At 66.6% G+C, this 56236-nt stretch carries 50 protein-coding genes (2 of these 50 only partly in view); 22 read left to right on the top strand and 28 right to left on the bottom strand.

Annotated elements, in window-relative coordinates; genetic code table 11:
- A protein-coding gene (locus QFZ42_RS28230) for a DUF2946 family protein (RefSeq protein WP_307704129.1) crosses the window boundary here: on the bottom strand, positions 1-276 show its 5' portion. Its footprint begins 96 nt before the window's first position; only the first 276 of its 372 coding nucleotides appear in the window; the start codon lies at positions 274-276; its stop codon lies off the left edge, out of view.
- Positions 277-287: 11 nt separating this feature from the next.
- On the bottom strand, positions 288-1586 hold the full coding sequence (locus QFZ42_RS28225) for a TraB/GumN family protein (protein ID WP_307704128.1): 1299 nt from the start codon (positions 1584-1586) through the stop codon (positions 288-290).
- Between QFZ42_RS28225 and QFZ42_RS28220 the strand changes: the two genes are divergently transcribed.
- Together QFZ42_RS28220 and QFZ42_RS28215 are read left to right on the top strand one after the other, a co-directional pair.
- Complete coding sequence (locus tag QFZ42_RS28220) at positions 1585-1998, top strand: VOC family protein (protein ID WP_307704127.1); 414 nt, start codon at positions 1585-1587, stop codon at positions 1996-1998. The genes QFZ42_RS28225 and QFZ42_RS28220 overlap by 2 nt on opposite strands.
- Positions 1995-3197, top strand: a complete 1203-nt coding sequence (locus tag QFZ42_RS28215) for a toxin-antitoxin system YwqK family antitoxin (RefSeq protein WP_307704126.1) — start codon at positions 1995-1997, stop codon at positions 3195-3197. Before QFZ42_RS28220 ends, QFZ42_RS28215 begins: the two co-directional genes overlap by 4 nt.
- Positions 3198-3224: 27 nt before the next feature.
- Here the strand turns inward: QFZ42_RS28215 and QFZ42_RS28210 are convergent, their stop codons facing one another.
- From QFZ42_RS28210 to QFZ42_RS28200, 3 genes are read right to left on the bottom strand one after another with little or no spacing between them, the layout of a single operon-like run.
- Positions 3225-4199: a Bug family tripartite tricarboxylate transporter substrate binding protein gene (locus tag QFZ42_RS28210; protein WP_307704125.1), complete on the bottom strand. Its 975-nt coding sequence runs from the start codon at positions 4197-4199 to the stop codon at positions 3225-3227.
- A gap of 5 nt (positions 4200-4204) precedes the next feature.
- Complete coding sequence (locus QFZ42_RS28205) at positions 4205-4435, bottom strand: hypothetical protein (protein WP_307704124.1); 231 nt, start codon at positions 4433-4435, stop codon at positions 4205-4207.
- A complete protein-coding gene (locus QFZ42_RS28200; protein WP_307704123.1) occupies positions 4432-6219 on the bottom strand; it encodes an FAD-dependent monooxygenase in 1788 nt (595 codons plus the stop codon). Before QFZ42_RS28200 ends, QFZ42_RS28205 begins: the two co-directional genes overlap by 4 nt.
- 82 nt (positions 6220-6301) lie before the next feature.
- Between QFZ42_RS28200 and QFZ42_RS28195 the strand changes: the two genes are divergently transcribed.
- Positions 6302-7084 (top strand): helix-turn-helix transcriptional regulator, encoded by a 783-nt coding sequence (locus tag QFZ42_RS28195; protein ID WP_307704122.1) that lies wholly within the window; start codon positions 6302-6304, stop codon positions 7082-7084.
- 6 nt (positions 7085-7090) lie between these two features.
- Here the strand turns inward: QFZ42_RS28195 and QFZ42_RS28190 are convergent, their stop codons facing one another.
- Entirely contained in the window at positions 7091-8164 is a 1074-nt protein-coding gene (locus tag QFZ42_RS28190) for a fumarylacetoacetate hydrolase family protein (RefSeq protein WP_307704121.1), read from the bottom strand.
- A gap of 133 nt (positions 8165-8297) precedes the next feature.
- Between QFZ42_RS28190 and QFZ42_RS28185 the strand changes: the two genes are divergently transcribed.
- On the top strand, positions 8298-9503 hold the full coding sequence (locus tag QFZ42_RS28185) for a DUF3108 domain-containing protein (protein ID WP_307704120.1): 1206 nt from the start codon (positions 8298-8300) through the stop codon (positions 9501-9503).
- A 97-nt stretch (positions 9504-9600) separates the two neighbouring features.
- Positions 9601-9912: a BTH_I0359 family protein gene (locus QFZ42_RS28180; RefSeq protein WP_373423374.1), complete on the top strand. Its 312-nt coding sequence runs from the start codon at positions 9601-9603 to the stop codon at positions 9910-9912.
- 72 nt (positions 9913-9984) lie between these two features.
- Here the strand turns inward: QFZ42_RS28180 and QFZ42_RS28175 are convergent, their stop codons facing one another.
- Complete coding sequence (locus tag QFZ42_RS28175) at positions 9985-11046, bottom strand: AbrB family transcriptional regulator (protein WP_307704119.1); 1062 nt, start codon at positions 11044-11046, stop codon at positions 9985-9987.
- Between the two features lie 61 nt (positions 11047-11107).
- Between QFZ42_RS28175 and QFZ42_RS28170 the strand changes: the two genes are divergently transcribed.
- On the top strand, positions 11108-11944 hold the full coding sequence (locus QFZ42_RS28170) for a ChaN family lipoprotein (RefSeq protein WP_307704118.1): 837 nt from the start codon (positions 11108-11110) through the stop codon (positions 11942-11944).
- Between the two features lie 17 nt (positions 11945-11961).
- Here the strand turns inward: QFZ42_RS28170 and QFZ42_RS28165 are convergent, their stop codons facing one another.
- The gene (locus tag QFZ42_RS28165; RefSeq protein ID WP_307704117.1) at positions 11962-13296 is read right to left on the bottom strand and encodes an aminotransferase class III-fold pyridoxal phosphate-dependent enzyme; all 1335 of its coding nucleotides are present in this window, start codon (positions 13294-13296) and stop codon (positions 11962-11964) included.
- A gap of 67 nt (positions 13297-13363) precedes the next feature.
- Here QFZ42_RS28165 and purU point away from each other — a divergent pair, with 67 nt between their 5' ends.
- On the top strand, positions 13364-14221 hold the full coding sequence (gene purU, locus QFZ42_RS28160; RefSeq protein ID WP_307704116.1) for a formyltetrahydrofolate deformylase: 858 nt from the start codon (positions 13364-13366) through the stop codon (positions 14219-14221).
- A gap of 35 nt (positions 14222-14256) precedes the next feature.
- Here purU and QFZ42_RS28155 read toward each other — a convergent pair whose 3' ends face one another.
- The 4 genes from QFZ42_RS28155 to QFZ42_RS28140 form a co-directional block, all read right to left on the bottom strand.
- Entirely contained in the window at positions 14257-14634 is a 378-nt protein-coding gene (locus QFZ42_RS28155) for a YXWGXW repeat-containing protein (protein ID WP_307704115.1), read from the bottom strand.
- 120 nt (positions 14635-14754) lie between these two features.
- Entirely contained in the window at positions 14755-16083 is a 1329-nt protein-coding gene (locus tag QFZ42_RS28150; protein ID WP_307704114.1) for a GDSL-type esterase/lipase family protein, read from the bottom strand.
- A 65-nt stretch (positions 16084-16148) separates the two neighbouring features.
- Complete coding sequence (locus QFZ42_RS28145; protein WP_307704113.1) at positions 16149-19460, bottom strand: carboxyl transferase domain-containing protein; 3312 nt, start codon at positions 19458-19460, stop codon at positions 16149-16151.
- A 10-nt stretch (positions 19461-19470) separates the two neighbouring features.
- The gene (locus tag QFZ42_RS28140; RefSeq protein ID WP_307704112.1) at positions 19471-21084 is read right to left on the bottom strand and encodes an AMP-binding protein; all 1614 of its coding nucleotides are present in this window, start codon (positions 21082-21084) and stop codon (positions 19471-19473) included.
- Between the two features lie 86 nt (positions 21085-21170).
- Between QFZ42_RS28140 and QFZ42_RS28135 the strand changes: the two genes are divergently transcribed.
- From QFZ42_RS28135 to QFZ42_RS28125, 3 genes are all read left to right on the top strand, one after another.
- The gene (locus QFZ42_RS28135; protein WP_307704111.1) at positions 21171-21851 is read left to right on the top strand and encodes a TetR/AcrR family transcriptional regulator; all 681 of its coding nucleotides are present in this window, start codon (positions 21171-21173) and stop codon (positions 21849-21851) included.
- 26 nt (positions 21852-21877) lie between these two features.
- On the top strand, positions 21878-23137 hold the full coding sequence (locus QFZ42_RS28130) for a branched-chain amino acid ABC transporter substrate-binding protein (RefSeq protein WP_307704328.1): 1260 nt from the start codon (positions 21878-21880) through the stop codon (positions 23135-23137).
- A 237-nt stretch (positions 23138-23374) separates the two neighbouring features.
- Positions 23375-26593, top strand: coding sequence for a bifunctional cytochrome P450/NADPH--P450 reductase (locus tag QFZ42_RS28125; protein ID WP_307704110.1), 3219 nt, complete (start codon positions 23375-23377; stop codon positions 26591-26593).
- A gap of 12 nt (positions 26594-26605) precedes the next feature.
- Here the strand turns inward: QFZ42_RS28125 and QFZ42_RS28120 are convergent, their stop codons facing one another.
- From QFZ42_RS28120 to QFZ42_RS28100, 5 genes are all read right to left on the bottom strand, one after another.
- The gene (locus QFZ42_RS28120; protein ID WP_307704109.1) at positions 26606-27379 is read right to left on the bottom strand and encodes an esterase/lipase family protein; all 774 of its coding nucleotides are present in this window, start codon (positions 27377-27379) and stop codon (positions 26606-26608) included.
- Between the two features lie 92 nt (positions 27380-27471).
- Positions 27472-28107, bottom strand: coding sequence for a TetR/AcrR family transcriptional regulator (locus QFZ42_RS28115; RefSeq protein ID WP_307704108.1), 636 nt, complete (start codon positions 28105-28107; stop codon positions 27472-27474).
- A gap of 40 nt (positions 28108-28147) precedes the next feature.
- Positions 28148-28681, bottom strand: coding sequence for a phasin family protein (locus tag QFZ42_RS28110; RefSeq protein WP_307704107.1), 534 nt, complete (start codon positions 28679-28681; stop codon positions 28148-28150).
- A 17-nt stretch (positions 28682-28698) separates the two neighbouring features.
- Positions 28699-29256, bottom strand: a complete 558-nt coding sequence (locus QFZ42_RS28105) for a hypothetical protein (RefSeq protein ID WP_307704106.1) — start codon at positions 29254-29256, stop codon at positions 28699-28701.
- 138 nt (positions 29257-29394) lie between these two features.
- Positions 29395-31092 (bottom strand): WS/DGAT/MGAT family O-acyltransferase, encoded by a 1698-nt coding sequence (locus tag QFZ42_RS28100; protein WP_307704105.1) that lies wholly within the window; start codon positions 31090-31092, stop codon positions 29395-29397.
- Positions 31093-31241: 149 nt separating this feature from the next.
- On the opposite strand from QFZ42_RS28100, the gene QFZ42_RS28095 reads away from it, so the two are divergent.
- Positions 31242-33329 carry a prolyl oligopeptidase family serine peptidase gene (locus QFZ42_RS28095; protein ID WP_307704104.1) on the top strand — a complete coding sequence of 696 codons (2088 nt, stop codon included), beginning with the start codon at positions 31242-31244 and terminating at the stop codon, positions 33327-33329.
- On the top strand, positions 33326-34249 hold the full coding sequence (gene rocF, locus QFZ42_RS28090) for an arginase (RefSeq protein WP_307704103.1): 924 nt from the start codon (positions 33326-33328) through the stop codon (positions 34247-34249). Before QFZ42_RS28095 ends, rocF begins: the two co-directional genes overlap by 4 nt.
- A gap of 16 nt (positions 34250-34265) precedes the next feature.
- Here the strand turns inward: rocF and QFZ42_RS28085 are convergent, their stop codons facing one another.
- From QFZ42_RS28085 to QFZ42_RS28070, 4 genes are all read right to left on the bottom strand, one after another.
- On the bottom strand, positions 34266-34955 hold the full coding sequence (locus QFZ42_RS28085) for a DUF2242 domain-containing protein (RefSeq protein ID WP_307704102.1): 690 nt from the start codon (positions 34953-34955) through the stop codon (positions 34266-34268).
- A gap of 101 nt (positions 34956-35056) precedes the next feature.
- Positions 35057-35710 (bottom strand): nucleoside/nucleotide kinase family protein, encoded by a 654-nt coding sequence (locus QFZ42_RS28080; protein ID WP_307704101.1) that lies wholly within the window; start codon positions 35708-35710, stop codon positions 35057-35059.
- Between the two features lie 31 nt (positions 35711-35741).
- Positions 35742-37013, bottom strand: coding sequence for a Glu/Leu/Phe/Val family dehydrogenase (locus QFZ42_RS28075; protein ID WP_307704100.1), 1272 nt, complete (start codon positions 37011-37013; stop codon positions 35742-35744).
- A gap of 171 nt (positions 37014-37184) precedes the next feature.
- Positions 37185-40163 carry an L-glutamate gamma-semialdehyde dehydrogenase gene (locus QFZ42_RS28070; protein WP_307704099.1) on the bottom strand — a complete coding sequence of 993 codons (2979 nt, stop codon included), beginning with the start codon at positions 40161-40163 and terminating at the stop codon, positions 37185-37187.
- 88 nt (positions 40164-40251) lie between these two features.
- Between QFZ42_RS28070 and QFZ42_RS28065 the strand changes: the two genes are divergently transcribed.
- The 5 genes from QFZ42_RS28065 (at position 40252) to QFZ42_RS28045 (ending at position 46843) form a co-directional block, all read left to right on the top strand.
- Positions 40252-40725 (top strand): Lrp/AsnC ligand binding domain-containing protein, encoded by a 474-nt coding sequence (locus tag QFZ42_RS28065; RefSeq protein ID WP_307704098.1) that lies wholly within the window; start codon positions 40252-40254, stop codon positions 40723-40725.
- A gap of 146 nt (positions 40726-40871) precedes the next feature.
- The gene (locus tag QFZ42_RS28060; protein WP_307704097.1) at positions 40872-42272 is read left to right on the top strand and encodes a type IV secretory system conjugative DNA transfer family protein; all 1401 of its coding nucleotides are present in this window, start codon (positions 40872-40874) and stop codon (positions 42270-42272) included.
- Positions 42273-42663: 391 nt separating this feature from the next.
- Positions 42664-43407 carry a hypothetical protein gene (locus QFZ42_RS28055; RefSeq protein WP_307704096.1) on the top strand — a complete coding sequence of 248 codons (744 nt, stop codon included), beginning with the start codon at positions 42664-42666 and terminating at the stop codon, positions 43405-43407.
- Positions 43408-43513: 106 nt separating this feature from the next.
- Positions 43514-44089, top strand: coding sequence for a hypothetical protein (locus QFZ42_RS28050; RefSeq protein ID WP_307704095.1), 576 nt, complete (start codon positions 43514-43516; stop codon positions 44087-44089).
- A 27-nt stretch (positions 44090-44116) separates the two neighbouring features.
- Positions 44117-46843 (top strand): hypothetical protein, encoded by a 2727-nt coding sequence (locus tag QFZ42_RS28045; RefSeq protein WP_307704094.1) that lies wholly within the window; start codon positions 44117-44119, stop codon positions 46841-46843.
- Positions 46844-46915: 72 nt separating this feature from the next.
- Here the strand turns inward: QFZ42_RS28045 and QFZ42_RS28040 are convergent, their stop codons facing one another.
- On the bottom strand, positions 46916-47617 hold the full coding sequence (locus tag QFZ42_RS28040) for a YggS family pyridoxal phosphate-dependent enzyme (RefSeq protein ID WP_307704327.1): 702 nt from the start codon (positions 47615-47617) through the stop codon (positions 46916-46918).
- A 51-nt stretch (positions 47618-47668) separates the two neighbouring features.
- On the opposite strand from QFZ42_RS28040, the gene QFZ42_RS28035 reads away from it, so the two are divergent.
- The 3 genes from QFZ42_RS28035 (at position 47669) to QFZ42_RS28025 (ending at position 50920) form a co-directional block, all read left to right on the top strand.
- The gene (locus tag QFZ42_RS28035) at positions 47669-48712 is read left to right on the top strand and encodes a type IV pilus twitching motility protein PilT (RefSeq protein ID WP_307704093.1); all 1044 of its coding nucleotides are present in this window, start codon (positions 47669-47671) and stop codon (positions 48710-48712) included.
- A gap of 28 nt (positions 48713-48740) precedes the next feature.
- Entirely contained in the window at positions 48741-49877 is a 1137-nt protein-coding gene (locus QFZ42_RS28030; RefSeq protein ID WP_307704092.1) for a PilT/PilU family type 4a pilus ATPase, read from the top strand.
- Positions 49878-50011: 134 nt separating this feature from the next.
- Positions 50012-50920, top strand: a complete 909-nt coding sequence (locus tag QFZ42_RS28025) for an NAD(P)-dependent oxidoreductase (RefSeq protein ID WP_307704091.1) — start codon at positions 50012-50014, stop codon at positions 50918-50920.
- Between the two features lie 28 nt (positions 50921-50948).
- Here QFZ42_RS28025 and QFZ42_RS28020 read toward each other — a convergent pair whose 3' ends face one another.
- The 3 genes from QFZ42_RS28020 to QFZ42_RS28010 form a co-directional block, all read right to left on the bottom strand.
- Positions 50949-51710, bottom strand: coding sequence for a BON domain-containing protein (locus tag QFZ42_RS28020; RefSeq protein ID WP_307704090.1), 762 nt, complete (start codon positions 51708-51710; stop codon positions 50949-50951).
- On the bottom strand, positions 51707-52351 hold the full coding sequence (locus tag QFZ42_RS28015; protein WP_307704089.1) for an SIS domain-containing protein: 645 nt from the start codon (positions 52349-52351) through the stop codon (positions 51707-51709). Before QFZ42_RS28015 ends, QFZ42_RS28020 begins: the two co-directional genes overlap by 4 nt.
- Before the next feature lie 92 nt (positions 52352-52443).
- Positions 52444-52809, bottom strand: coding sequence for a YraN family protein (locus QFZ42_RS28010; protein WP_307704088.1), 366 nt, complete (start codon positions 52807-52809; stop codon positions 52444-52446).
- A gap of 46 nt (positions 52810-52855) precedes the next feature.
- On the opposite strand from QFZ42_RS28010, the gene rsmI reads away from it, so the two are divergent.
- Entirely contained in the window at positions 52856-53815 is a 960-nt protein-coding gene (rsmI, locus tag QFZ42_RS28005) for a 16S rRNA (cytidine(1402)-2'-O)-methyltransferase (protein ID WP_307704087.1), read from the top strand.
- 2 nt (positions 53816-53817) lie between these two features.
- Here the strand turns inward: rsmI and QFZ42_RS28000 are convergent, their stop codons facing one another.
- Positions 53818-54546, bottom strand: coding sequence for a glutathione S-transferase (locus QFZ42_RS28000; protein WP_307704086.1), 729 nt, complete (start codon positions 54544-54546; stop codon positions 53818-53820).
- Between the two features lie 44 nt (positions 54547-54590).
- On the bottom strand, positions 54591-55223 hold the full coding sequence (locus QFZ42_RS27995) for an FMN-dependent NADH-azoreductase (protein ID WP_307704085.1): 633 nt from the start codon (positions 55221-55223) through the stop codon (positions 54591-54593).
- A 102-nt stretch (positions 55224-55325) separates the two neighbouring features.
- Between QFZ42_RS27995 and QFZ42_RS27990 the strand changes: the two genes are divergently transcribed.
- Positions 55326-56207 carry a LysR family transcriptional regulator gene (locus tag QFZ42_RS27990; protein WP_307704084.1) on the top strand — a complete coding sequence of 294 codons (882 nt, stop codon included), beginning with the start codon at positions 55326-55328 and terminating at the stop codon, positions 56205-56207.
- Here the strand turns inward: QFZ42_RS27990 and QFZ42_RS27985 are convergent.
- Positions 56204-56236 carry the 3' end of a methyl-accepting chemotaxis protein gene (locus tag QFZ42_RS27985; RefSeq protein WP_307704083.1) on the bottom strand. Its footprint extends 1242 nt past the window's final position, so only the last 33 of its 1275 coding nucleotides appear in the window; the start codon falls outside the window, past its right edge — the gene reads right to left on this strand; its stop codon occupies positions 56204-56206. The genes QFZ42_RS27990 and QFZ42_RS27985 overlap by 4 nt on opposite strands.

Genomic DNA, 56236 nt, shown 5'->3' with positions numbered 1-56236 from the left:
CAGGGGAAGATCGAAACCGGCAGCTGGCGGCGAAGGCGGCGGCGCACCGGTCAGCACGCACAGCGGGCAATCCAGGTGCGAGGCGCCCATCTCCTGCACGCCGTCCTCGGTGTGCACCACGACCTTGACGGAACCGGCGCTCGAACACACCAGCTCCACGGCCTGCGGATGCACCAGGGGCGACGCCGTCGCCGCGCCGAGCGATAGCACGAACCACAGCAGCACCCATCGACCGACGAGGCCGAGGAAGCGGGGGTGGTTTCGCAGCAGGTGCATGGCGTTGGCGATTATCGGCGCTGTTTGCCCTTCGGTGCCGGGACGCGCTGCGCGGACTTGGTGCCGCCCGCGCTTTTGGCGCTGCCCTTCGCACTGGAACCCTTGACGGCGCTCCCGCTCTTGGCTCCTTGCGCACCCCGTTGATTGCGGGCGCCCCGCGCGCCGCGCGGGCCAGCGGCAGCTGCCTTCGGCGGCGGCGCCGTCGGTACCGCAAGCGGTGGCTGCGCGGCCAACGGTACCGCCGACACGGTGAACCCGCGGGCCGACAGCAACGCCGGCAGCCCTTGCGGGCCCACCATGTGCAGCGCACCCACGGCCGCGAACATGCGCCGGCCGCCCGCGTGCATGCGTTCGATGCCATCCGCCAAGCCCGGATTGCGGTCGTCGAGCAGGCGTTTCATCAGGCGCCGCTCGGCAGGCGTCTGGACGCAGTTGCACCATTCAGGATAGCGGGCCAGCTTGTCCACGTCGCCACGGGCCCAGACCTCGGCCAACTCCTTCATCTGCGCACGCAACTGGCCGGACTCCAGTTCGGTCAGGGCGGCGTCGATCTGCTCCGCCTCTTCGGCCTCGGAATCGCCGGTCAGCATCTTCAATTGCGCGGCGGCGCTTTCCAGGGCGAACACCGGCTTGTTGTTGTTTCGCGCGGAAACGGCCAGTGCCTCGTCGGCGCCGAATTCCGGATACAGGCCATCGTCCCGTGCCACCAGACCCGCGAGCGCCGTGACTTGCAAGATGGGCTGGAGCCCGGCCATGGAGCCGGACGGTACGCAGGCCGCCTCGTTCTGGCGCGCCAGCCGCTGCGCGCGCTCGCCGCTGAGCACGCGCGCGACCAGGGCGGGATCCGCGGGCTGCGTCATGGACCGCATGGTCGCCGGATCGCGCGTGTCGAGTTCCAGTGCAAGCGCGTCGCTCTGTTCCAGCGCCTTTTGCACAGTGGGCCCGGGCCGCACCCATTCGGCCCGGCCGACGTGAATGGTTCCATAGAGCCAGGAAGTCCGCCCATCCCTGTCGGCACGCCACAGCAGGCCCCGGTCGACGGCATTCCATTGGCCGACCGCCGAGCCCGGTTTTCCGAGGCTGGCAATGGCTGAAGGCGGGCAGGCGGCGTGCGCAGCCACCGCAAAAAGGGAACAGGCGCCCGCCAGCGCGAGGCGCGGCAGGCTGGCAAGAAACCACTGGCGCGCGGGCGCCTTCAAATCGAAATTGCGCCGGTGCGCAAAGAGGGTCCGGAGTATCCGCAAGGCTTGCTCCACGATGAAAGAAAGTCCGGCATTCTCACCGCACCGCTGCCCATAATCCGGAACCATGCAGAGCATCTTCCATCTTGCCTTTCACGTTCGCGACCTCGACGCGGCACGCCGCTTCTACGGAAATGTCCTCGGTTGCGCCGAAGGCCGCAGCACCGACACCTGGGTCGACTTCGACTTTTTCGGCCACCAGATCTCGCTGCATCTCGGCGAACCCTTCGCCACCACGCGCACCGGCCAGGTCGGCAACGCCATGGTGCCGATGCCGCATTTCGGCATCGTGCTCGCATTGCCCGACTGGGAGGCGCTCGCAGAGCGGCTGAAAGCCGCGAACACCGATTTCGTGCTGGAACCCCAGGTGCGTTTCGAGGGGCAGCCGGGCGAGCAATGGACCATGTTTTTCTGCGACCCTTTCGGCAATCCGATCGAGGTCAAGGGGTTCCGTTCGCTCGCCGCGCTGTACGACAAATGATCCGCCGGCGCGGAGCCGCCTCAAACCGGCTCGCAGTCCCCTTTTCGGGAACTGGCGCGCTTGCGCTGCACGCCACCACCGCGGCCCTGTGGATTTTTACCGCGGGCGCCGCCCACGCCACGATCGACTGCGAACTCGACGGCCGCCGGGTGAACCCGTCCGATAGCAGCACCCTTCTCGGCCAGACCGGGTTGATGCGCTGCAAGGACCGGGCAACCGGCGCGCCCCAGCGCGAACAGCAGGTGCAGAACGGCGCCTTCATCGGCCTGGCGCGTTTCTATGAAAAAGGCAAGCTCGCCAGGGAGCACCTCCTCAATGCCGGCGGGAACATCCAGGGCCTGGCCCGAGAATACGGGCCCGGGGGGCAGATCTTGCGAGAGGCCATCTACGACGACGGCCAGGAGCGCGGTCTGGCGCGCAGCTTCTATCCCGACGGCCGGCTGCGCCGCGTCACTTTTTACCCCAGCACCGGAACCGACCGCGCCTTCGTCGAGTTCACCGAACGTGGCCAGTTGTCTGTGCTGCGCTGCGGCGAAACACCCATGCTCGCGCCCGTGGCCGACGACGCCCGCCTGTGCGGGTTCACCGGCGGGCCCTCGCAGGTCCAGCTTTTCGACGCGCGCGGCATCCTGCGTTCGCGGCTGTCGTACGTGTCGGGCAAGCGCGTGCGGTCGCAGGACTTCTACGACAACGGCAAGCCCTCGGTGCAGGACGAGATCGTCGGCAACCAGCGCACCGAGCGCCACTTTTCATCCGAAGGGGTGAAGCGCCGCGAGACCATGTGGCTCCTGATCGAGCGCAATGCGGTGCGCCAGCGCGAGCAGGAATTCTCCGAAAAGGGCTCGCTGATTCGCGACCAGCGCTGGACCCCCGCGGGCGAGCCGGTGCGAGACGACAGCTACTACCTCCATGGCCAGCCGCGCAGCAAGTCGGTCTACAGTGGTTCCGGCGATGCACGCATGATCGAGATCACCGAGTTCTACGAGAGCGGCCAGCGCGCGGCACATGGCCGCTATCGGGTGGCGGGCCGCGGCCGGCAAGTGCCGCTCGGCAAGCACCAGCGCTTCAGTGAAAAGGGAACGCTCCTGGCCGAATCGACCTTCGATGCCAGGGGCCGCGTGACGCGCGAACGCAGCTGGGATGAAAACGGCGAGCTGCAACGCGACGAGCACGTCCTGGAAGACGGCTCCAGGAAATAGCGCGCCGCTGCGACGCTCGCGGCGAACTCAGTCCAGCTTGATGCCGGCCTGCTTGATGATCGGCCCCCAGCGCTTCGACTCGGCGCGCGCCAGCGCTTCGAACTGCGCCGGCGTACCCGGCATGGCTTCCATGCCGAAATCGTCGAAACGCTTTTGCACCGCCGGCGCGCTGAATGCGCGATTCAGGTCGCCGTTGAGCTTGGCGACAACCGCCGGCGGGAGGCCGGCCGGGCCCAGCACGCCCTGGAACGCGAACACCTCCGTATTGGGCACGCCCACTTCCGCCAGCGTCGGCACGTTGGGCAGCAGCTTGTTGCGCGCGCCCGAGCCGATGGCGAGCACGCGAACCTTGTTGCCTTGCATGATCGGCAGGCCCGAGGCCAGGTCGAGGAACATGCACGGCACCTGCCCGCCCATCACGTCGGCCATGGCCGGAGCGGCGCCGCGATAGGGAATGTGCGTGATGAAGGTGCCCGTGCGAACCTTGAACATCTCCATGGCCAGGTGATGCGGCGAGCCGTTGCCCGGCGAGGCGTAGTTGACCTTGCCCGGATTCGCTTTGACATAGGCCAGGAACTCCTTGAAGCTCTTGGCCGGAAAGTCGGGGTGAACCACCAGCGCGAGCGGGAACTTGCCGATCGCGCCGATGTAGGTGAAGTCTTTTTCCGGATTGAACGGCAGCTTGCTGAACAGGTGTTCGTTGAAAGCCAGCACGGCGTTATCCGCCGACAGCACGGTGTAGCCGTCGGGTTTGCTCTTGGCGACCAGGTCGGCGCCGATGTTGGTCGAGGCGCCGGGGCGGTTGTCGACAACGATCTGCTGGCCCAGGGTCTGGCGCATGGCCTCGGCGAGGGTGCGCGCAATCACGTCGGTGCCACCGCCCGCGGGATAGGGCACCACCCACTTGATGAGCTGCGAAGGATAGTCCTGCGCGCGGGCGAACGGGGTCGCGGCCACGGCGGCGCCCGAAGCGAGCGTGGCGAGAAGGGTACGGCGGTCCATGTGAATCAGTCTCCGGATTGTTGTGATGGGGTTGCGGACAGCGATGGTACGGGCAGCGCATCCAGTGCGTCGGCCAATGCGCGGCGGCAGCGCGCCTCGTCGCCGACCTGCTCGAACAGCAGCAGCGCGAGCCGCGCGAGGAACAGCGATTCGCGCTCCGCGCCGGCTTCGGTGATGGCGCGCGCGCATTCCGCATAGACGCGGTCCCGCGCGTCGGGGGCGAGCGATGTCGTCATGCGGTGATCTCCTTGAAAGCGGCGGCGGCGCGGCTCAACGCGGCTGTCAGGGCGCCGCTCGGCAGGTGTTGCCAGCGCCCGGCCACGTGGCCATCGGGCCGCAGCAGATAAATGGCGCCATCGCGCGCGCCCAGCGCCTCGAACACTGCCGCGTCCGCGTGCGCATCGGCACCGTCGATCCCGGCCCGCGCGATGATACGCACCGCGAACGGCAGATCGCCACGGAGTGTTTGCACCACCTCGTCCTCGGGCAGCAAAGCGGTTCCCATTCGCGGCCGTAGCACCAGCAGCGTGAAGACCGGGTCGATCCAGTCGGTCAGGTGGCCTTGTTCGAGTTGCTGCTCGGCCATCACCTCACCGGGCAGCGGACCTGCCGGCAGCACATCGCCTTCGCTCGACAGCGCCGAATCCGCATAGCGCACCGCCTGTGTCTGCCGCGGATTGATCAGCTGCGCAATGCCACGATGCGCCTCCGACAGCGACAGCGCCGCCTCGCGCATCAGATCGAAGCCGCGCGAAGGCGGCGACATGAACTCGGTGCTGCGCATCGCGTTCTCGGCATTGACGTGAAAGGCCTCGATGCGTTCCTGCGAATACGAATCGAGCAGCGCCGCGTCCGACAGGCCGCGCGCCACGAACGCCAGCTTCCACGCCAGGTTGTCGGCATCGTCGAAGCCCGAATTGAGGCCGCGCACACCGAAGATCGGCATTGCATGCGCCGCATTGCCGGCGAAGAGAACGCGGCCATGGCGGTAGCTTTGGAGCGTCATCGCGCCCGCGCGGTAGACCGAGGTCCATACCGTCTTCCACGGCAGATGGCCTTCGCCGATGGCGTCCAGATGGCGCTGCACGAACTCGGCCACCGCGGCGGGCTTCAGCGCTTCTTCGGTGCTCTGGCCGGCGCGCAGCTGGTAGTCGATGCGCCAGATGTCGTCGGGCTGGCGGTGCATCAGCACGGTCGAGCCCGGGTTCCACGGCGGATCGAACCATGCGCGGCGCTCGGTCGGGTGCTCGCTGTGCAGTTCGATGTCGATGATGACGTAGCGGCCTTCGTAGCCCGTGCCCTCGAGCGAAAGCCCCAGCGCCTTGCGCACGAAGCTCTGGCCGCCGTCGCAGGCTGCGAGCCACTGGCCCTGCATCCGGTAGGCGCTTTCTGCGTTGCGCACCTCCAGCGTTACGCCGTCTTCATCTTGCGCAATGCCGGCGAGCTCGGTACCCCAGCGGATGTCGACGAGCCCCGGCGTCGCCTCGTTGCGGCGGAAGATTTCTTCCAGCAGGTACTGCTCGATGTAGTACTGCTCGAGGTTGATCATCGGCGGCAGCTTCTGCCGCTCGTCGTGCGGCATCTCGAAGCGGAACACCTCGGCCGTCTTGTAGAAGCTGCGCCCGCCGGTCCACGGCAGGCCCTTGGCCATGAACGCCGGAAGCACGCCGAGCCGCGTCATGATTTCCAGGCTGCGGCGCGAAATGCAGGCCGCGCGGCTGCCCACGCACACGGTGTCGTCGGCCTCGAGCACCACACAGCGCACGCCGTGGTTCGCGAGCCCCAGCGCCAGCGCCATGCCGACCGGCCCGCCGCCCGCAATCACCACCGGATGGCGGCCCGGCTCCGCGCCACCCTGCTCGAGCGGCGGCGTCCAGGACTTGTAGCGCGTGTAGTGAAAGGCACCGACCGAAGGCGGCAGCCCGGTCGCGCTCGGCATCGGCGGCACGGGGCCGCTCGCGGCATCGGCGGCCATGGCGCCGGGTGCCGGCGCGTCGGCCGCAATGGTGGGGTTCGTCATGCAGCGGGATTGTCCCGATGCGGGACCACGGCCGTTGTCATAACTTTGTACGACGTATTTACCCTGAGTCTGTTCCGCACCCATGAGACGCTGGCGCATTCAACCCGCTGCCGACACTGCGCTGTCGGCGGCCATCGTCCGTGACGTGCTGGCGGGCATCGGTACGCCGCATCTCGCGGCCAGTTGCCTCGCGGCCATGCACCGCGTGATGCCTGTGACCTTCTGCACCGTGTTCGCCGTCGATGCCACCGGGCGCATCGGGGCCGTGTCGGCCGCCAGCAGCTACGGCACCACGGCCGAACGCACCGCCGAGCGCTACGTGGCGCAGCGCTTCGACCTCCTCGACCCCAACATGACTTGGCTCGCCAAGCGCAAGCTGCCCAAGCGCGCGCAGCTGTGGCTGGGCCACCAGCGCGCCGAGGAGGTGGCCGACACCGCCTACCGCGCCGCCTGCTACGGCGACGTGGGCATTCGCGAGCGTGCGTCGGTCCTGCTGCTGACGCCCACCGGCCAGCGCGTGGCGGTGAGCTTCTACCGGAGCCTCGCGCAGGCTGAGTTCGACGACCGCGAGTTCGCGACGATCGAGCGCCACGCCACTCTGTTGGCCGAGGCCACCATGGCCCACGGCCGCAGCACGGTGGCCACAGCGGGCTCGGTGGCGCCCTCCCTCGCCTCGCGCCTGCTGACCTTGAGCCTGCGCGAGCGCGAGGTCATCGGCCATCTGATGGCCGGCAGCACCGCCAAGCAGGCGGCACGCGAGATCGGCATCGAACTGACGACGGTGCGCACCCATCAGTACCGGGCGTTCCGGCGGCTGGGCATACGGACGCAGAAGGAGCTATTGCTGCGCGCGGCGCCTCCTTGAGACGCCTCAGTCTTCGGCCGCGTCCTCGGCCTGGGCGCTGACCAGCGACACCGGCGCCACCTTCGGCCGCCCCGCCACCGACACCACTTCCTGGTCGATGGCACCGAACAGCGAGCGGCCATCAAGCCCCTTCATCTCGATGCGGATCGTGTCGCCGAACTTCATGAACTCGGTTACCGGCTCGCCGCCCTGGATGGTTTCGATGCAGCGCTTCTCGGCGATGCACGAATAGCCCTTGGGCCAGTCCATCTGGCCGTCTTTCTTTTCCACGCCCTTGTTGCTCACGGTGCCGCTGCCGACGATGCTGCCGGCGCGCACATTGCGCGTCTTGGCGATGTGGGCGATGAGCTGGCCGAAGTGAAAGGTCATCTCCGGCCCGGCGTCGCATAGGCCGACCTTGCGGCCGTTCCAGCTGCTTTGCAGCGTGAGGTGCACGCGGCCGTCTTGCCAGGCCTCGCCGATCTCGTCGAGCGTCACGGCCACCGGGCTGAAGGCGGTGGCGGGCTTGCTCTGGAAGAAGCCGAAGCCCTTGGCCAGTTCGGCCGGAATCAGGTTGCGCAGGCTCACGTCGTTGGCCAGCATCACCAGGCGGATGCCGTCGAGCGCCTGGTCGGGCGTGGCGCCCATCTTCACGTCGCCGGTAATCACCGCAATTTCGGCCTCGAAATCGATGCCCATGGCTTCGCTGGGCACCACGATGTCGTCGGTCGGGCCCAGAAAGTCGTCGCTGCCGCCCTGGTACATCAGCGGGTCTTGATAGAAGCTTTCAGGCACCTCGGCGTTGCGGGCCTTGCGCACCAGCTCCACATGGTTCAAGTACGCCGAGCCGTCGGCCCACTGGAAGGCGCGCGGCAGCGGCGCCATGCACATCGAGGGGTCGAACGGAAAGGAGTGGCGTGCGCGGCCGTTGTTGACCGCGTCGTACAGGTCCTGCAGCTGCGGGCTCATGAAGCCCCAGTCGTCCAGCACCTGCTGCAGCCGGCTGGCAATGCCGGTGGCGTAGTGCGCGAGCGTGAGGTCGCGCGAGACGACGACGAGCTGGCCGTCGCGCGAGCCGTCCTTCAGGGTGGCGAGTTTCATGGTGGCAAATGCGTGATGAAGGACACGGCGCGAACACGAGGGCCGGCGCCGCGCCCACTAAACTGGGTGAACGGGCGGCAGTGTACCGAGGTGGTCCTTGTGAACCTCGGCGCCGGCGCTCACTCCACACCTCATGCCGACGCTCGCCGCCCCGCCGTTCCCGTCAGTTGCGCCCCCGACGCGCCCGTCGTGGCGGGCGCTGGCCGGGCTGACACTGGCGGTGGGGCTGGTTCACGTTCTGCTGCTGGGGCTGGCGCCCACGGCCATCGGCCCCGATCCTTCGCCGCTCGCGAACAAGTTCATCACCCGGACGATCGTGATCGCGCCGCCGGCTCCGGAAAAGCCGGCCGCGCCGGCCGCAGCAGCACCCGCCGCCGAAGCCAAACCGCCGCCGCCCGCAAAACCTCGGCGGCCGCGCGAGCCGTCCAGACCCAGGCCCGCGGCGGCACCCGAGCCGACGCCAGTTCCCACGCCGCTGGTTGCAGAACAACCTCCGGCTGAAACGCCCGAAATCACGGCGCAGAACGCTACAGATTCAGGAGCAAACGCGCCTGCGCCGGCAGCAAGCGCTCCCGCAGGGGCCGCACTGGGTGGCTCGGGCAGCACAAGCAACGCCGGCATCGGGGACGGCGGGGCCGCGGGCGCTGCCAGCGCCACGGCCGGCAACGTCGTCGGCCCGGAGGCGCTGCGAATTCCCGGCTCGGTCAAGCTCGCCTTCGCGGTCACGGGCCAGCAGGGCGCCTCGCCGATGCAGGGCGTGTTCGGCGACCTGGATTGGCTGCAGGACGGCAGCAGCTACGACGCGCGGTTGTCGCTCAAATTCCTGTTCAAGACCATTCGCAGCCAGCACAGCACCGGCAAGATCGGCCCGACCGGCATCGAACCCGACCGCTTTTCCGAGGCCCGCAAAGGCGAGGTGGCTTCGCACTTCCTGCGCGACCAAGGCCAAGTGATGTTCAGCAACAACGCGCCCAGCGTGCCTCTGCTGCCCGGCGCGCAAGACCGGCTCAGCGTGGTGATGCAACTCGGCGGCATGCTGGCGGGCGACCCGGGGCGTTATCCGGCCGGCAGCCGCATTTCCGTCCAGACGGTTGGCCCGCGCGATGCCGGCGTCTGGGTCTTCAACATCGAGGGCGAAGAACAGATGACCGTGCCAGCCGGGGACTATGCGGTGCGCAAGCTCACGCGCAGCCCGCGGCGCGAATTCGACGACAAGATCGAAATCTGGCTCGCACCGGCGCTCGGCTACCTGCCGGTACGGATGAAACAGACACAGGCCAACGGCGATTTTGCCGACATGCAGTTGCGTGAATCCCTTCCCGCCGGCCCTTCGAGTTAGCGCGAAAGTGGTGGCAACATACGTAGAAATTAATGCGTTTTCTCTACAAAAAGACAACCCGTCTTGAAACTGGCGCGTTGATTGCTATCTAACCACCATGAATGCCATCGACATCCTCACAGGCCCCGCAATGAACATGCTCTATGACTCGGAGTCCTTCGTCGTCGTGCACGTGCAGCCGAACGAAGGCGACACACCGGCGCAACCCAATGTGCCGGTTCTGGAGCGCCACGGCTTCGAAATCGTCGACAAGCGCTCGGGCAAAGAGGTTTACCTCGACGGCTCGTGGGCCGAACTGTTCCAGCAGCAGATTGCCGCCTGGCAGCTCAATACGCCCACCCAGGAAGAAGTCGAGGACACGCTCGAGGGCTATGCCGAACTGGCTCATACGCCAGTGCTGGTGCACTGAGCCCCTGCCGCCGCGGACAAGAAAGCGCCTCTTCAGGCGCTTTTTTTGCGCCCGCTCACCCCTTCTTGCCCCTCATTTCCGACCGTAGATCCACCGGTACATCGGCCCCACCAGCAGCAACACCGTCACCAGCCGGCACACCTGGAACGCGGTGACCACCGGCACGCCCAGCTGCAAAACCTTGGCGGTGATCGACATTTCGGCGATGCCGCCGGGCGAGGTGCCCAGGATCATCGTGGCGGGGTGCAGCCCCGTCGCCCGGGCCAGCAGCCATGCGGCACCCGCGCACAGCACCAGCATGGCGACGGTACCCAGAGCGACCGAACCCAGCCACCGGGGCGCCGTATGCAGGAACTCGCGGCTGAAGCGCACGCCCAAGCTCACGGCAATCACCAGTTGCGCGGTGTTCGACATCCAGGTCGGCACGGCCGACAGCGGCTGGCCTGCGATGGTGAAGCCCATGGCCACCACCAGCGGGCCCATGAACCACGGGTTGGTGCGGCCCAGCGCACGCATCGCGAGGCCGCCGAGGCCGGTGGCCAGCGCAAGCAGCAGGAGCCCGCCCGCATTCACCTCACGCACCATGGGCGGGTTGATTTCAAGCCCGTGCAAGCCGCTCCACTGCATGGCGAACGGGATGGTGATCGTGACCACCACCAGACGCAGGCTGTGCGCGGCGGCCACCAGATCGGTGCGTGCGCCGGCCGATTCGGACAGCAGCGTCATCTCCGACGCGCCGCCGATGGCGCCCGCGAAGTAAGTCGTTGCTCTCATGGACTTTGCCGGCACATACGGCATTCGCCTGGCGTGCAGCCTGTGCAACCAGTGCCCGAAGCCCCAGCCGAGCAGCAAGGCCCAGGCAATGGCGAGTGCAATGGCCCACCAGACGCCGGCCACCAGCCCCACCACCTGCGGCGTGAAATAGAGGCCGAGCGCAGTGCCGATGGTCCATTGCCCGGCATTGCGCAGCGGTGTGTAGCTGGCGGTCGAAGCGCCGGCTATCGACGCCAGCGAGACCGCGAGCAGCGGACCGATCATCCACGGCAGGGGCGTATGAAGGGCGAGGCAGACTCCCGCCGCGGCGAGTGCAAGCCACAGCGTGGCGAGCACGCGAACCGGAAAGCGGGAAGACACCACAGGGAGAAAGCGAATTTGGACGGCACGGCGTGCAGGCGCCAACGCATAGTATGGCGCGATGCAATGCCACCCCCTGCCCGCGCGGGCCTCGCGATTCCTGTTGCCCTTGTTCGCCGCTGTTGCGCTGGCAGGGTGCTCCGCCTTTGCTCCCGGTTCGGATGCACCCGTGGCGCGGCGCGCCGCGGCGCTGCTGCCGGCGGACGCGCTCATCCTCGGCGAACAGCACGACGCGGCCGAGCACCACGCCATCGAGCGGGAAACCGTCGAAGCGCTGGCGAGCCAAGGCAAGCTGGCCACGCTGCTGCTGGAGATGGCCGAGGAAGGCCACAGTACCGCCCGCCTCGACCGCACCGCCACCGAAGCGCAGGTGCAAGCCGCGCTCGGCTGGAACGACAAGGCCTGGCCTTGGCAAAGCTACGGCCCGGCGGTGATGGCCGCGGTGCGCGCCGGCGTGCCGGTCGCCGGCGCCAACCTGCCGCGTGCGCGAATGAAGAACGCCATGGCCGACGTCTCGCTCGACGTGCAGCTCAACGGCGAGGCCTACACCGCACAGCAGGACGCCGTGCGCGAGGGCCACTGCAAGCTGCTGCCCGAGGCCCAGATCGTGCCGATGACGCGCATCCAGGTCGGGCGCGACCGCGCCATGGCGCAAGCCATCGTCAAGGCCCGGCAGCCGGGCAAGACGGTGCTGCTGATCAGCGGCGCGGGCCACGCCACCAAGGTGCTGGGCGTGCCGCAGCACCTGCCGACGGATGTTTCGGTGAAGGCCGTCCGGCTGCAGGCCGGCGGTGAATCAGCCGAGGCGGACGAAGACAACCGGGGCGCCTACGACGCCGTCTGGCGCACGCCCGCTCTGCCGGCCAAGGACTACTGCGCCGGCGTGCGCGCGCAGTAGCCTCGGCGCTTCGCGGCTCAGGCGAACTTCTTGATCGAATCGGCCAGCGTGTTGACCAGCGTGTCGATGTGCTGCTTTTCGACGATGTACGGCGGTGCGATCACCAGCACGTCGCCCGCGGGCCGCACCAGCGCGCCCTTGTGGAAACAATCCAGGAAGATGTCGTAGGCGCGCTTGCCCGGTGTGCCCGCGATCGGCGCGAGCTCCACCGCCGCGGCCAGGCCGAGGCTGCGGATGCTCACCACGTTCGGCAGGCCCTTGAAGGTGCTGTGGAACGCATCGCCCAGCACCTTGCCCATGTCGCCGGCGCGGGCGAACAGGTTTTCCTGCTTGAAGAGGTCGAGCGTGGCAATGGCCGCGGCGCAGGCCACCGGGTGGCCCGAGTAGGTGTAGCCGTGGAAGAACTCGACCACGTGCTCGGGCGCGTCGGTCTTCATCATCGCGTCGTAGAGCTTGTCGCGGCAGATCACGCCGCCGAGCGGAATGACGCCGTTGGTCACGCACTTGGCGAAGTTCAGCATGTCGGGCACCACGCCGTAGTAGTCCGACGCGAAGTTGGTGCCCATGCGGCCGAAGCCGGTGATGACCTCGTCGAAGATCAAGAGGATGCCGTGCTTGTCGCAGATTTCGCGCAGGCGCTTCAGGTAGCCCTTGGGCGGCAGGTACCAGCCGGCCGAACCGGCCACCGGCTCCACGATGATCGCGGCGATGTTGCTCGCATCGTGCAGCGGCAGGATGCGAGTTTCGAGCTCGACCAGCGGGTCTTCGGCCCACACCGGCTCCTCGTTGTGGATGTAGGCGTGGTTCACCGGGTCATGAATGAAGCGCATGTGGTCCACGCGCGGCAGAAAGGCCGAGCCGAACACCTTGCGGTTGCCCGGAATGCCGCCCACCGACATGCCGCCGAAACCGACGCCGTGGTAGCCCTTCTCGCGGCCGATGAACACGTTGCGGTGGCCCTCGCCGCGCGCGCGATGGTAGGCCAGCGCCACCTTCATCGAGGTGTCCGCCGCCTCGGAGCCCGAGTTACAGAACAGCACCTTGTTGAGGTCGCCGGGCGCCAGCGAGGCGATCATCTCGGCCGCCTTGAACGCCTTGTCGTTGCTGACCTGGAAAGCCGTGGCGTAGTCGAGCGTGTCGAGCTGCTTCTTGATGGCTTCGTTGATCGGCTTCCTGTTGTGGCCCGCGCCCACGCACCACAGCGACGAGATGCCGTCGATCACCTTCTTGCCGTCGTGCGTGGTGAACTCCATGCCGTCGGCGGCCACGAAGACGCGCGGGTCTTTCTGGAAGTGGCGGTTGGGGGTGAAGGGCAGCCACTGGTTGCCCATGTTGAAGTCCTGATAAGCCATCGATTGCTCCTGCTTAACGCGCACCAAAAAACGGCATTCTGGCACCCCTGCGACAATCGTGCCCCTCATGACGACCACTACGCCCGCTTACATCCTGACCCTCTCCTGCCCCGACCGGACGGGCATCGTGCACGCCGTTTCGGGCTTCCTGCTCGAACGCGGCGGCAACATCGAGGAAGCCGCCCAGTACAACGACCACGACACGGGCCTATTCTTCATGCGCGTGCGCTTCGCCTGCAGCGACCACACCGAGGCGGCGCTGCGCGAACAACTCGCCACCTTCGGCGCCGGCTTCGGCATGAGCCTGCAACTGCACGCCGCGGCCGAACCGATGAAGACCGTGATCCTCGTCAGCAAGGAAGGCCACTGCCTCAACGACCTGCTGTTCCGCTGGAAGAGCGGGCTGCTCGCGATCGACGTGCGCGCCATCATCTCGAACCACCGCGAGTTCTACCAGCTGGCCGCCAGCTACAACGTGCCCTTCCATCACATTCCCGTGACGGCCGCCACCAAGGCGCAGGGCGAAGCAAAGCAGTTGGAAATCATCGAGGCCGAGGGCGCGGAGCTCGTGGTGCTTGCGCGCTACATGCAGATCCTGAGCAACGACCTGTGCAAGAGCCTGGCGGGCCGGGCCATCAACATCCATCACTCGTTCCTGCCGAGCTTCAAGGGCGCCAAGCCCTACTACCAGGCGCACGACCGCGGCGTGAAGCTGATCGGCGCCACCGCCCACTACGTGACGGCCGATCTCGACGAAGGCCCGATCATCGAGCAGGACGTGGCGCGCGCCGACCACACCGACACGGTCGAAGACCTCACGGCCCGCGGCCGCGACACCGAAAGCCAGGTGCTGGCGCGCGCGGTGAAGTGGCACAGCGAGCACCGCGTGCTGCTGAACGGGCACCGCACGGTCGTGTTCCGATAGCGCGGAAGCCCCTTCACCTTCAGAAAGACCTCAGGTCAGTTGCGGTTGGGATTGTCCGGACGGCGATCACGGCGGTTCGGCACGCCGTCGCCATCGCGGTCCCACTCGCCACGGCGGTATTCCCAGCGGCCGTCACGTTCGCGCCATTCCGGCGCACGATAGGCGTAGCCCGGACGGGCGCGCACATACATGCCCCGGACCCACACATGGCGTCCACTACGCCATTCGTAATGCCCCGGAGCCCACACATAGCCTCGGCGCGGCGGCGGCACGCGTTCGGAGCGCGGGGGCGGCGGCGGGATTTCGACGGTCACCGAGCGCTGCGCATGGGCGGTGGTCGGCACCGTGAGGGCGCCTCCCACCGAGAGCAGCGAAGCGGCGCCGATGGCGAAGGTGATTGCTAGTTTTTTCATGGGTTGGCCCTCATGAGTTGTTGGAGCCTTCATGCTGCCGGGGCCATGTGAACCCGCTGTAAGCCCTACACCGGAGTTTGTGTAAACGTGTATCGCAAGAAGTAGTGCTTTTGTTAGCGCTTACTCTTGCAATTCACGAAGATCCACGGCCGCGGCCATGGCGGCATGACCCGCTTTGTTCGGGTGCAGGTGGTCGCCGTTGTCATACAGCGGGTTCAGCGCCAGGGGATCGGCCGGGTTGCGAAGCACCGCGTCGAAATCGATCACGGCGTCGACGTCCTGCCGGCTGCGAATCCAGCGGTTGACCTCGCTGCGCATGGCCTCGGAAGCGTCGCTCCAGTACGGCGTGTTCCTGAACGGCGGCACGGTACCGATCAGCACCTTCACGCCTTTGGCGTGCGCTTGCTTGATCAGCTGCTGCAAGCCTTCGGTGATGCGTTCCGCCGTCGGAACTTCGTGCTCCGGCGTCGGCAGCCGCGCCAGGCCCATCAGTACGCTGCGGCCGATGTCGTTGGTGCCGAGCAGCACGACGACGTGCGTCACGCCCGTCTGCCCAAGTGCATCGCGCGCAAAACGGGACAGACCGCTCGGGCCGACGCCGTCGGTCAGCAGGCGGTTGCCGCCAATGCCCGTATTGATCACGGACAGCGGTTGCGCCGCCGAAGGGCTGTTGCGCAAACGCGTGGCAAGCAGATCGGGATATGCCCCCTCCCCCGCCTCGCCGCCGCCGGCGGTGATGGAGTCTCCGAACGCGACCACCACGCGAACCGGCTGCGTGGTCATCACGTCGAGCCCGGTCACGATGTGATTGAGCGGCAGCGGTGCACCTCCCTGCAATTTGGGCGTGCCCACGGCATTGCCGTCGGCCACCCAGCTCGTGTCGGACATCTGCGTGTGAACGGTCGCGTAAGGCACGGTGCGATCGAAAAAAGCGCTCACGGCGACAGCCTGCCCGGCTTCGACTTTCACGTCGGCACCATCGCTCCAGGCATCTGCCCCGGGCGCAACGACCACGCTGTCGCGGCCGCCGAAGCGCAGCATGCGCATCGTCGCCGGCGACACCGCGCCTGCGCCGGTGCTGAGGCCCACGCTCGCGGCTGCGATGCGCAGCGGAGCCTTGCCGAATCTGTTGGAGAAGCGGATGCGAATGCGCTCGCCTCCCAGCGCGGTTTCGAATTGCTGGCGCAGCGTCTGCCCGCGGAATACGTCGCCGCCGGGCTTCGGCGCCGCGGCCTTGGCGAGAGGATTCGCACTCAACTCGCGAAAATCCACTGGCGCAACCGCCCAACTGGTCACCCAGTGCGCCTCTACCAGCTGCTTCGGCCGCTCATCCGGCTGAACGGCCTGTACGGCCACTGCGGCGGCCAGCAGCAACAGCCCGACCGCGGCCACGCCATGCCGCAAAACACCCTGACAAAGAACCGAAAGCCAACGGGAACCCAGTTTCATGCGCGCAAAGCGACTCAGTTTACGAATCCTCCTTGCCCCCTCGTGTGACGAGGCCTAGTGCATCGTTACCAAGTGTCTACGTAGGGCGAGGCGGGTCGCACCGCCCGTCCGCCCGCGGATGCGAGCCCGCGCACCAGCCAGGTGCGCGTTTCGGCGGGATCGATCACCGCATCGATCTCCAGCGTTTGCGCCATGTGAATCGCTTCGCCGTTGGCGTACTGCTGCGCCACGAGCTTCTTGAACAGTGCATCGCGCTCGCCACCTTCAGCCGCCGACGCAAGCTCCTTGCGGTAGCCCAGCCGCACCGCGCCTTCGAGCCCCATGGCGCCGAACTCGCCCGTGGGCCACGCCACCGTGAACACCGGCGCATCGAAGCCACCGGCCGTCATGGCCTGCGCACCCAGGCCATAGCCCTTGCGCAGCACCACGGCAAAGAAAGGCACGCGCAGGTGCGAGGCCACCATGAACATGCGGCACACGTGCCGCACCTGGGCCTGTGCCTCGATCTCGGGACCGACCATGAAGCCGGGCGTGTCGCACAGCGAGACGATCGGCAGCCCGTGCGCGTTGCACAGCTGCATGAAGCGCGCCGATTTGTCGGCCGCCTCCACATCGATGGCACCGCCCAGGTGGTGCGGGTTGTTGGCCATCAGCCCGACGGGCTTGCCTTCGATGCGCGCCAGCGCGGTGACGATGCCCACGCCGAAGCCGGCGCGCAGTTCGAGCAGCGAGCCCGTGTCGGCCACGCCGCGCATTGCGGCGCGCACGTCGTACACACGCAGCCGGTTCTCGGGCACCACGTGGCGCAGCATGCGCGGATCGGCGCAATGCCAGTCGGCGACGGGCCCCTGAAAGTACGAGAGGTATTGCTTCGCTGCGGCCACCGCCGCGGCCTCGTCTTCAACGAGGATGTCGATCACGCCGTTGCGCGACTGCACGCTGCTCGGCCCGATCTGCTCCGGCGCGAAGGTGCCGAGCCCGCCGCCCTCGATCATCGCGGGGCCGCTCATGCCGATGTTGCTTCCCCTGGTGGCAATGATCACGTCGGCGCAACCCAGCAGCGCGGCATTGCCGGCAAAGCAGCGGCCATGCACGATGCCCACCACCGGCACCTTGCCCGAGAGCGCCGCGAACTGGCTGAAGGTGTGGTTGTTGAGGCCCGCCACGATCGGCATGTCGGTATCGCCCGGCCGCCCGCCGCCGCCCTCGGCGAACAGCACCACCGGCAGCTTCAGCTGGTGTGCCACCGCCAGCAGACGGTCGGTCTTGTGGTGGTTGCGCATGCCCTGCGTACCGGCCAGCACCGTGTAGTCGTAGGCCAGCACGGCGCACCGGGACGCCTCGGGGCCGAACTGTTTTGCGTTGATGCTGCCCAAGCCCGTGACCATGCCGTCGGCCGGCGTGTTGGCAATCAGGTCCTCGAGCGTGCGGCGGCGGGTTTGCGCGGCAATGGCGAGCGCGCCGTATTCGATGAAGTTGGCCGGGTCCGATGCGGTCTCGCAAAGATCCGCAATGTTCTCGCGCGCGGTGCGCCCGCCCTGCGCATGCCGCTTCGCCACGGCCGCGCCGCGGTTGGCGTCGAGCGTGTACGCATGGCGGTCGATCACCTTCTGCAGATCGGAGCGAATGGCGTCGAGATCGTGCCCGGCATGTGCCTCGGCTTCCACCGCGCGGGCATCGACGGGCTCCAGCCGCACCAGCGACTGGCCCTCGACCAGGTAGTCGCCGGGCTCGGCCAGCAACGCGACCACCCGGCCTGCGGCCGGCGCATGCAGCAGGTGCTCCATCTTCATGGCTTCGAGCACGCCGAGCTGCGCACCTGCGGGCAGCACATCGCCAAGCGCGACCTCGAACTGCACCAGCTTTGCCGACATGGGCGCCTTGACCGTGAGGCCATTCTCGTCATCCGAAGAACTTGCCGGCGCCGCGTTCCCAGCCTCGGGAGCGGATGCATTTTTTCTCGGGCTCTTCTTCTCGAATGCGACCGCCGAGGCGAGCAGATCGCCGAGGTGCGCTTCCACGAAGCGCGTGTGCACCGCCTGGCTCGCAAACTCGGGCCGCGCTGCAATGGCGCGCAGCAGCGAGAGATTGGTCGCAATGCCATCGATGTGGCATTCGTCCAGCACGCGCAGCGAGCGGCGCAACGCATCGGCGAAATGCGGCGACGGCGAATGCACGATCAGCTTGGCAAGCAGCGTGTCGTAGTGCGGCGAAGGCGCAAGGCCTGCATAGCCATGCGTATCGATGCGCACGCCCGGTCCGGCCGGCAGATCGAAGCGCGCGAGCGTGCCGCTGGATGGGCGCGCACCGCCGTGAGCATCGAGCGCCTCCGCATTGATGCGCCATTGCACCGCGAAGCCGCGCTGCGGCGCCGTGCGGTCCGCGTCCACGCCCAGCGCATTCAGGGGCTGGCCGGCGGCCACAGCAATCTGCAGTTGCACGAGATCGAGCCCGGTCACCGCTTCGGTCACCGTGTGCTCCACCTGCAGCCTGGGGTTGGCTTCGATGAAAACGAAGGGCAGCGTGGCCGATTCGGCATCGACGAGAAATTCAAAGGTGCCGAGGCTGCGATAACCCACGGTCTTGGCCATGCGCAGCGCCGCATGCGTGACCTGGGCACGCAGCGAATCGGACAACGACGGGCTGGGCGCGATCTCCACCAGCTTCTGGAAGCGCCGCTGCAAGGTGCACTCGCGCTCCCCGAGACTCGCCACGGCCTGCCCATCGCCCAGCACCTGCACTTCGATGTGCCGGGCGTTGCGCATCAGGCGCTCGACGTACACGCCTTCGACACCGAAAGCGGCCTTGGCTTCGGACATGCAGCGCGCATGCGCTTCGGGCAACTCTTCGGCATGGAGCACGGCGCGCATGCCGCGCCCGCCGCCACCGCCGATGGCCTTGATCATCACGCCCGCGGCACCCTGCGCGTGCTGCTCGGCAAAGAAGGCCTGCGCCTGTGCGAGCGTCACCGCGCCGGCGCTGCCGAGCATCACGGGCACGCCGCATTGCGCGGCGAGCGCGCGGGCACGCGCCTTGTCGCCGAACAGCGCCAGCTGATCGGCCGTCGGGCCGATGAAGATCAGGCCGGCTCTTGCGCAAGCCTCCGCAAAATCGGCACGCTCGCTCAGGAAACCGTAGCCGGGATGCACGGCATCGCAGCCCTGCGCGCGCGCGATGCCGACCAAGGCTGCGATGTCGAGATACGCCGACGGACCGGTGGCATCGAGCGCGACCGCGGCATCGGCCAGCTGCACATGCAGCGCGGACGCATCATCGCGCGCGTGCACCGCCACGCTCGCAATGCCCAGGTCGCGCAGCGCGCGCACCAGCCGCACGGCGATCTCGCCGCGGTTGGCAATCAGGATCTTGGAGAACAAGAGATGCCTTTCAGGTCTTGTCTTTCAGCAGCCGGCGCAGCACCTTGCCGGCGCCCGTGGTCGGCAACGCGTCGATGAAGCTCACGGCGCGCGGCGCCTTGTAGCTCGCCATGTTGTCGCGCGACCAGGCGATGAGCGTCTCGGCGTCGAGCGTGGCGCCGGGCTTGCGCACGATGAAGGCCTTGACGACTTCGCCCTTCTCGGGATCGGGCTGCGCGATGACGGCCGCCTGCGCCACGGCGGGGTGCTTGATGAGGATGGTCTCGACCTGTTCCGGAAACACGCTGTAGCCCGAAACCTTGATCATCTCCTTGATGCGGCCGATGAAGGTGAGATAGCCGTCCGCGTCGAGTTTTCCAATGTCGCCGGTGTGCACCCATCCATCGCGCAGCGTGGCGGCCGTGGCCTCGGGCTTGTTCCAGTAGCCTTTGAAGCAGCCGGGGCTGGTCAGCACGATCTCGCCCACCTCGCCGGTCGGCACGTCGGCCTGCGTCTCGGTGTCGACGATGCGGATGCTCACGCCCGGCACCGCGATGCCCTGCGTTCCCCAGCGCGGCGAATGGTGCGGCGTGTAGGTGTCGCACGTGTGGGTTTCGCTGAGCCCGTACGCGGCTTCGAACGAGGTGCAGTTGGGCGCATGCGAGCGCCACTGCGCGGCCAGCGATTCGGTGAAGGTGATGCCGAAGCTCGTGACCGGATTGCGCCGCAGGCTCGACAGATCGAAGCTCGCGATGTCGGGCACCTGCATGCACGCCACGTTCATCGGCGCGATGCTGTACCACCAGTTCACCTTGTACTGTGCAATGGCCTGCAGCACGGCGCGCGGATCGAAACGGTGCAGCAGCACCGACGCCGCGCCGCTGAGCACGGGCACATTCACGCCCATCAGCATGCCTGCGATGTGATAGAGCGGTGGAATCGACAGCAGCACGTCGCTGCTTTCCACGCTGTTGCAGTCGGACGCCGCACGCGTCTTGAAGAGCGCGTTGCCATAACTCAGCATGGCGCCCTTCGGGAGCCCCGTGGTGCCCGAGGTATAGGTCATGAGCGCCACGTCGTCGAGACCGATGGCCACGGGCTGCGGCACGGCGCCGCTTTGCATCACGGCGAGAAAATCTTCGCAGTCCGCGGGCATGCCGCGCGCAGCATCGCGCTCGGCCAGCAGTTCGGCTGGCAGATCGAGCGTGGGCTGCTCAGGCAGCAGGTCGGCGTAGTGCACCACGAACACATGCGAGAGTGCGCTCTCCGGCTGCACCTTGCGAACCACCGGCAGCAGCGGCGCGGCTGCGACGATCGCGCGTGCCCCGAGGTCGTTCACCTGGTAGGCCAGCTCGTGCTCCTTGTTGAGCGGACTGCACGGGCAGACGATGGCACCGATCTTCTGGATGCCGAAATGCGCGACCAGGTATTGCGGGCAGTTGTTGAGGAACAGCACCACGGGCTCGCCCTTTTTCACCCCGATGGCCTGCAGCCGGGCCGCGAAGGCGTCGCTCGCACTATCGAGCTGCGCCCAGGTCATGGCATGGCCGTACCAGATGCAGGCGGCGGCGTTGGCGCGCTCTCGCGCATGTGCGCGCAGATACTCGTGCAGAGGCTTCTGGGGGCGGTCGGGCAATGTCTCCATGGTGTCAGTTCCTCAGGGTTATCGATAGCCGCCCGCGCGGGGCAGTCGCTTGCCAACGAGCGCATGGTGCACCAACAATCCTACCCATGGGTATAACTTCGGCGACACGGCAAAAACCCTCTCGCAAGAGCACGGCGCAGGCGAACCGGTCCCAGGGCACGGGCCGCCAGCGCGCGGCCACGCAGGGCACCGACCTGCAGCGCGAGCGCATCCTGCAGGCGGCCGCTCAGCTCTTTGCGGCGCAGGGCTACGCCAACACGACCATGGCGCAGATCGTTCGTGCACTGGGCGTGACCAAACCCTTCGTTTACTACTACTTTCGCGACAAGCAGGAGATCTTCGAAACGCTCTCCTGGCGCCCCACGGTCGACTGCTTCACCGCGCTCGATTTCGCGGCGGACGATCCGCGGCGCGCGAGCGAGAAGGTGCTCGAAGGCATCGAGCGGCTGATACGCGCCACCATCGCGCACCACCCCTGCGCCTTCTTTGCGTACCGCGAGCCGCAGGTGTACCGCCCTGAATACGTCGCCGCGCAGAAAAAACTTGCGCATCACTTCTACGGCCTGCTCTGCCCGTTGCTCGAAGAAGCGCGCCGTGATGGCGACCTGGATTTCACCGAGACCAAGATCACCGCGCTGGCCGCGTGCAGCCTGCCGGGTTTTCTCTACAGCTGGTACCGGCCCGATGGCCGCCTCTCGGCCGACGAGGTGGTGGCCGAGCTCACGAAGCTCGCGAGCCGGGTGATCGGCCTTCGCGCCAAAGACTGACCACGAACCCGAGAGGCAAAACCATGATGAAGTTCGAGCACGCGCGCCTGGCGCCGGCCGCCCTCGCCTGTCTGCTGGCCCTTGCGGGCGGCGCCCAGGCGCAGCAGCAGCCCACCTACAAGATCGCCTACATCGACCCGCTCTCGGGCCCGTTCGCGAATGTGGGCGAGCTGATGCTGACGCACACCCAGTACGCCATCGAAGAGATCAACGCCAAGGGCGGCGTGCTCGGCGGCACCAGGCTGCAATTGCTGCAGTTCGACAGCAAGCTCTCGGCGCAGGAGAGCCAGAGCGCGCTGCAGGCGGCCATCGACCAGGGTGCCAGGGCCATCGTCACGGGCGGGTCAGGCTCGTCGGTGGTGACGGCGCTCGTGCAATCGGTGGCGCGGTGGAACCAGCGCAACCCGGGCAAGGAACTGATCGTGCTGAATCATTCGTCGATCGACCCCGAGATGACCGGCAAGAACTGCAGCTTCTGGCACTTCCAGACCGAGGCCAACACCGCGATGAAGATGAAGGCGCTGGCCAACTACATCAAGAAGACGCCCGACGTGAAGAAGGTCTATCTGTTGAACCAGGACTATGCCCACGGCAAGCAATGGGCGAGCTACGGCCGCCAGCTCGTGGGACTGGCGCGGCCCGATGTGCAGTTCGTCGGCGAAACGCTGCACCCCATCGGGCGCGTGAAGGATTTTTCGCCCTACATCGCGAACATCAAGCAAAGCGGCGCCGACTCAGTCATCACGGGCAACTGGGGCCAGGACATGACCTTGCTGCTGAAGGCCGCGGGCGACGCCGGCTACAACCTGCGCTACTTCAACCACAGCGCGGGCTCGGTGCCGGGAACGGTGCTGGCCGTGTCGCAGGCCAAGCTGGGGCAGTTGACCTGGGTGGCCGAATGGCATCCGGGCCAGGCCGACACGCCGCGTGTGGATGCCCTTGCGAAGGCCTACAAGGCGAAGACGGGCAAGGACTTCCTGTCGCCGCGAATCGACTTCACGCCGCGCCTCTTGGCCGCCGCCATCAACAAGGCCGGTACGACCGACACTGTGAAGGTGGCCCACGCGCTCGAAGACATGAGCTTCGATTCCGTGGTCGGCCCCATCCGCATGCGCGCCGAGGACCACCAATTGCTGCTGCCGCAGGTGGTGAACACCATTGCGCCGGTGGATGGCAAGAGCGTGAAGGTGGGCTGGGAAGGTACGAACTACGGCTTCCGTACGGATGCGGTCTATACCGGCAACGAGCTGGCACAGGGGTCTGAATGCAAGATGGTCCGTCCCTGACGGCTTCTGCTTCCTGCTGAGGAGTGGAGTTTTTCAGGGCGCGTGCAAAGGCCACCGGGTACTCCCCCCGCGAATGTCCCCCGTCGGCGGGAGCGCGCCCCGGACGGCAGCGCCCCGAGCGAGAGCTGAACCAGCCTAAGGGAAACCCCGTCCTGCCGACCACCGGTCCCTCGGGATACTCGGAAAGTCACACCCCGGATCTCCGAAGCGGGTCCATTCCAAAAGGCGCAGCACCCCATGGCAGGCAAAAACTCGCTCCATCCAATCCCGCATCCCGCAAAGAAACCCTTCGTCGGCAACCTGCTGTCGATCGGGTCCGACTCTCCCGTGCTCGACATGTGGAAGATCGCACAGGACCTCGGCGGCATCTATTGGCTCGACATGCCGGGCATGCCGGTGATCGTGGTGTCCTCGCCCGCGCTGGTCGACGAGCTGTGCGAAGAGGCGCGCTTCGACAAGAGCACGCGCGGCGCGCTGCGCAGGTTGCGCGCCGCGTCGCATGGGCTCTTCACCTCCGACACGCACGAGGAAACCTGGTCGAAGCCGCACAACATCCTGTTGGCCAACTTCAGCCAGCGCGCCATGCAGGCCTACCACCCGATGATGCTGGACATCGCGGGCCAACTGGTCACCAAGTGGGAGCGGCTGAACTTCGACGAAGAGGTGGACGTGGTGCGCGACATGACGGCGCTCACGCTCGACACCATTGGCCTGTGCGGCTTCGGCTACCGCTTCAACTCGTTCTATCGCGAGGGCTTTCATCCGTTCGTCGACGCGATGGTGCGAACGCTCGAAACGGTGCAGAACCGCCGCGGGCTGCCGCTGGAAGAGTTCATGCTCAAGAAGGAGCTCGCGCAGCAGCGAAAAGACATCCGCTTCATGCACAAGATGGTGGAAGACATCATCGAGGAGCGCCGCGCGAGCGGGGCCGACATTGCCACCAAGCCCGACCTGCTGAGCTACATGATCGCGGGCGTCGACAAGAAGAGCGGCGAGAAGCTCACCGACAAGATGATCCGCGACGAGTGCATCGAATTCCTCATCGCCGGGCACGAGACCACGAGCGGGCTGCTGTCGTTCGCAATCTACTTCCTGCTGAACAGCCCTGAAGCGATGGCCAAGGCGCAGGCCGAGGTCGACAGCGTGTTCGGGCCCGACACCTCGCAGAAACCGACCTACGCGCAGGTCAACCGGCTGCAGTACGTGACGCAGGTGCTCAAGGAGTCGCTGCGCATGTTCCCGACCGCGCCTGCCATCTCGATGCGCGCGAAGGAAGATACGACGATCGGCGGCCAGTACACGATCAAGAAGAACAACATGGTCATCATGCATGCGCTGGCGCTGCATCGCGACAAGGGCATCTGGGGCGAGAACGCCGACCGGTTCGATCCCGAGAACTTCAGCCGCGAGGCCGAGCGCGAGCGTCCGGTCAATGCCTTCAAGCCCTTCGGCAACGGGCAGCGCGCCTGCATCGGGCGCCAGTTCGCATTGCAGGAAGCGGTGCTCACGCTGGGCATGATCCTGCAGCGCTTCCACCTGGTCGATCACACCGGCTACAAGCTCAAGATCAAGGAAGCGCTCACGATCAAGCCCGAGAACTTCAAGATCAAGGCACTGCTGCGCGACCCGGCTTCGCGCCCGCGAGGCAACGGGGAAGCAAGCGCCACGCCGGCGACATCGGCGAAGCCCGCCGCGCGCAAGCCGCAGGCGGCGCGCCACGGCACCTCGCTGCTGGTGCTGCAGGGCTCCAACCTCGGCACGGCCGAAGACCTCGCGCGCCAGCTGGCCGAAGCGGGCGAGCTGCGCGGCTTCTCGACCCAGCTCGCCTCGCTCGACGACTATGCCGAGCGGCTGCCCGCCAACGGCGCGGTGGCCATCGTCTGCGCCTCATACAACGGCGTGGCGCCCGACAACGCCGCCGAGTTCCATCGCTGGCTCGACAAGGCGGACGACTCGCTCAACGGCGTGCGCTTCAGCGTCTTCGGCTGCGGCAACACCGATTGGGCCGCCACCTACCAGGCGGTGCCGCGGCGCATCGACGAGCGGCTCGAGGCGCTCGGCGCCGCGCGCGTGCATCCGCGCGGCGAAGGCGATGCGCGCGAGGACATGGACGGCGCGTTCCAGGACTGGAGCGATGCGCTCTGGCCCGAACTGGTCAAGACCTTCGGCATCCAGGCCGGCGCCGACATGCCCACGGAAGCCGAGCCGCTCTATACGCTGGAGGAACTGCCGCCGCCGCAGAAGAACGCGCTGGTCGATGCGCTCGGCGCCGTGGCGCTGCGCGTGATTGAGAACCGCGAACTGCAAAGCCCCGGCAGCGATGCCGAGAGCAGCCGCTCGACGCGCCATGTCGAGCTGATGCTGCCCGAGGGCGTGAACTACGTGCCCGGCGACCACCTGAGCGTGGTGCCGCGCAACAGCCCGGCACAGGTCGAGCGTGCGATGGCGCGCTTCGGCTTCGACCGTTCGGCCCACGTGCGGCTGCAAGCCGTGCCAGGCCGCAAGGCCGCATTGCCGGTCGACCAGGTGATCGCAGTGGACCGCCTGCTCGGCGACTACGTCGAACTGCAGGACGTGGCCACGCGCAAGCAGATTGCCACGCTCGCGGCGCACACCGAATGCCCGTTCACCAAACCCAAGCTCACGGCGCTCTCGGGCAGCGACGACGCTTCGCAAGCGGTCTACAAGGCCGAGGTGCTGCACAAGCGCAAGTCGCTGCTCGACCTGCTCGAAGAACATCGCGCTTGCCAGGTCTCGTTCGCGGTGTTCCTCGAAATGCTGTCGCCGCTCTCGCCGCGCTACTACTCGATCTCGTCGTCACCCTCGATGACGCCGGGCCGCTGCAGCGTCACGGTGGGCGTGGTGAGCGCACCGGCGCTCTCGGGCAACGGCACCTTCGAGGGCGTGTGCTCCAACCACCTGGCGCGCGCGGAAGCCGGCGACACGGTGCACGGCGTCATTCGCGAAACCACGGCCGAAGGCTTTCGCCTTCCCGAGGACGCGCAGCGCCCGCTCATCATGATCGGCCCCGGCACCGGTCTCGCGCCGTTTCGCGGCTTCCTGCAGGAGCGCGCAGCACAGGCCGAGCGGGGCGAAGCACTGGGCCAGGCCATGCTGTTCTTCGGCTGCCGGCACCCGGAGCAGGATTTCATCTATGCCGAGGAGCTCAAGGCGTGGTCGCACCGCGGCCTGATGAAGCTGCACGCGGCCTTCTCGCGCTCGGGCGAGCGCAAGGTCTACGTGCAGGATCTGATCCGCGAGCAAGGCGCGGCCGTGTGGAAGCTGCTGGAAGCGGGCGCCGTGATCTACGTGTGCGGCGACGGCTCGCGCATGGAGCCCGATGTGCGGCGCACGCTCGCCGATCTGGCCCGCGAGCATGGGCACGACAGCACGGCCTGGATGGACAGGATGATTGCCGACCAGCGCTACGTGCTCGACGTGTGGGCCGGAGCCTAGGCTCCGGGGGCGTCAGGCTTCGCGGTCAGGATCGGGATAGACCAGCGGCCCGAGCAGGCCGCGGTTGAAGGGCTTCCACTTGCCTTCGGGCTGTGCCAGGCGGTCGGCCACCGCGTAGAGCACGGCGGGATGGCCGCCAAGCCCCAGGTGGCTTGCCACTACCTCGATGTTCTCCGCCTTCGGCCCGGGTTTTTCGAGGCTGCAGCGCCACGCGACGACGCCATCGGTACGGCTGAAGATCGATGTCGTTGGAACGGGCGGCGTGGGCTGCACGACCTTCATGCGGCGCGGATCGTGCGAGCTCTGGCCGCTCACGCCTTCGTACACGCGCCACGCGTTGGTGGCGCGGGGGCTGCCGGAGAACGGGCTGCCGAGCGTGATCACGTTGCGCACCAGGTCCGGCTGCGCGGACGCCAGGAGGCGCGCATAGATGCCGCCAAGGCTCCAGCCGATCACGCTGACCTTCTGGCCGCTTTTCTCGTGCAGCGACTTCAGCAGCGCGAGCATGCCGTCTTCGACGCCTTTGCGCGGACCGAAGTTGCGGCCCAGGCCCCAGCCATGCGCGTCATAGCCGCGGCTGCGCAGGTAGCGGCGCAGCAGCAGCGTCGATCCGTCGCCCGCCACGAGGCCCGGCAACACGATCACCGGATGCCCGTCGCCGCGCGGCGTGAGCTGCAGCAGCGGCCACATCGCAACGCCCGCACCGGTTTCCCAGAGTGCGCGCGCTTCGGCCAGCATCAGCAGGCCCGATGGTGGCGCAATGTGGTCTCGGGTGGCAGTGGTCATGAGAGCGGCGTTCCTATTTCTTCTGTTTCGCTGTTGTGTGGGACGAGCATGGCGAACCAAAGTTTCACCGCCCCGTCGGACAACAGCGATGTTTATCCGAGGTATTTGCCCCGCAGGTAATCAAGGTATGCCCTCGATTCGCTGGAAACATACGGGGAAATCAAGGTCAGCGTGTAGAAGGCCGCGAGTCCCGGATCCGCCTGCGCCAGCGCATCGCGCCCGGGCACCAGGCGTTCGAACGAGAGCCAGCAGGTGGTGGTGAAGACCATCTGCAACGCAAGGATGCGCGCCTGCTCGGCGCTGGTCTCGATGACACCCGACGCCACCAGCCCTTCGCAGAGCGCCTGGGCTGCCAGCAGGTTCTGCGCTGTGAGCGCCTGCGCGCGCTGGCCGAGCGCTGGGTATTCGCCGGCCAGGAAAGCCATGTCGCGGTAGATGAAGCGGTATTCGTCGATGGCTTCGAAGCGCAGGTGCAGCGCCAGCCAGAGGTCGTCGATGGCGGTGATCGAATCGGAGGAACCGTCGAGCACCTCGAGCCGCTGCTCGAAACGCCGGAACAGCCATTCGACGATCAGCTGCTTGGCCTTGAAGTGGTAATGCAGGTTGCCCGGGCTCATGCCGAGCTCGGCCGCAATCTTGTGGGTGGACACCGCCGCAAGGCCTTCCGCATTGAACAGCGCAAGGCTGGCCTGCAGGATGCGATCGCGCGTGGTGTTGGAACTGGCCACAACCGGCTGCTGCGTGCGTCGGTATTCGCTGGGCCGAGGCTCAGCGCTTGCCGCTGCCGCGCGGGCCGGCGTTCTTCGGATCGAGTTGGGCGAGGCGTTCGCGCAGCCGGGCCACTTCTTCGCGCAATGCCTGCACTTCTTCCGCGCTGGGCATGCCGAGCCGCTCCAGGGCGGTGGCCACGCGCTGGTCGAACACGTCTTCGAACTTGCGGATGCCGAAGCTGTCCAGCCCCGGAAAGCCGCGGCCGAGCGCGGCTTTGGCGCCGGCAGCCTCGAACTTGCCCTGGCCGATGCCGAGCAAGCCTTCGATCACGTTGGCCTGGCGCTTGGCGACGTCGTCGCGCACGTTGCCGAGCGCCTTCAGGCCCGCGCGAAGCAGGCCCTCGGCGCCGCCGGTCTTTGCCGGCGTCTTCCCTTCGGCCTTCGGTGTGACAGCAGCGAATTTATTCCTGGCCGCCGCAGCCGTCTTCTTGGCCGCGGGTGCTTTCCTGGCTGCAGGAGCCTTCCTTGCAGGCTTCGCAGGCGCCGCCCTCTTCTTCTTCGGATCGTCGGTCGAATCGAGGCGGGTCGCCATGCGTTGTTGCTCCGGTGTCAGGCTGCCTTGCGGGCGGTGGTGCTGCGGCGAACCGGCTTCTTGGCGGCGGCGGCCTTGGCCTTCACGGTACGCACGGGCTTGGCTTCTTCGGTGCCGCTCATGCGCACTTCGATCTGCTTGGCACCGGCCGCGACCTTCTCGGCGATTTGCACCGACACGTTGGCGATCGGCTGGTTCAGTGCGTTCAGCGTCTTGACCACCGAGCCGACGATCGGCGACTCGACACGGGCCACGCGGCCGGCCACGGTTTCGATGCCGCTGGCCGTGCCTGCGGCCACGCGGTCCATCGCCGAGACGATGCGGCCGGTGTCGATGTCCAGGCGGTTGGCCAAAAAGCCGTTGATCTTTTCTTGCGCGCCGATCAGGTTGGCCTTGACCTGCTCGCTCACCAGCGGAATCTGGCGGCTGCCCAGGAATTCGGCGGAGCGCGCAGCAGCGCCGCCGAGCAGGCGATGCACGCCGGCGCGATAGGCGCCCACCAAGGTCTTGCCCGCATCGTTGTACTGGCCGATGACGTGGATGGCGGCGGAAGAGAAAGAAGCTTGCGTGGTCATGTCGATTTCCTGGAAGTTGAACGGTTCGCGGGATTCGCGATGGGGTGATCTTCTTCCGGAGTGCCTAGGCCTGGAAAACTAGAACGGTTGGAAAACTAGTCCAACTGCTCTAGATTTTTCGAGCCACCTGACTGCCGATCATGCCGCAGTAGCCGCCCTGGTGCCCTTGACGGGTGCGGCAGGCTTGCGGGACGGGGCCTTGGCCGCGGCCGTCTTGGCCGGTGTTTTAGCGCTCCTGGCCACCGGTGCCTTGGCCGCTGGGGCCTTCACCGCGGGCAGCTTCTTCGCGGCCGCTTTTTTCGCAACGGGTTTACCGGCCGCTTGGGCGGCGGGTTTCGCAGCAGGCTTGGCCGCCGCCTTCACAGGCTGTGGCGACTCGGGAATGGCCGCTTTCGCTGGAGCCGGGCCGGCCGCCGCGGGATGCGTCTGCGTGAGGCCCATCAACAGCTGGTGCTCGGCCAGCAGATAGTCGCCGATCTCGGTGATGTCGGGCACCGCCCGGCGGCAGGCGATGAGGCCGTAGTCCATGCGCCCGTTGTAGCTCTGCACCGTCACGTTGAGGGCCGTGCCGTGGCTCGCGATCGACACCGGGTAGTAGCTGGTGACCAGTGCGCCCGCAAAGTACATGGGGAACGGCGCGCCCGCCACGTTGGAAATGGCCACGTTGGCGGCCGGCGGCAGCAGGTTCACGAGCCCCGAGCGGCCCACCATCGAGGCGATGCCCGACACCAGCCAGGGCGCCGCGAAGGTGGGAAAGTCGTCGAGGATCACCGCCTTGAAGCGGTTCATGGTCGACTTCGAACGGGTCGACGACGCATTGATCGCCTTCAGCCGCTGTACCGGGTCGGTAATGTCGGTGGCCAGGCTCACGAGGATCATGCTGGCCTGGTTGTTGGCGGTTTCGTCGCCGGCTTCGCGCAGGCTCACGGGCACGCCGGCCACCAGCGGCTTGGCAGGAAGCTCGTTGTTGTCCGCCAGGTAGTGGCGCAGCGCGCCGGCCACCGTGCCCATGACCACGTCGTTGAGCGACACGCCGAAGTGCCTGGCGATGTGCTTGGTCTCGGCGAGCGAAATGGTGCGGCCTGCGAAGGTGCGCTGGTTGGTGATCGAGACGTTCAGCGAGGTGCGCGGCGCAAAGAGGTTGAACTTCTTCGGCGCAGTGGCGGCGTTGTTCTCGGCGGCCTTTTCGTCGGGCTTGGCAAGGCCGCCGAGCGCACGCGCGATGGCCGGTGCCATCTTGAAGAGCTTGACGTACTGCTGCGCCGTGTTGCGCAGCGCCGCCGTCGCGAGCTCGGCCATGCCAAGCTGATAGCCGCTGCTGCGCGGACGCGTGCGCGGCGGCTTCACCACCCGGCCTGTCGCCTCGAGGTCGAAGATCGCCTTGCCGAGCGCCACGCCGGCCTGCCCGTCGATGCCCGCGTGGTGCACCTTGGTGTAGAGCGCCACCTGCCCGCTCTTCAGGCCGTCGATGATGAAGAACTCCCACATCGGCCGGCTGCGGTCGAGCAGCGTCGAATGCAGCCGCGCCACGTACTGCTGCAGCTGCCGGTTGGTGCCGGGCTTGGGCAGCGTGATGTGGCGCATGTGGTAGTCGAGGTCGATGTCTTCATCGTCCACCCACACCGGGTTGGTCATGTCGAAGGGCATCAGCGCCAGCTTGCGCGTGAACACATCGGCCAGGTGGATGCGGCTGGCCATGAACTGCTTGGCGTCCTCGTAGAACTCGCCCTTGTAGCCCTTGGGCAGGTCGAGCACGTTGAGCGAGCCCACGTGCATCGGCATCTCCGGGGTTTCCAGGTGCAGGAAGGTGGCATCAAGACCGCTCAGGTGTTTCATTTGGCATGTCTCCTTGTCGTGCGCAGGCGCCGTTCGGCAGGATACCCGTGGGCAGCCCCGCGGACCGGTGCGAAAACGTCGAACGCGGGTTTGTCCCGAGCCCATGCAGGCGCTATGAATTCAGTAGCTTCCGCTCTGCCGACGGGGGCATGCACGCTTTCACACCGGATTCGTACACTGCGCTCATGACCTCACCCTCTTCCACGCAGACCGACGAGTTCCTTTGGCTCGAAGACATCGATGGCGCCGAACAGCTCGAATGGGCCCGGCAGCACAACGCGAAGACGGTGCAGCGCTACGCGCAGTCGCCCGCCTTCGAAAGGCTCGAGAAGGGCATTCTCGAAGTGCTCGATTCGGACGACCGCATTCCGATGGTGCGCAAGATCGGCCCGCTGTTCTACAACTTCTGGCGCGACAAGAAAAACCCCAAGGGCCTGTGGCGGCGCACCACGCTGGCCGAATACCGCAAGCCGCAGCCCGAATGGGAAACCGTGCTCGACCTCGACGCGCTGGCCGAGGCCGACAAGGAAAACTGGGTCTGGCACGGCGCGCAATGCCTGCAGCCCGAATACAAGCGCTGCCTGGTTTCGCTCTCGCGCGGCGGCGCCGACGCCAACGTGGTGCGCGAGTTCGACCTGGAACTCAAGCAGTTCGTCGAGGGCGGTTTCACGCTGCCCGAGGCCAAGAGCAACGTGGCGTGGAAGGATATCGACCACCTCTACGTGGCCACCGATTTCGGCCCCGGCTCGATGACCAGCTCCAGCTACCCGCGCATCGTCAAGGAGTGGAAGCGCGGCACGCCGCTGGACAGCGCGCCGACGGTGTACGAAGGCAGCGCCGACGACATGACCGTGAGCGCCTGGCGTGACAACACGCCCGGCTTCGAACGCGACTTCGTCTCGCGCCAGATGGATTTCTACGACAGCGAAACCTGGCTGCGCCATGCCGACGGCCGGCTCGCGAAGGTCGACGTGCCCGACGATTCCAACACCGAGGTCACGCGCGAATGGATGCTGGTCGAGCCGCGCAGTCCCTGGACCGTGGGCGGCACCACCTACAAGCCGGGCTCGCTCTTGGCCGCGAGATTCGACGACTACATGGCCGGCCAGCGCGAGATCACCGTGCTGTTCGAGCCCGACGACACCACCGCGCTCGACGACCATTCGTGGACCCGCAATCACCTGATTCTCAACGTGATGCACGACGTGGTGAACAAGCTCGAAGTGCTCACCCCGCAGGCGGGTGATTGGAAGCGCGAGAGCCTGGGCGGCGCGCCCGAGCTTTCGACCATTGCGGCGGGCGGCATCGACGAAGACGAGAACGACGACTATTTTCTGACCGTGAGCGGCTTCCTGCAGCCGACCACGCTGTACATCGGCACCATCGGCAAGGGCGAACCCGAACCGCTGAAAGACAGCCCCGGCTTCTTCGACGCCTCGCGCTACCGCGTGAGCCAGCACTTCGCCACCTCGAAGGACGGCACGCGCGTGCCGTATTTCGAAATCTCCCCGAAGAACCTGCAGGCCGATGGCAAGAACCCGACGCTGCAATACGCCTACGGCGGCTTCGAGATCTCGCTGCAGCCGAGCTACAGCGGCGCCATCGGCCGCGCATGGCTCGAGCAGGGCGGCGTCTACGTGGTCGCCAACATTCGCGGCGGCGGCGAGTACGGGCCGCGCTGGCACCAGGCCGCGCTGCAAGAGAACCGGCTGCGCACCTGCGAAGACTTCGCCGCCGTGTCGGAGCACCTCATTGCGCGCAACATCACCTCGCCGCAGCACCTGGGCGCGATGGGCGGCAGCAACGGCGGCCTGCTGATGGGCAATATGCTCACCCTGTACCCCAAGCTCTACGGCGCCATCGTGAGCGAGGTGGCGCTGCTCGACATGCGGCGCTACACCCACCTGTCGGCGGGCGCATCGTGGATTGCCGAATACGGCGACCCCGACCAGCCCGAAGAATGGGCATGGATCCAGGCCTTCTCGCCCTACGAGAACGCCAAGAAGGGCCAGCCCTACCCGCCGGCGCTCTTCACCACCTCGACCCGCGACGACCGCGTGGGTCCGGTGCATGCGCGCAAGATGTACGCAAAGCTGGCGGCCATGGGCTACGACGCCAGCTTCTACGAGAACATGGAAGGCGGCCACAGCGCGGCAACAGACAACAAGGAATCGGCCTTCATGGATGCCCTGGGCTACGCCTACCTGTGGAAGCACATCGGACGGACACCGACATGAGCAACGGCAACGGCATCACCCTCGAACTGATCGGCGCGCCCACCGACATCGGCGCCAGCGTGCGCGGCGCGGGCATGGGCCCCGATGCCCTGCGCGTGGCCGGCCTGCCCGAGGCGCTGGCGCGGCAAGGCTTCACCGTCATCGACCGCGGCAACCTCGCGGGCCCGGCCACCCCCTGGACCGCGCCGGCCAACGGACTGCGCCATCTCGACGAGGTGATTGCCTGGAACCGCTCGGTCTACGCTGCCGTCGATACCGCGCTGGGCACCGGCCACGTGCCGCTCATGATGGGCGGCGACCATTGCCTGGCCATCGGCTCGATCAGCGCCGTGGCCTGGCATGCGCGCAAGCGCGGCAAGAAGCTGCGCGTGGTGTGGCTCGACGCGCACTCCGACGTCAACACCGAAACCACCAGCCCGAGCGGCAACCTGCACGGCATGCCCGTGTCGTGCCTGCTCGGCCATGGACCGGCGGTGCTCACCGGCTGGAGCGGCGAGCGCGCGGCGCTGGAGCACGATGCCATCCGCTTCATCGGCATCCGCAGCGTCGACGCGGACGAGAAAGAGGCCATCCGCACCCTGGGCCTGCACGTGTTCGACATGCGCCACATCGACGAGCACGGCATGCGCACCACCATGACCGAGGCGCTGCAGGACGTGGACGAAGACACCCATCTGCACGTGAGCTTCGACCTCGACTGCCTCGACCCGAACATCGCGCCCGGCGTGGGCACCGGCGTGCGCGGCGGGCCGACCTACCGCGAGATGCAGCTGTGCATGGAGATGATCTCGGACACCGGCCGGCTCGGCTCGCTCGACGTGGTGGAGCTCAACCCCGCGCTCGACGTGCGCAACCAGACCGGTGAGGTGGCGGTGGAGCTGATCGAGAGCCTTTTCGGAAAGTCGACGCTGGTGCGCTGACGTTCCTGGCGCGCGATCAGCCCGGGCTGGGAACCGGCTTCACCGGAAAGGTGGTGGCCGGCGCTGCGGGGTTCAGCGGCGCGGCCGGCCGTGGCGCTTCGGGCGCCACGCTGGGCGCCTCGGGTTCTTCGCCGCCCTGACCTTCGAGGAAGCGGTCGAGCAGCGCAAAGAAGCGGTCGTAGAAGAGTTCGTCGGTCAGCGTCTCGCTGGCCACCTTGACCATCGCGTCGTCGCTGCCGGCAAAAGGCAGCGAGAGCGAGCCGAAGGCGCCCACGCCCACGCTGGCCGAACTGTTGACCTTCTTGATGCCGTAGCGGTCCTGCAGCGCGGTTGCAAACGCCACGGTGCTGCGCTTGCCGGGCTTGCCGCCTTCGCGCGCGCACACCACGCGGAACTCGACCTCGACATGCACCTCCGAGGCCGGCTGGAAGCTCTTGCGGCCCGTCACCAGGTCGGTGTTGGCGGCGTTGATCATGTAGCCCTGGCTCAGCAGCGCGCGGCGTGCGGCCTCGCAGGTCTGGGCTTCGGTGGCCGCGTAGGTGCGCGTGTGGGTGGTGGTGGAGTCGAACTCCTCGGTCTCGTAGGAAATGCGGTGCGTACTGCTGCCGCAGCCGGCGAGCACCAGGGCGGACAACAGGCTCAGCACGAGAACCGGAGCGCGAAGAACTGAAAAAGCAGAAGAGAGATGGGGGTGCATGGTCGTCATGAAGCGGCGGCGGCGAATGCTAACCGGCTGGCCTTGCGGCGCCGCCGGCGAGGATTCGAGCATCGCGCCGCGCCGGCGTTCCCCGGAGCGCAGGAGAATTTTCAGGACCAGTGCAGCACGAAGTCCGCGCGCACTCGCGTTGCGGCAATCAGCCGTGCATTGGGCGCATCGGTGCCGGCCACCCATTCTCGCGCGGCCTCGGGGCTGCGGCCGAACTGCTGGTGCCGCCTCAGCAGGCGCTCCTCGCGCACCGCATCGTCGATGTCGACATACCAGACCTCGTCGAGCATGGCGGCCGCACCGGCCCATGGGCCGGCATCGTGCAGCAGGTAGTTGCCTTCGGTGATGACCAGTTGGGTGTGCGGCAGCACCGCGATCGCGCCGGCGATCGGCTCCTCGATCTCGCGGCGGAATTCGGGGGCGTAGACGATGGGATCCGTCGGCCCCTGCTCGCGCAGCCGCTGCAGCAGTGCGACGTAGCCGGCGCTGTCGAAGGTGTCGGGAGCACCCTTGCGGTCAGCGCGGCCGAGCCGTTGCAGCTCGACGTTGGCCAGATGGAAGCCGTCCATCGGCACGACCTGCGCGCGGTCGGCGCCCACCGCCTGGAGCAGCGCCGATGCCAGCGTGGACTTGCCCGCACCGGGCGCGCCGACCAGGCCGAGCAGCTTGCGCTGCCCGCTGGCGAGCAGGGCCTGCAGGCGGGCAAGACCGTCTTCGGGAATGGAGGGAAGTTGTTGCTCGAGGGTGGTGCTCATCCCCCCGAGCGTACAACCTTGCTTCAGCGAATCAGGGATACAGTCCGCGCTCCTGACGAGCCATCAGGATGCGCTCGCAAGCGACCGCATAAGTGGCAGTGCGCAGCGAAATCTTGTGCTTGTCGGCCGTGTCCCAGATCTGGTTGAGCGCGTTCATCATGATGCGGTCGAGCCGCACGTTGATCTCGTCCTCGTCCCAGAAGAAGGACGAGAAGTCCTGCACCCATTCGAAGTAGCTCACCGTCACGCCGCCGGCGTTGCAGATCACGTCGGGCACCACCAGCACGCCGCGTTCAGCGAGGATGTCGTCGGCCGTCGGCACCGTGGGGCCGTTGGCGCCTTCGAGCACCAGCTTGGCCGTGGTCTTCTGTGCGCGCTCGGCAGTGATCTGGCCTTCGAGCGCAGCCGGGATCAGGATGTCGCAGGCGGTGTCCCAGAAGGCTTCGTTGGGCACCACGTCGCCGCCCTTGAAGGCGATCACGCCCTCCTTGTTGGCCACGGGAATCAGCTTCGAAAGATCGAGGCCGTTGGTGTTCACGATGGTGCCGGTGTGGTCCTGCACCGCGACGATCTTGGCGCCCGCTTCCGCAAAGAGTTCGGCCGCGACCGAACCCACGTTGCCGAAGCCCTGCACCGCAATGCGCGCGCCGCGCAGGTCCATGCCCAGGCGGCGGGCCGCTTCGCGCCCGGTCACGAACACGCCGCGGCCCGTGGCCTTGACGCGGCCCAGCGATCCGCCCAGGTGCAGCGGCTTGCCGGTGACGACGCCGGTGGCCGTGCCGCCGGTGTTCATCGAATAGGTGTCCATCATCCACGCCATGATCTGGCCGTTGGTGTTGACGTCGGGCGCGGGAATGTCGGTGTGCGGGCCGATGATGATGCCGATCTCGCTGGTGTAGCGGCGGGTGATTTTTTCCAGCTCCTGCAGCGACAGCTTCTTCGGATCGACGCGGATACCGCCCTTGGCACCGCCGTACGGCAGGTTCACCGCGGCGGTCTTGATGGTCATCCAGGCCGACAGGGCCATTACTTCCTCGAGCGTGACATCGGGGTGGAAGCGCACGCCGCCCTTGCCCGGGCCGCGGCTCATGTTGTGCTGAACGCGGTAGCCCTCGAAATGGGCGATGGTGCCGTCGTCCATCTCGATCGGCACGTCGACGATCAGCGCGCGCTTGGGGCGCTTGAGCGTTTCGACCCAGCGGGCCAGCGGGCCGAGGTACGGCACCACGCGGTCGACCTGCGAGAGGTAGGTGCCCCAGGGGCTGTTGGCGGTCGGATTGACGAAGGAGAGCTTTTCACTCATGGGAATCCCTTGGTTGGTCGGATGGCCGCAACGATAGACCTCTCGCGCCCGGCGCGCCATGGCTTATGCGCGCCGCGATGGCGGTTATGCAAGAGAGGTTTGACCTTGCGGGCGCCGCGCACAGGCCTGCCGTGCGCGTCCGAGAACAAAGGAATTCCCTGTCCCGCCTCCCTATGCAACAGCGCTCAGCAGCGCGGCATTGCCTCCGGCTGCGGTGGTGTTGACCGTGACCGTCTGCTCGGCGCAGAACCGGTACAGATAGTGCGGCCCGCCCGCCTTGGGCCCGGTGCCGCTGAGCCCTTCGCCGCCGAAGGGCTGAACGCCGACGACTGCGCCGATGATGTTGCGGTTCACGTAGATGTTGCCCACATGCGCGCGCGACGCCAGCGCCTGGGCGCGTGAGTCGATGCGGGTCTGGATGCCGAGCGTGAGGCCGTAGCCGAGCGCATTGATGCGCTCGATCACCGCCGCGGGTTCGCTCAGGTCGCCCGTGCCCCAGCGCGCAATCTGCAGCACCGGGCCGAAGATCTCGCTGGTCACGCTGGCGATGGAAGACACCTCGTAGGCCTGCGGCGCAATCAGGTTGCCGTCCGCCAACGTTGAAGCAGAAGCCGGCGCGAGAAGGCGCTTCGCCTCCGAATCCAACCGCTTCAGGTGGCGCCGGATGTTGTCGGCGGCTTCGCGGTCGATGACCGGCCCCACATCGGTCGACAGCAGGGCCGGGTCTCCGGCGGCCAGTTCCCCGGCCGCGCCGCGGATCATCTCGATCACCGCATCGGCAATGCCCTCGTGCAGCACCAGCAGCCGAAGCGCCGAGCAGCGCTGTCCGGCCGAACGGAACGCACTCTGCACCACGGCATCGACCACCTGCTCGGGCAACGCGCTCGAATCGACCAGCATCGCGTTGATGCCGCCGGTCTCGGCGATCAGCGGCACGATGGGGCCGTCCTTGGCGGCCAGCGCGCGATGGATGATGCGGGCCACCTGGGTCGAGCCGGTGAACACCACGCCCGCCACCCCGGGCGCCGCGACCAGCGCGGCGCCCACTGTTTCGCCCGGACCATGCAGCAACTGCAGCGCCTCGGTTGGCACGCCGGCTGAGTGCAGCAGCTTCACGGCTTCGAGCGCAACGGCCGGCGTTTGCTCGGCCGGCTTGGCCAGCACCGTGTTGCCCGTGGCGAGCGCGGCCGCCACCTGCCCCATGAAGATCGCGAGCGGAAAATTCCACGGGCTGATGCACACCCAGGGCCCGCGCGCGATGAGCCGCAACTCGTTGCTCTCGCCCGTGGGGCCGGGCAGCGCCACGGGCTGCATGATGCGCTCGGCCTCGTCGGCGTAGTAGCGCAGAAAGTCGACGCCCTCGCGCACTTCGGCGACCGCATCACCCCAGGTCTTGAAGGCCTCTTTCACCAGCAGCGCGCAGAAGCGCGGCAAGTCACGCTGCAGTGCATCGGCGGCCTGGCGCAGCATGGCGGCGCGCGTTTCGACCGGCGTCGTGCGCCAGCCTTTGAAGCTGGCGGCGCTGGCCGCAACGGCTTTCGGCGCGGCGGCCGGGTCGAACTCTGCAACCCGGGGCACCGCGGTGGTCTCCAGGGCCGCAAGCAGCGGCGCGCGCATCGACTCGACGGCAAGGTCGGCGCCTTCGCTGTTGCGCCGCATGGGCGCCGGACCGTACAGCGCCGGCGGCAGCGGCAAGGCGGAGTTCGTCGGCTCGAGCCAGAGCGGCGACATGAGCAACTCGTCGATGTCCACGTCTTCGTCGCCGAGCTGATTCACGAACGACGAATTGGCACCGTTCTCGAGCAGGCGCCGCACGAGGTAGGCGAGCAGGTCCTTGTGCTGGCCCACCGGCGCATACACGCGCACCGGCGCGGCCGTGCTCTTCATGACTTCGCGATACACACCTTCGCTCATGCCATGCAGGCGCTGCAACTCGAACGGTGCCTGGGCCGCCTCGGCCATCTGCAGGATGGCCGCGATGGTGCCCGCGTTGTGCGTGGCGAACTGCGGATAGACGGCGTCGGACGCCGAGAGCAGCGCGCGCGCGCAGGCCAGGTAGCTGATGTCGCTGTGGTGCTTGTGCGTGAACACGGGGTAATGCGGCAGGCCCAGTTCCTGGGCGCGCTTGATCTCGGCGTCCCAGTAGGCGCCCTTCACGAGGCGGCACATCAGCCGCAGGCCGTGTTTGCGCGCCACCGAAGTGACGTGCTCGATCAGCTCCAGCGCACGCGTCTGGTAGGCCTGCAGCGCGAGTCCGAAGCCGCGCCATTGCGGCTGCTCGGCGGCCACGCGCACGGCCAGCGCCTCGAACACGTCGAGCGACAGTTCGAGCCTGTCGACCTCTTCGGCGTCGATCGTGAGGTTGAGGTTGGCAGCGGCCGCAAGCTCGCACAGCTGCCACACGCGCGGCACCAGTTCGCGCATCACACGTTCGCGTTGCGCGTCTTCATAGCGCGGATGCAGCGCGCTGAGCTTGATGGAAATGCCGTCGTTGTGCTCGGGCGAGCGTGCCGCATCGGCACCGGTTGCGATGGCGTTGATCGCATGCGTGTAGCTCTCCAGGTAGCGCAGCGCATCGGCGTCGGTGCGCGCGCCTTCACCGAGCATGTCGTAGCTGAAGCGCAGGGCGCCTTGCTTGCGGTGTGCCGAGCGGGCCTCGTCCATGGCTTCGGCGATGGTCTGGCCCAGCACGAACTGGCGCCCGAGCAACTGCACCGCGCGCAGCGTGGCGGCCACCACCGTGCGCGCACCGAGCTTGGCCATGAGGCCGGGCGGGTGGTCGCCTTCAGGCAGGAACTTCTTCGACATCGCAATTGCGGCCGAGGAGAGGCGTGACAGCGTGGAATCGGCCGTGCCCTCGAAATCGGCGCGGCCCAGTTGGTCCGCCGTGAGCGCGATAGCCGTAGCGGCGTCGGGCACGCGAAGCAGCGCCTCGGCCAGGCGCATGAGCGCCAGCCCCTCGGCACTGGATATCGGGTATTCGCGCAGCAGGCTTTCCATGGCCCAGAACGGCGGCGGATGGCGGCGCACTGCCTCCACCCACGGCGTGGCCGTGGCGGCCGCGGCGGTCCAGTCGAGGGCGCCAGCCAGCGTGGCGAGGCGGTGCGAGACGACGTCGGCTTCAGGGCGGTAAGGGATGGGCAGGTGCATGGCAGTTCCTTGGTTCTATCTCCTATGGTCTTTGGATATAGGCTGAATCTTTTGCCAAAAAACAAGAAGCAAACCGGATAATTCACCAATGCCCGACCTGGACCTGGACCGCATCGATCTCCGGCTGCTGAAGATTCTTCAGGAAGACGGACGCATCACCAACCTCAAGTTGGCCGAGGCGGTGGCGCTCTCGCCCACCGCGGTGCTGGCGCGGGTGCAGCGGCTCACGCGCGACGGATTCATCCAGGGCTACGAGGCGCGGCTCGACCCGCACAAGCTCGGGCGCGGCCTCACGGTGTTCGTGGAAATCCTGCTCGACCGCACCACCGCCAACGTGTTCGACCAGTTCAAGGCAGCCGTGCAGGTGCGCGACGAAATCATGGAATGCCACATGGTCGCGGGCGGCTTCGACTACCTGCTCAAGACCCGCATGGCCGACATGGCGGCGTACCGCGAGTTCGCGGGCACGGTGCTGTGGCAACTACCCGGCGTGCGCGAAACGCGCACCTACGCGGTCATGGAAGAAGTGAAGAGCAGCGCACGGCTGCCGCTGAGCATCTAGCGCGCGAAAACCGCGAACAAAGGGTAGCGGCAGCGCCACAAAGCGGCGGCCACTCAGTCAGTCGTGTTTTCCATGAAGAAGTTGGCAACAGCGCCGCCGTCTTGTCGTCCGTCGCCTATCGCACAACCTGCCGAGGCTGCCCCGCCTTGTATAAGCATTTCCTTATTAATAGGGAGATGGCGCAGGATATGAGCAAAAGCAAGGTACTTATCGCGTTGTTGATACTTCCGGGGGTCTTGGCAGGTGGCTGGTTTCTCTCCAATTACCTTGTTCTGCTCATCCTCGATCTGCCAAATACACCGCCGGCCTGGAACACGTGGTGGCAATACATTCAGGCGGCAGACCTGCCGCAGTACGCACCCTACGTTCCCAAGATCAAGCTCAGCGGCGCCATAGGCTTCGGCGTACCACTGCTGGGCTGGGCCGCCTTGCTCATTCCGCTCTTTCGAGCCGAGGCCGAATCCCTGCACGGCGACGCCAGCTTCGCCGAACTCTCCGATCTCAAGAAAGCCGGCCTGCTCAAGCAGACCCCGCAAAGCATCCTCATCGGCAAGTACAAAGGCCGGTACCTGTGGCTGGGCGGCGCCCAGCACGTGATCACCGTCAGTCCGACCCGGTCAGGCAAGACCACCAGCATCGCCATCCCGGTGCTGTTGTCGTATTTGCACTCGATGGTCGTGCTCGACCTCAAGGGCGAACTGCGCAAGGCCACCAGCGGCTGGCGCGGGGCACAGGGCCACACCATCTATGTGTGGGCCCCCTACGAGGACCAGGGAAAGACCCATCGCTTCAACGCCTTCACGCTGCTGGTGGGCATGGATGCGGGCAAGCGCATCGGCGAAATCCAGACCATCGCCGCCATTCTTTACCCGGACGAGCCCGGCAAAGACCCTTTTTGGACGAGCCAGAGCCGCGCCGCCTTCACCGCCTTCGCCTCCTACATGTTCGAGGCATGGGACCACTGGAGTCGGATCGTCGGGCACGCCCAGGACCCCAACACCAGCGAGAACTTTCCCAGTCTCGAGCGCATCCTGCGCCTGTCCAGCGGCACGGACGGCAAGGGCACTTTGGCGATGCTCAAGGGGATATTGGACAACCCGCAACAGTCCAGTTTCGTCAGCGTGCAAACGCGCACCGTCTTTGGCAACCTTGCCGGGCTGGCCGAGCAAACCTTCTCCTCGGTGATCGCCACCATGCAGGCGCCGCTGCAGCAGTTCCTCAGTCCGGTGCTGGCCGCTGCCACCAACGCCACCGACTTCGACATCACCGCCATCCGCAAACGCCCGACCACGCTGTACGTCGACATTCCGACCAACAAGCTCGATGAAAGCGGCAGGCTGCTGAACATCTTCTTCAGCAGCGTGATTGGCAACAACCTTGGCAAGCAGCTGGGTGAAGAGCCCGATTTGAAGTACCAGATGCTCATGCTGATGGACGAGTTCACCGCCATGGGGCGGGTGGATGTGTGGGCCACGCGACGGAGCAAGGACGGCATGCTCTCGAACAGGGTGGATGAAATAAGACGGTGCACCTTCGTTGCGGTGTGATTGCAACGGGGTTTTCATGTCACGGATTTAGATCGCGAACAAGCGATCTGATGGCGAGGGGTTGCCAAAGCCTACGGGATTCTTCCATCACCGTTAAGGGAAGGCACCTACCGATACCCCGCCATCGACCGGCTCATTCATATCTACAAGTTGCATCGCGGCGCGCTGAGCGCTCTGCACAAATGACACGCACCAGGTCGTCCAGGACTTCCTGGACACCAAGAACGGTGAGCCGAAGTTTCCAAAAAACTATGAGGATCCCGCGGAACTGCCTGCGCAGAAGGACACGGATCGGTATGTCCTCGCGCGTGTGTGGGATGTAGAAAAGCATCGGGAAGTTGCGCAGATCAAGGGGCCCGGATCGTCGTTGTACGGGGGGGCGCACAAAGGCATGTGCTGGCTTAACTCCAACCCTCTGAAATTGGCGCTACTTCGCAATACAGCGGTGGTGATCTATGAGCCAGTTACCGGTGAAATCCTTGATGAGAACGGCCTCAGGTTCCCGTTCTCGGACAAGCCAAACTTCAATCGCAGCTTTGAAAAGATGGCTTGTAATTCAGCAAGAGATGAGATTGCGTTGGATGGCGGCCCGCTGATGAGAAAGGCTCCCGAATTCGGCTTCCCCTTGAACAGCGGCGCCACTCCGATCGTGGTGGTCGATCTTGAGCGCAAGGCGATCAAGAAAGTCCTGTTCAGCGCCACGCCCCTGAACGGCGTGGCCTACAGCGCGGACGGCAGCAAGCTCGTGTCCTTCGGCATGTCGCCCATTCGGGTATGGGATGCGAGCAAGGATTTCGCAGCGCTGGGCGAGATCGAAAACCCGCCTCAACTGGACTGGGTTCGCGCACAGCGCACCCCTGTCGACCTTCTTCACCCTCCACCCGATGCGCCCCGTGGTAACTCGGGCGACTTGACTGCCATTCCTAACTCGGACGTCATGGTCGGCGTAGCTTCGGACTTTCATTTTTGGGACACGACGCAATGCCGCATCGTGGCAACGGTGCGCTCGCCACGCGACGTATCGCGCCTTGCCGTGCACAAGCCGAGCGCCACGCTGGCAGCGGCGGTAGTCAACCGGGTTCATTTCTATCGAATCGATGCTGCGGCTTTGCAGCGGGCCACCAAGGAAGAGTAAGTAAGCACGAGAACTTTGACCACGGCCCAGTTGCTGGGTCTGAAACGCACAAGCAGATACGGGACCGCCTGTGGAATTTCAGTGCCTTCCGGCAGCCCTCACGCATATGGATCGTCACATCTTAAAACCCAATACCAATATGAAAGCAATTAAACCGAAGTCCGTTTCTCATCCGAAAATTTTGTTCTTTTTCCTGATTGGCGCAATCTCAATTGCCACAGGATTCATTGCATTCAAGCTTGATCTTTTAATTGCACAACAAATAACGCTCAGGCTACTTCAGACCACGCCAACCATAGCCGAGAACGCGATACTCGTGGAATTATTTCCTTTCAAAGTTTTTGCAATTGCAACGACATTTGTTTTTATTCCACTCTTACTTGGCTGGTACTTTCGAGCAAGCTTCGCCAAATATATATTGGCAACGGGTGGGCTTTTTTTAATATCAGCCCTCGTATCCTTGAGTATTTTGGCGGCGTACAAAGGTTACATGCAGACAGAATTAAAATTTACAACCACCTCGGGACTCTCTTCCTCTATAAGCAAAATTACTTCGATGACGCGCGGCCAGATTACGGCGGTGACGGACGTGCCTATCGCAAAAATGATCTTGAGCGGTCCGCTGATGATTGTTGTTGGGGCTTTGCTATGGATCAGAGAAAAGAAATCCAGCACTGCGTGATTTAAACCAACTCTCAGGGAGGACCTAATGCAAGAACTATCTACGGCCAAATTACTTCGTCTGACCCGTGTTGACGGGCTGACAGCCCCTCCCGTTGGATTTGTCGCAGTGCGCGCCGATCGACTGGATGTACAGAACGCTCGGATCAGCTACCAAGCCTTTTTCAACCCCGCGACCAACGAACTGGTAATCGGCGGCACGCCGAAGCCGCAGATGCTAGTGCAACCGGGCCAGGCCCCGGAGGATGGCAAGGAGCTCGGAATTTTTTATGACAGTCCGAGGTCGCCAACGGGCGGGCTCAGCGAGGTTGCTGTTCCTGTAACTCAAACTGTGGCCCTGGTTCATCGGCTGACCGCGACCGACGAAAGTCCCTACCCCAACGCCACCGTCAGCTTCGCAGCCGAAGGTGCAGTCGGCCTCGCCTTCTCCGCAGCCTCCTATGAACTGCGAAACGGTTCCGTCTCAGTCAGCATTGGCAGCACCGTCACCCTGAACGCCTGGACGGGCCACTGGACCCCCGACGGCAGCGCCGACACCGGCGTACTCGATGTCCGCACGCCTCGACCGGCCAACGGAGATCCCGCATGGGGATTGAAATGGAAGCCGGGCGGCGTCGTCGCCGCAGTGAACACCGGCAACGCCCTGCTGGCGGGCGGGCTGGCCGATATCGGCACCCAGGGCGCGATGGCCACGGCCGAGTCGCTGACCGGCAAATTGGGCGGCCGCTTTCTCGGCGAAGGCGCCGCCTGGATAGCGGACAAGCTCGTCGGCAAGGGCGCCGAGGCCTTCACGGAACCGGCAGTCGACGCCGTCGCGGGCGCCGCGGCCAATTACGTCGACAGCCCCTCGCGGGTCGTCAAGGCATTGGGCTGGCGGGCGAACCTCACGCCCGCCGAAACCGCCCAGGTGCTTCAGCAAGGCATCGGACTGGGCCAGTGGAACGTCATGCACGGCCTGAGCCCCGCGGGCTACGCCGTCGACGGCACGTATTACGAGAACACCGGAGCCGCCACGGTCGCCGGCGCGGGCAGCACGGCGGAAACCCGGCAACCCGCCGTGCAGGTCACCACCTGGCGCGACGATACGACCGGCGCCATCATGGAGGCGCGCATCTCCGGCCAACGAGTGGACGATCAGTTCCAGGCCAGCACATCGAGCATCTTCGCCTCGGGCATGGACACCGCAGGGCGCATGATCCTGAAGGGGAGCGCGGCACAAAGCGTGGCCGACTACCAGATGCGCCCCGCTGCTTCGACGGCCTCTGGGGGCGCAACGCCGCAAGACCAGGCTCTTGCACCCGTGGTGGTGGAAGCTGGAAGCGGTCTCGGTACCTACACCACCGTCAGCATCCAGACCCACGCCAATGGCGCGGCAAGCTTCGACTTCGTGGGCGAGGACGGCAGCCGCGCGTGGGTGGTGCACGATGCGGAAACTGGCCACCGGACCGTGACCCTCAACAGCGGGCAGGAGGTGGAAGGCGAACCACGCACCGTCATCTATGAACTTGACCGGAACGGCAGGCGCGTCGGGCACGAGCGCTACTTCGACGCCGCCGGTAAGCCCGTCAACGAGCAGGGCGAGGTGCAGGCGCCGCAGGCTGCTCCTGCGCAGCAGGACCCCATCCCCCAGTTCACCACGCACGAATCGCGCATCGTGCCCACGCCCGGCGGCATGAGCTTTGCCGAAGCGCACCGGCGCCGCGACGAGCCCGAGCAGATTTCCCCGGGCTCGTTGCGGCCCGTGGGCAAACTGGATGTATCCAATTTGGACAAGAGCAGCCCGTTGTACCGGATGCACCTGGCGCAGGAGCAGGCCCATATGCGCGACCTGGAGATTGCGCTGGCGCAGGACAGAGAGCGGTTCCGGAATGAGCCGAGCCCCCAAAGGACGCTGCAGCCTTTGGTGGAGCGCCCGCAGGAGCGTGTGCCGGAACAGGCGCCGGTCCCAAGCCGAGGAGAGCATGCGGTGGCGCCTGCGGCACAGGCGCATGTCAGCCCTGCTCGGCCGGCCGCTGACGCCGAGGCGATGCACTCGCCGAAAAACCAAGTTTCAACCCACGCCTCAGTGGCGGCCCCGGTGCACTCGAACCCTCAAGGCGATGCCGCAACCCTTGCGGCGGTGCAAGCCCAGGTGGCCGCAGCGCAAGCCCAGGTGGCCGCAGCGCAGGCCCAGGCAGTTGCGGCGCGGGCCGAATTGGCCCAGATGCACCAGCAGATGGCACGCATGGCCGCAGAGCGCGGACACGACAGTCTGGAGCGGCGTGATGAGAGGGATCAGAGGGAGACGACGCAACTCAAGCACAGCCGCGACACCCGGCAACACCTGGTGGCTGCCGCGCACGGCGAGCAGCTATCCGCAACTGCCGTGGCTGATGCAAGCCGGCCGTTGCTGCGCGATCTCAGCGACCCGGGCCATCCGCAAAATGCGCTGTACAGCACCCTCAAAGACCTCCTCCCGAAGGGCACCTCCGAAGAACGCCTGGCCCAAGGCACGGCCGCCTGCCACCGGTCGAGAATTACGGAGAAAGACCTGTCGGGTATTTATATTGGCGACCAGTCGGTGGCCTTCGCCTCCCGCTCGCTCTTTGCCGTGCCAGCACAGATGGACATCAGCCAGCCCGCACCCAGCGTTCAGCAGAGCGATCAGCACATCCAGCAAACCGACCAGCAGCGGGCGCAAATAATGAGCGAGATTCGGGCACAGGCCGCAGCGCAAGCCAACCAGCAGCAGGGGCCGGCGCTGGGCGGCCCATGAGGGACGGCGATGCGGTGAAACCGGCGATCAAAGCGTCAAGAACATGCTGCAACGCTAGCGCCGGACGGGTCGTCAGGCAGGTTTTCGCGGCCGGCCGCCGAAGATGGCTGTGCCGATGCGAACCATCGTGCTACCCGCGCTGACGGCCGCTTCGAGGTCGGCGCTCATGCCGAGCGAGAGCGTGTCGATTTCGATGCCCGCGTCGCGAATGGCGTCGTAAACGGCGCGGGCGCGCAGGCACAGTTCGCGCTGCGCGGCGAAATCCGGCGCCGGTTCGGGAATGGCCATGAGCCCGCGCAGCCGCAAATGTGGCAACGCCGCCACAGCGCGCGCAAGCGGCAAGGCCTCTTCCGGAGGCACGCCGGATTTGTTCGCGCCACTGTCCACATTGATCTGCAGGCACACCTGCAGCGGCGGCAAATGCGACGGCCGCTGCGCCGAAAGCCGCTCGGCAATCTTGAGCCGGTCGATGCCGTGGACCCAATCGAAATGCTCGGCCACGGGCCGCGTCTTGTTGCTTTGCAGAGGGCCGATGCAGTGCCACTCGAGCTCCGCGCGCAGATCCGACAGCGCCTCGATCTTGTCCAATCCCTCCTGGACATAGTTCTCGCCGAAGGCCCGCTGGCCCGCCCCATGGGCCTCGCGCACGGCCTCCGGGCCGAAGGTCTTGGACACCGCCAGCAACCGGACTTCGGCCGCGTTCCGCCCCTCGGCGGCGCAAGCCTTTGCGATCCGGTTCTTTACTTGCTGGAGGTCGTCGCCAATCATCGTCATAATCGTCCAAAATCGTATCAAAACGTCACCGAACTCGAGCCGAGGAGCCCCGTGGACATTACCCAACTGCTGGCATTCAGCGTCAAGAACAAAGCCTCCGACCTGCATTTGTCGGCCGGCCTGCCCCCGATGATTCGCGTCCATGGCGACGTGCGGCGCATCAACGTCGATGCGCTCGACCACAAGTCGGTGCACGCCATGGTGTACGACATCATGAGCGACACGCACCGCAAGCACTACGAAGAGTTCCTGGAGGTCGATTTCTCGTTCGAAATCGACGGCTTGGCGCGCTTCCGCGTGAATGCCTTCAACCAGGCACGCGGCGCGGCCGCCGTGTTCCGGACCATTCCTTCGAAGATCCTGACGCTGGAGCAGCTCAACGCGCCCAAGATTTTCGCGGATTTGGCGCTCAAGCCGCGCGGCCTGGTGCTGGTGACGGGGCCCACCGGCTCGGGCAAGTCGACCACGCTGGCCGCAATGGTCAACTACCTGAACGAAAACGAGTACGGCCACATCCTCACGGTGGAAGACCCGATCGAGTTCGTGCACGAATCGAAGAAGTGCCTGATCAACCAGCGCGAAGTCGGTCCGATGACGCTCTCGTTCTCGAATGCCCTGCGCTCCGCCCTGCGCGAAGACCCGGACGCGATTCTGGTGGGCGAGCTGCGCGACCTGGAAACCATTCGCCTCGCGATGACCGCGGCCGAAACGGGCCACCTGGTGTTCGGCACGCTGCACACCTCGTCGGCCGCCAAGACCATCGACCGGATCATCGACGTGTTCCCGGGCGAGGAAAAGGAAATGATCCGCGCCATGCTGTCCGAGTCGCTGCAGGCCGTCATTTCGCAGACGCTGTGCAAGACCAAGGACGGCCAGGGCCGCGTCGCTGCGCACGAGATCATGCTGGGCACGCCGGCCATCCGCAACCTGATCCGCGAGGCCAAGGTGGCGCAGATGTATTCGGCCATCCAGACCGGCCAGGGCGCGGGCATGCAGACGCTGGACCAGAACCTGACCGACCTCGTGCGCCGCAATGCCATTTCGGCGGCGGAAGCGCGCGGCAAGGCCAAGATCCCCGAGAATTTCCCAGGCTGATCCACAGCCCTTCGGAGCACCGACAATCATGGAACGCGATCAAGCCAGCCAGTTCATCAACGACCTGCTCAAGCTCATGGTGAGCCGCAACGGCAGCGACTTGTTCATTACCGCGGACTTTCCGCCCGCAATCAAGGTCGACGGCAAGGTCACCAAGGTGTCGCAGCAGGCGCTGGGCGCGCAGCACACGCTGGCGCTCACGCGCTCGGTCATGAACGACCGCCAGACGGCGGAGTTCGAGCGCACCAAGGAGTGCAACTTCGCGATCTCGCCGACCGGCATCGGCCGCTTCCGTGTGAACGCCTTCGTGCAGCAGGGCAAGGTCGGCATGGTGCTGCGGACCATTCCCGCCAAGCTGCCGACCATCGACGGGCTGGGCATGCCGCAAGTGCTGAAGGACGTGTCGATGACCAAGCGCGGCCTCACCATCATGGTGGGCGCCACGGGCTCGGGCAAGTCGACCACGCTGGCCGCCATGATCGACTGGCGCAACGAAAACTCCTACGGCCACATCGTCACGGTGGAAGACCCGGTCGAGTTCGTGCACCCGCACAAGAACTGCGTGGTGACGCAGCGCGAAGTCGGCATCGACACCGACAGCTGGGAAGCCGCGCTCAAAAACACGCTGCGCCAGGCGCCCGACGTGATCCTGATGGGCGAAATCCGCGACCGCGAGACCATGGAGCACGCCGTGGCGTTTGCCGAAACCGGTCACCTTTGCATGGCCACGCTGCACGCCAACAGCGCCAACCAGGCGCTGGACCGGATCATCAACTTCTTCCCTGAAGAACGCCGCGCGCAATTGCTGATGGACCTGTCGCTGAACCTGCGCTCGCTGGTGTCGCAGCGCCTGATTCCGACCGAAGACGGCCAGGGCCGCGTCGCCGCGGTGGAGGTGCTGCTGAACACGCCGCTGATTTCCGACCTGATCTTCAAGGGCGAAGTGGGCGAGATCAAGGAGATCATGAAGAAGAGCCGCAACCTCGGCATGCAGACCTTCGACCAGGCGCTGTTCGACCTGTTCGAGAGCCATTCGATTACCTTCGACGACGCCATCCGCAACGCCGATTCGGCCAATGACCTGCGCTTGCAGATCAAGCTCAACAGCCAGCGCGCGCGCAGCACCGACTTGTCGGCCGGCACGGAGCACTTCGCGATTGTTTAGACGCCCCCCGAAGCGCCTTCGGCGCCTCCCCCACTGGGGGGCGCACCCAGCGGCCCGGCAAAGCCGGTTCCGCGGGTGCGCTGGGTGAATCCGCTGCGAGACGAAGGCCGCTCATTGGCTTTAAGCTCTCGCCCATGAGCAGCATCAACACCCGAACTTACGAATCCACCCCCGCGCAGACGGTGGCCTTTCTGGGCCTTGGCGTCATGGGCGGGCCGATGGCCGGCCACCTGGCCAAGGCCGGCCACAACGTCACGGTCTACAACCGCACGCCGGCGAAGGCCGAAGCCTGGGCCGCCGAGTTCGGCCCGCCGGGCCGCCACGCCGCAACACCGCGCGACGCGGCCGCCGGCGCCGACATCGTGTTCAGCTGCGTCGGCAACGACGACGACCTGCGCTCCGTGGTGCTCGGCCCGAACGGCGCCTTTTCGAGCATGAAAAAGGGCGCCGTGTTCGTCGATCACACCACCGCTTCGGCGGACGTGGCGCGCGAACTGTCGGGTGCGGCGCAGGCGCTCGGCCTGCACTTCATCGACGCGCCTGTTTCCGGCGGCCAGGCCGGCGCGCAGAACGGCGCACTCACCGTGATGTGCGGCGGCGACAAGGCGAGCTTCGAACGCGTCAAGCCGGTGATCGACGCCTTTGCGCGCGCCGTCACGCTGCTCGGCGCCAGCGGTGCCGGCCAGCTCGCAAAAATGGTCAACCAGATCGCCATTGCGGGCCTGGTGCAGGGCCTCTCGGAAGCCATTGCCTTCGGCCAGCGCGCCGGCCTCGACATGAAGATGGTGCTCGAGGTGATCGGCAAGGGCGCCGCCCAGAGCTGGCAGATGGACAACCGCGGCAAGACCATGATCGACGGCAAGTTCGACTACGGCTTTGCGGTCGACTGGATGCGCAAGGACCTGGGCCTGGTGCTCGACGAGGCCAAGCGCAACGGCGCGCGCGTGCCGGTCACCGCGCTGGTCGACCAGTTCTATGCCGACGTGCAACAGGCCGGCGGCAAGCGCTGGGATACGTCGAGCCTCATCATCCGGCTCAAATGAAAAAACCCGCTTCGGCGGGTTTTCTTTTTCAGCGCACCGGCGAGGTGGTCACGCTGCCCGGCTGGGCCGGCGGCAGCGGCTCCATCGGCGGCAGCGGCACGCGCGACGACGATGAGGAAGGCGCCGGAGCCACCGAGGCCGGTGCGGACGCCGGAGCACCCGTGCCGCCGCGCTGGGCCTGGTTGGCCAATTCAGCCTCGCTCACCACCTCGACCACGCGCACCACCTTTTGCACGCCCGAGATGCCGCGCGCGATTTCGGTCGCGCGATCGGTTTCGCGGCGGGTGGCAATGCCCATCAGGTAGACCACGCCGCGCTCGGTCACCACCTTGAACGAGTTGGCGAAGATGTCCTTGGCGTCGAGCAGCGACGCCTTGACCTTGCCGCTGATGAACACGTCGTTCGAACGCTCCTGGAAGGTGCTCGACTGGCCGACGGTGAGTTCGTTGACCACCGAGCGCACGTTGTCCACGCGCTGCACCGCGTCCTCGACGCGGCGGCGGTCGGCCTCGCTGCCCACGGCGCCCGTCAGCAGCACCTGGCGGTTGTAGCTGGTGACGCTCACGTACATGTTGTCGTTGGCAATCTCGCGCACGCGGGCGGCCGCGCGCAGTTCGATGCCCTGGTCGTCGAGCTGGGCGCCGGAGCTGCGGCGGTCGGTCGCCACCATGCCCACGCCCATGGCCGCGGCGCCCCCCACCACGAGCGGCACGCAGCCGGAAAGCCCGGCAACCAGCACGGCTCCCGAGGCGAATGCAATGGCAAGTCGTTGGAATGGTGTCGTCGTCATGTGGAAGCTTCCTGTTCTCCGAGTAACTGGGCATCCACGCCGTCGCACAGGCAATGCAGTGCGAGCAGGTGGACTTCGTGGATGCGCGCCGCACGCTCGTGCGACACACCGATCTGGACATCCGTTTCGCGCAGCGCGCGCCCGATGGCGCCGCCGGTTCCGCTGCTGCCCGCAGCGGGCGTGGCCGGCTGGCCGATGCTGGCGTTTCCGAGCAGGGCGACCACCGTCATGTCGCGTTCGTGCGCGGCCATGACCGCGGCCAGCACCGAAGCCGACTGCCCGCTGGCGCTGAGTGCCAGCAGCACATCGCCGGCCTGGCCGAGCGCGCGCACCTGGCGGGCAAAGCGGTCGGCGTCGACGGCATTGGCGCTGTCGGCCGCGGGATCGGTGCTGTCGCCGGCGAGCGCGATGGCGCCCAGCTCGGGGCGCTCACGCTCGAAGCGGCCGACGAATTGCGACGCGAACTGCGCTGCCAGCAGGCCCGACACGCCCGCACCGCAGGCCAGCACCTTGCCGCCGCTGGTCACGCACGCCAGGATGGCTTGCATGGCCTGCGAAATGGGTTTGCTGAGGACTGGGCCGGCCTGGTACTTGAGGTCGGCGCTATCGATGAAGTGTTGCTGAATCCGTTGCTCGAGCATGGGGCGGGATGATACCGGGGGGCGATGAAACAAGACGTGTGCGGTGTGGAGCCTTCGGCGGCCATTCAGTTCCCGCGCGACCGAGGGCGACGCTACCCGGCGTCGAACGCCCCCTTCAGCCAGGTGATCCGCTCTTCGACCAGCACCACGTCGAAGCGGCAGGGCGGCAGCGTGCGCAGGCCGTTCAGATAATGCCGCGCGGCGAAGACGATGCGCCGCTGCTTGACGCCCGTGATGCTGCCGCCGGCACCGCCATGCGTGCCGGTGCTGCGCTGGCGCACCTCGACGAACACCAGCGTTCCGTCGCGTGGATCGCGCATGATCAGGTCGATCTCGCCGCCGCCGCGTCCGGGCGTTCGATAATTGCGTGCAACCAGCGCCAGACCGGCATCCTGCAGGTGGTCGAGCGCGGCGTCTTCCGCCGCATCGCCGCGATGCTTGGTCGTGATGTTCTTCATGCTTGCTCCCTGCCGGCTTTCTTTTTTGTTTCTTCGGAGAAACCCATTGGCTTCACTCGCACCCGCCTCTTTCGGCGCCGCCCTTTCGGCCGCGCACGACGCCTCGGGTGCGCAGCATTATCCGCAGGGCACGCTGTATGTGGTCGCCACGCCCATCGGCAACCTGGCCGACATCACGCTGCGTGCGCTGCATGTGCTGCAGCTCGTCGACGCCGTCGCCTGCGAAGACACGCGCCATACCCAAAGCCTGCTGCGCGCCTACGGCATCGACCGGCCGAGCGCCCGCTTGCTGGCCGTGCACCAGCACAACGAGGCCGAAGCCGCGCAGGCGGTGGTCGCGCGGCTCGCCCAGGGTGAGCGCATTGCCTACGTGAGCGACGCCGGCACGCCCGGCGTCAGCGACCCCGGCGCGCGACTGGTGGCGGCGGTGCGCGGCGCCGGCCAGCGCGTGCTGCCGCTGCCGGGCGCCAGCAGCGTAACCACCCTGATCGGCGCGGCAGGGCTGGTTGCCGATGGCAGCGATGGCAACGCCAGCAGCGCCTTCGTGTTCGCGGGCTTCCTGCCGACAAAGGCCGGCGAGCGCGACGCCGCCGTGCAGGCGCTCGCGCAGGAGCCGCGCGCCGTGGTGCTGCTGGAAGCGCCGCACCGCATCGAAGCCCTGGCCCGCGCACTCGCCGCGCTGGGCGATCGCCATGTCACCGTGGGGCGCGAACTCACCAAGCAATTCGAAGAGATCGCGACCGTGCCGGCCAGCGCCCTGCCCGACTGGTTCACGGCCGACCGCGACCGCACGCGCGGCGAATTCGCGCTGGTGCTGCATCCCGTGGCCGTTGCGGGCGACGATGGTGCGGAAGGCGAACGCGTGCTGCGGCTGTTGCTGGCCGAACTGCCGGTGAAGACCGCGGTGCGCCTGGCGGCGGAGATCAGCGGCGCACCGCGCAATGCGCTGTACGAAACGGCGCTGCGCATCCGCAACGATGCCGGCTCGGCGGACGACGACGAATAGGCTCAGCCGTCCAGTTCCGCATAGCGCCTGAAGATCCCATCTTCGTTGAAGGCGATGCGGCGCGGGCTTTTCAGGTACTCGTGCACACGCTCCCGGCGACGGACGTTGTCGTGCAGCTTCTCGACCGCCGGTGTGGCGGCCAGCGCTCTGGCGGCGGCTTTGGGGAATGCATAGCGCAGGCCGTCCACCAGTTGAAACAGCGACAGGTCGGCGTAGGTCAGCACATCGCCGACGAGATGCGACGACCCCGCCGGGTTGCGCTGCAGCACGCGCTCGAACCAGTTCAGGAACTTGGGAATCCGCTCCTCGCGAAAGGCCCGCGCGCGCTGCATGGCCGCGTCGCGCTGGTCTTCGTAATAGGCGCCGGTGGAGATCGGATGGTGGGTGTCGTGCGCCTCCGCGACCACGTCGGCGATGGTGAGCTGCAGCTGGTGCGTCCACAGGCCATCGGATTCGCCGACACCCGCGAGGCCGAGCCTCGGCCCGAGGTACAGCAGGATGGCCGCGGTCTGCCCCACGACGATGTCGCCGTCGACGAGGAACGGCGGCGCGAACGACGGGCGGACGATCTCCGGGTCGTCGAGCCGGTCGCTCAACGCGGATTCGCCGCCGCCCTTCTTCTCCGGCAGCCGCGCCACATCGACATAGTCCGCACCGGTCGCCTCGAGCGCGAGCCGCACGAATTCCCCGCGGCCCTGGATGGTGGGCCAGTAGTGAAGTTGGTACGTCATGCGGCCATGGTGTCAGGGTCCGCGCGACCCTGCAACCGGCCGGCTCAGAGCCCCTCGGCGAGCTCGGCTGCCCTGCGTTTCGCCTCGGTTCTTGCCTCCGCGTCGACTTCCGGTCCCATCAGGGTCTTTTCGACGACCACCGAGCGAACCTCGCGCACGCCGATGAAGCGCAGCCAGGTCTCGACATAGGGCAGCTGAAAGTCGAGCGCGTGCGCGGAGCCGTCTGCTCCCAGAGGGTAGTCCAGCCCCCTCGCGCACACCACCGTCGCCATGCGGGTCTGGAGCATGCCGGAGAGGCCCGCCGCGTCGAAGCGGAACAGCACGTCCTTGTGCGACACCACGTCGATCAGGTGCTTCAGCTTGTAGGGAATGCCGAAATTCCAGAGCGGCATTGCCAGCACGATGTGGTCCGCGGCGTGAAAAGGCGCGGCGATGCGCCTGACCTCGTCCCAGGCCGTTTGCTGGGCGGCGGTCAGCGGCACGCCGTTGATGCCGGCGTACTTGGCGTCGAGCATGTCTTGCGACAGCTCCGGAAGCTCCATCGCCCATGGGTTCAGGGTGGTCACGCGGCAGCCGGGGTGGACGCGCGCCACCTCGTCGATGAATGCCCCGGCGACCTCGATGCTGGCGGAGCGCGCTTTCCTCGGCGAGGCCTCGATGTACAGAAGTTCTTTCATGGCATGCGGTGAGTGGTTCAGGACAGCCGAGGCTAGGCACCTCAGGCAATGCACACAAGCAACATAATTTGCACTGATTCAGAAATAATCTCACTGAAACCCATGCTCGACTCCCAGCAATTGCGCGCCTTCGTCTCGGTGGCCGACCACGCCAGCGTGACCCGCGCGGCCGAAGCCATGCACCTGACGCAGTCGGCCGTCAGCGCGCAGATCCGAAGGCTGGAAGAGCAGCTGGGTTGCCGCGTCTTCGACCGCACCACCCGGTCGCTGCAGCTCACGGCGCAGGGCAGCGTGCTGCTGAGCTATGCCAGGAGCATCCTCAGCTTGCAGCAGCAGGCGGTTTCCAGGCTCGCCGCGCCCCGCCATGCGCCGGCGACGCTGCGCCTCGGCTGCTCGGAGGGGTTCCCCTGCGAATGGCTGTTCGCCGCGCTCGCGGGCTTTCGCCAGCGCAGGCCGGACGTGCACGTGGAGGTCACGGGCGGCATCAGCACGGTGCTTGCCAGGCAGGTGCGGCAGCGCTCGCTCGACCTGATGGTGGGAACGGTCTGCGATGCCGGCAGCGACACGGAAACGCTGTGGATGGAACCGCTGGTGTGGGCTTTTTCCGAGAAGGCGCTGCTGAGCGCCGACTCGCCGGCTCCGCTCGCCTTTCTCTCGGAGCCCTGCCCCTTCCGGGAGGCCGCGCTGGCATCGCTGGCGGGCCACGGCTCGGGTTGGCAGATCGTGCTGACCGCGCAGAGTTCTGGCGCCTTGGTGGCGGCAGCGGCCGCCGGCCTGGCGATCACCGTGCTGACGCCCTCCGGCATGCCGCCGAGCCTGCGCGCCATTCCGCCGGGAAGCTTCTTGCCGGCGCTGCCGCCGGCGCGCTTCGTGATCCAGCGCGCCGAGGGGAGCACCGCGCCGGAGCCCCTGGCGGCGCTGGTCGACGAGGTTCGGGAGGCCTGCTTTCGGTGGCGCGGGGCGCACGCACGGGCGACGGCTTAGAAGGTCTCCCAGTCTCCGCTGACAGCAGG

Origin of the sequence: Variovorax paradoxus, from assembly GCF_030815855.1 — a bacterium.
Classification (GTDB): Bacteria; Pseudomonadota; Gammaproteobacteria; order Burkholderiales; family Burkholderiaceae_C; genus Variovorax; species Variovorax paradoxus_M.
This window is presented reverse-complemented; position numbering and strand designations above follow the sequence as displayed.

What these genes read in the sequence shown, in the direction of transcription:
- QFZ42_RS28030 (WP_307704092.1), top strand. Translation starts at nt 48,741, where the DNA reads ATGGAACGCGATCAAGCCAGCCAGTTCATCAACGACCTGCTCAAGCTC.
- QFZ42_RS28135 (WP_307704111.1), top strand. Translation starts at nt 21,171, where the DNA reads ATGGGTATAACTTCGGCGACACGGCAAAAACCCTCTCGCAAGAGCACG.
- QFZ42_RS27995 (WP_307704085.1), bottom strand. Translation starts at nt 55,223, where the DNA reads ATGAAAGAACTTCTGTACATCGAGGCCTCGCCGAGGAAAGCGCGCTCC.
- QFZ42_RS28065 (WP_307704098.1), top strand. Translation starts at nt 40,252, where the DNA reads ATGCCCGACCTGGACCTGGACCGCATCGATCTCCGGCTGCTGAAGATT.
- QFZ42_RS28105 (WP_307704106.1), bottom strand. Translation starts at nt 29,256, where the DNA reads ATGACCACGCAAGCTTCTTTCTCTTCCGCCGCCATCCACGTCATCGGC.
- QFZ42_RS28050 (WP_307704095.1), top strand. Translation starts at nt 43,514, where the DNA reads ATGGATCGTCACATCTTAAAACCCAATACCAATATGAAAGCAATTAAA.
- QFZ42_RS28225 (WP_307704128.1), bottom strand. Translation starts at nt 1,586, where the DNA reads ATGGTTCCGGATTATGGGCAGCGGTGCGGTGAGAATGCCGGACTTTCT.
- QFZ42_RS28040 (WP_307704327.1), bottom strand. Translation starts at nt 47,617, where the DNA reads ATGACGATGATTGGCGACGACCTCCAGCAAGTAAAGAACCGGATCGCA.
- QFZ42_RS28140 (WP_307704112.1), bottom strand. Translation starts at nt 21,084, where the DNA reads ATGGAGACATTGCCCGACCGCCCCCAGAAGCCTCTGCACGAGTATCTG.
- QFZ42_RS28080 (WP_307704101.1), bottom strand. Translation starts at nt 35,710, where the DNA reads ATGAGCACCACCCTCGAGCAACAACTTCCCTCCATTCCCGAAGACGGT.
- QFZ42_RS28045 (WP_307704094.1), top strand. Translation starts at nt 44,117, where the DNA reads ATGCAAGAACTATCTACGGCCAAATTACTTCGTCTGACCCGTGTTGAC.
- rocF (WP_307704103.1), top strand. Translation starts at nt 33,326, where the DNA reads ATGAGCAACGGCAACGGCATCACCCTCGAACTGATCGGCGCGCCCACC.
- QFZ42_RS28190 (WP_307704121.1), bottom strand. Translation starts at nt 8,164, where the DNA reads ATGAAACTCGCCACCCTGAAGGACGGCTCGCGCGACGGCCAGCTCGTC.
- QFZ42_RS28200 (WP_307704123.1), bottom strand. Translation starts at nt 6,219, where the DNA reads ATGACGAACCCCACCATTGCGGCCGACGCGCCGGCACCCGGCGCCATG.
- QFZ42_RS28015 (WP_307704089.1), bottom strand. Translation starts at nt 52,351, where the DNA reads ATGCTCGAGCAACGGATTCAGCAACACTTCATCGATAGCGCCGACCTC.
- purU (WP_307704116.1), top strand. Translation starts at nt 13,364, where the DNA reads ATGACGACCACTACGCCCGCTTACATCCTGACCCTCTCCTGCCCCGAC.
- QFZ42_RS28070 (WP_307704099.1), bottom strand. Translation starts at nt 40,163, where the DNA reads ATGCACCTGCCCATCCCTTACCGCCCTGAAGCCGACGTCGTCTCGCAC.
- QFZ42_RS28075 (WP_307704100.1), bottom strand. Translation starts at nt 37,013, where the DNA reads ATGAGTGAAAAGCTCTCCTTCGTCAATCCGACCGCCAACAGCCCCTGG.
- QFZ42_RS28120 (WP_307704109.1), bottom strand. Translation starts at nt 27,379, where the DNA reads ATGACCACTGCCACCCGAGACCACATTGCGCCACCATCGGGCCTGCTG.
- QFZ42_RS28180 (WP_373423374.1), top strand. Translation starts at nt 9,601, where the DNA reads ATGAATGCCATCGACATCCTCACAGGCCCCGCAATGAACATGCTCTAT.
- QFZ42_RS28185 (WP_307704120.1), top strand. Translation starts at nt 8,298, where the DNA reads ATGCCGACGCTCGCCGCCCCGCCGTTCCCGTCAGTTGCGCCCCCGACG.
- QFZ42_RS28130 (WP_307704328.1), top strand. Translation starts at nt 21,878, where the DNA reads ATGAAGTTCGAGCACGCGCGCCTGGCGCCGGCCGCCCTCGCCTGTCTG.
- QFZ42_RS28095 (WP_307704104.1), top strand. Translation starts at nt 31,242, where the DNA reads ATGCACGCTTTCACACCGGATTCGTACACTGCGCTCATGACCTCACCC.
- QFZ42_RS28205 (WP_307704124.1), bottom strand. Translation starts at nt 4,435, where the DNA reads ATGACGACATCGCTCGCCCCCGACGCGCGGGACCGCGTCTATGCGGAA.
- QFZ42_RS28000 (WP_307704086.1), bottom strand. Translation starts at nt 54,546, where the DNA reads ATGACGTACCAACTTCACTACTGGCCCACCATCCAGGGCCGCGGGGAA.
- QFZ42_RS28170 (WP_307704118.1), top strand. Translation starts at nt 11,108, where the DNA reads ATGCAATGCCACCCCCTGCCCGCGCGGGCCTCGCGATTCCTGTTGCCC.
- QFZ42_RS28215 (WP_307704126.1), top strand. Translation starts at nt 1,995, where the DNA reads ATGATCCGCCGGCGCGGAGCCGCCTCAAACCGGCTCGCAGTCCCCTTT.
- QFZ42_RS28165 (WP_307704117.1), bottom strand. Translation starts at nt 13,296, where the DNA reads ATGGCTTATCAGGACTTCAACATGGGCAACCAGTGGCTGCCCTTCACC.
- QFZ42_RS28100 (WP_307704105.1), bottom strand. Translation starts at nt 31,092, where the DNA reads ATGAAACACCTGAGCGGTCTTGATGCCACCTTCCTGCACCTGGAAACC.
- QFZ42_RS28195 (WP_307704122.1), top strand. Translation starts at nt 6,302, where the DNA reads ATGAGACGCTGGCGCATTCAACCCGCTGCCGACACTGCGCTGTCGGCG.
- QFZ42_RS27990 (WP_307704084.1), top strand. Translation starts at nt 55,326, where the DNA reads ATGCTCGACTCCCAGCAATTGCGCGCCTTCGTCTCGGTGGCCGACCAC.
- QFZ42_RS28150 (WP_307704114.1), bottom strand. Translation starts at nt 16,083, where the DNA reads ATGAAACTGGGTTCCCGTTGGCTTTCGGTTCTTTGTCAGGGTGTTTTG.
- QFZ42_RS28110 (WP_307704107.1), bottom strand. Translation starts at nt 28,681, where the DNA reads ATGGCGACCCGCCTCGATTCGACCGACGATCCGAAGAAGAAGAGGGCG.
- QFZ42_RS28210 (WP_307704125.1), bottom strand. Translation starts at nt 4,199, where the DNA reads ATGGACCGCCGTACCCTTCTCGCCACGCTCGCTTCGGGCGCCGCCGTG.
- QFZ42_RS28010 (WP_307704088.1), bottom strand. Translation starts at nt 52,809, where the DNA reads ATGAAGAACATCACGACCAAGCATCGCGGCGATGCGGCGGAAGACGCC.
- QFZ42_RS28125 (WP_307704110.1), top strand. Translation starts at nt 23,375, where the DNA reads ATGGCAGGCAAAAACTCGCTCCATCCAATCCCGCATCCCGCAAAGAAA.
- QFZ42_RS28055 (WP_307704096.1), top strand. Translation starts at nt 42,664, where the DNA reads ATGTGCTGGCTTAACTCCAACCCTCTGAAATTGGCGCTACTTCGCAAT.
- QFZ42_RS28020 (WP_307704090.1), bottom strand. Translation starts at nt 51,710, where the DNA reads ATGACGACGACACCATTCCAACGACTTGCCATTGCATTCGCCTCGGGA.
- QFZ42_RS28085 (WP_307704102.1), bottom strand. Translation starts at nt 34,955, where the DNA reads ATGACGACCATGCACCCCCATCTCTCTTCTGCTTTTTCAGTTCTTCGC.
- QFZ42_RS28220 (WP_307704127.1), top strand. Translation starts at nt 1,585, where the DNA reads ATGCAGAGCATCTTCCATCTTGCCTTTCACGTTCGCGACCTCGACGCG.
- QFZ42_RS28025 (WP_307704091.1), top strand. Translation starts at nt 50,012, where the DNA reads ATGAGCAGCATCAACACCCGAACTTACGAATCCACCCCCGCGCAGACG.
- QFZ42_RS28155 (WP_307704115.1), bottom strand. Translation starts at nt 14,634, where the DNA reads ATGAAAAAACTAGCAATCACCTTCGCCATCGGCGCCGCTTCGCTGCTC.